We start from the raw sequence: 56,901 nt of genomic DNA, 5'->3' as shown, positions 1-56,901 counted from the left end.
GCGTGCTCCTGAATGTTCCGCGCCCTAGGGATGCGCCACGCAGATTCCGACTCGCCACGATCACCGACGACGGAAAGGTAGTGGCCGGCCCCGTTTTCACAATCCAGGAACGGCACGCGTATCCGGTCTTCATCTCCTCGGACCCGTTGCGACTGGCCACGAAGGAGGGACTTTATGCCGTACAAGGAGACCTGACCATCACGCCGGTTCGGCCGCTACCCCAGCCGGAACTGCGTTGTGGGCAGGTCGGCGACCGTCTGTGGCTGGTGGCAAACCCATCCGACGGAAAGGGCGGCGGGTGGCCGGTGGACGGACCGGATGATCCGTCGTCGCCTGACGACCGCCGCTGGCTGTTCGTCTTGCTCGACGGCGACACCCTTGACCCGGTGACTGTGCTGCCGCTCAGCACCGACGATCCCTACGGCGCGGCCCAAGACGACGGGACGCTGTGGATCGCCGGGAATGGGGCGTTGCGTGCAGCGCCTCGGGACGCCGTGTTCAACGTACTGGCTCGGGCCACGGGCGGTCTGCTCGGCCAGCCGTAACCTCCGCCGCGATGATTTCAGTCCACGACACTGAGAACGTCGCTTCGGTACCGGACGCAGAACAGATCGACCGAGCCTTCCGGCAAATCCCGCTAGACGCGACTAGGAACGCGCACCCCACGCAAGGAGTGCGACCTTCTGCTTGTCAGCCCGTCACACCGCTGAGAACAACTCACTCCGGAGGTCGGTACTTCGACATGTGTGAGGTGAATCTCATACTTGGCATCGTTCCCGAGCCAGTTGTGGCCTACTGCTCGGTAGGTGTGGGTTTGACAGCCAAGAAATAAATTGCCCGTAAGAGAAGAAGACAGGTTACGCTCTTGCCTTGATCACCGCTAAGGCTGGTCGATTTCATCGCTGAATGGAGCGTGCATGTCTCGAAAGTTATGGAAGAGCTCGCTGGCGGGTGTCGCGGCGGGTGCGATGGTGCTTGCCGGCGGACTCTGGGGGGCAGGAGCCGCGGCGGCAGAAGAAACCGGGTCAGCAGGAACCGGGTCAGCAGGAGCCGCGGCGACAGAGGATTCTGAGCATCCCTCCGCGAACACCGTCACGGCTGGCGACATCAAGATCACCAGGAACGTTGTGGGCACCGGGGAAATAAAGGCGGGGGAGGAGGTCACCTACCGAACTCAGATCAAGACGACGGGCGAGCCGGCCACCGTCCGGCAGATCACCGAGAAATTTCCCGAGGGCTTCCGTTACGTCGACGGCACCGCACGGGTGAGGTCGGCGCCCCTTGAAGGTGGCAGCCAGGAATGGGATGAAGATGTCATGCCGTTCACGGATGCCGACGCCAACGCCCTGGAACTGCCGAGTGACGGTTGGCCGCTCACGAGCAACGGTGAGGGCGTGACCTACGAGGCCACGTACCTGGTACCGGAGGACGCCTCCGCGGGGGACCTCTTCGAGAGCAAGGCCACCGTCGACCTCGACCTCGACGTGAGCGACGACGACAATCCGGAGTCGCAGGTAACCGTCTCAGATGTGTGGGTGGAGGTCGGTCGACGGAGTGCCGCTGAGGTGATGCAGTCCGGTTCGGCGACTCTCGGCCTGGACGGCGACACCGGATCGGTCATTCTCGACGATCCGGCTGACTTCGTCGGCGACGTCATCGTCAAGGTGATCGAGAGCCAGAGCTGATCCCGGGCAACGACCAAGGTTGACCGGCGCGGGCGCCTTCACACAGGATGTGTGAAGGCGCCCGCGCTTTGTATCGACCCGAGTGGGTTCGGGTGCGCCCCCCGGGTTCAGACCGTGATTTCTCGTCGGATCATCTTTCCGGTGGCGTTGCGAGGAAGCGGGTCGGTGGTGATCCGCCACCGCGATGGCACCTTGAAATAAGACAGACGCTCGGCGGCATGCTCGCGCAGTTCCGCTTCCGTGGTCGTAGCACCGGCTCGCAGCACCACCACTGCGGATACTTCCTGCCCCAGGTCCTCGTGTGGCGTCCCGATCACGGCACACTCGAGCACGCCGGGGTGCTCGTCGAGACATTGCTCCACCTCGGTGGGGTAGACGTTCTCACCGCCGCGCAGGATCAGATCCGACCTACGTCCGATCAGGCGCAGGCGACCGTTCTCGACGACGCCGTAGTCGCCGGTCCGCAACCACCGTCCGGGAGTGATCGCCGCGGCGGTCGCCGCATCATCTTCCCAATAGCCGAGCATCACGAACGGGCTACGCACGCAGACCTCGCCCTCGACGCCGTCCGGGAGCCACTCTCCGAACGGGTCTCGGATTTCCATGCTGGCGGTGATGATCGGCCGGCCCAGTGTGTCCGGGTCTTGCTCGAGTTCCGGAGCGGTCGCAACGGTGATCGCGGTGCAGCATTCGGTGAGTCCGTAGCTGTCCACAAGTGCGTTGCGGGCGAAGGGCGCCTTCACGCGTAGCCGTTCCTTGAATGCTGCGGACGACGGCGCGGATGCGAGCGAGAACGACGTGAGCGACGACAGGTCGTATTTGTCGAGGTTCGCGTGCTCGATGAGACGTGAGGCCATTGTGGGGACGGCACCCCAGTTGGTGACATGCTCCCGCTCGACGAGGCCGAGTACGGCGTCGACATCGAATCCGCCCTGGTGCATGACGACGGCGCCGCCGGTCGCCAATCGTGGAATCACCAGATTGTGCAGGCTCGCGATGTGGAAGAGCGGGGACGTCAAGAGGTAGCGCAGTGGACTCGGTGCCGCCGGGTCGACGGGTCGTCCGCTGAATTCGCCGGCTATTGCGTCGCCGAAACGGTGGTAGTCGACGACGGCCAGGATGTTTCGTTGCGAGTGCAGCGCGCCCTTGGGCCTGCCACTCGTGCCGCTCGTATAGAGGATCGCGGCGGGATCGTCCTCGTCGACCTCCGCGTGCGGGATCGAGGCCTCCGCGTACCGGGCGAAGATTTGGGGCAGGTCTGAATCCATCGTGAGGACCGGGATGTCGGTGCCGACGGCGGCGAGAGATTTGGCACCGTCTGCATCCGCGATCACCACCGTGGGGCGGCTGTGTCCCAACCCGTACTCGACCTCTCGCGGCACCCACCAGGCGTTCAATCCGACACTGATGGCGCCCAGTACTTGAGTGGCCCAGAATGTGATAACCCATTCGGGTGTGTTCGCGGCGAGAATCGCGACACGATCGCCCTTGCGGACTCCGTAGTCGTCGCGCAAGGCCGTGGCCAACGCGGCGACCGCGGCTGCATGTTCCGTGTAGGATAACCGGCGGTCCGTCGTCACGAGGTAGTCCTGCTCACCCCACTGGAGCGAAGCGGTGAGGAGTTCACCCACCGAACGTCCCCGGTTCTTCATTACCGGCATCCGGGCGCCGAGCACCGACTCCTCGACGATTTCGAACCGTCCGCCGGGTCCAGTGAGGCGGGACATCACGTGATTGAGGTATAGCTGTGGATCTGTGGGGACAGTCATTGGCCGACCTTTCGTCCTCGCGCACTAGGGCGCACTTGGGATCGATACACGATGGCACGCCGACGCGGGTTTTGGCGGCGAATTGCCACTCAGCGACACTGCCCCGATCCGGCTCCCGGTCGCCGAATACCACAGTCGTTCAGCCGGACCGCACCGGTGTGGCCTTCGGCGGTGACAGGGAGCGAGCTCGAGGCGGGGTGTCGCAAGCTCAGCCCTGGGGTGGCTTCACTGCGGGTGGGAAACCGACGAAAGTTGTCGGCGTTCCCTTTCACCCGAATCTCAGGAGATCAAATGATCCACATTCGTCGTACCCTCGTCGCAGTCGCGTTCGCCACCGTGCCGATCCTCGGTGTGCTCGGTGCAATGCCTGTCGCCAACGCGGTGCCCGTCGACCCGAACACCGGCCCAGGCAAGGGCTGTCCCATCGTGGAAGATGATGAGGACGGCACCACCACCGTTGTCGGGTACGCGAATCCTGGTGACCGCATCGGTGTCCTGGTCTGCGGCGAGGATGGTGAGTGGACCTTCGGCAGGACCGGTGGCGCGAACAACGGTCCTTCCAAGATCCAGAACCAGCAACAGCAACAGCAAAGGGCGACCCGCTAGGGGTTGGACGCAGACAGATACTGCCGCGTACCGATTAGACGTCATTGCGCCGCTGCGGCTGCCTGAGGAAGCCCTACTTTTCCGTCTGCGCAGCCGCCGCCCGTTCGTTGAGATCGTCGAGGCAGATCGGGTAGCGCGGCGGACGAGCGAGTATCACCTCTCGGCGCGTACCGAGTTCGCGATCGACGTGTAGGAGTTCGCCCGACCGCAACGGCGTCCAGCTGGGGTCCTCGTCCATCTGCTCACTTGCGACAACGACCGCCGGGTGCTCGGCGAGGTGTTCGGACCGCGTGCGAATCCTGCCTGCCTCGCTCGCGTGCTGAAGGTGACGGCCGCCGCTCGGACCGCCGGCGGGACGCTCGAGAACCAGTAGGTCGTGGGTGTCCGGGTAGCGCAGCGCCCACAGTTCGCCAGGGGTGGTCAGAAGGAAGTTGAGGGCGTAGATCGGAATGTTGTCGGCCAGCCATCGGACCGCCGTGGCGATACCTGCCGTCACATCGCCGCTGTTTCTGTCGATGTGCCGGGTAATGAGAGCGAAGATACGTTCGGAGTCGGTGTCGCCGTGGACGAGGCCGAGGTCGGACCCCAGTTCGGCCTCGAGTCGGGGTAGGTCTTCGACTACGCCGTTGTGGGCGAAGAGGCGACCGCGTTGAGCGAAGGGATGCGTGTTCTGCGGAAGAAGTTCACCTGTCGTAGCAAACCGGATGTGGGCGACGAACGTCGTCGAGTACCGGTGTTTCGCCTCCTCCGCAAACTGCTTGTCCCCATACGCGGCGAGCGGCTGCTTCTCCACCACTGGAGTTCCGTCCGCGGCGTACGTTCCGAGTCCCGTTCCGTCCGGTTCGCGCCGACTTTGCTGCACAAGGCTGTCCGGTGCGTCCAGTAGCCAGAAGGACGCACGGACGCGGTGCGGGGAGGCGGACAGCCCGAACAATCGGCACAAGGGGTTTCCCGTCAGTCGCCGGAACAGCGGTCGACCGGTTGGATCAGCGGTAGTCCGGGTTGGCGAAGTCGGGCTGGCAACCGGCATCCCATTCCGAACGCTGATTTCCGTAGGAGGGGAACCCGCCCACCTTCTTCAGCATCGCGGCGGTGTGCATCAGGTTGTAGGTCATGAACGCGGTGTTGCGATTGGTGAAGTCGTTCTCGGGGCCGCCGGATCCTTCGTCGAGATACGACGGTCCCGGTCCCGCTTCCCCGATCCACCCGGCATCCGCCTGCGGCGGGATCACGTATCCGAGATGTTGGAGACTGTAGAGAATGTTCATCGCGCAGTGCTTGACGCCGTCCTCGTTGCCGGTGATGAGGCACCCACCTGCTCGGCCGTAGTACGCGTACTGGCCCCGATCGTTGAGAAGTGACGAGCAGCCGTAGAGCCGTTCGATCACCAGTTTCGTGACGGAGGCGTTGTCGCCCAGCCAGATCGGTCCGGCCAGTACCAGGATGTCGGCGTCGAGTACGCGTCGATACAGTTGCGGCCATTCGTCACTCGACCATCCGTGCTCGGTCATGTCGGGGTAAACACCGGTCGCGATGTCGTGATCGACGGCCCGGATCTGATCGACGGCAACGCCTTCCTTCTCCATCAGGCCCGCGCTACGGTCGATCAGCCCCTGGGTGTTGCTCACCTCCGGAGAGCGTTTCAACGTGCAGTTGACGAACAGGGCACGCAGACCGCTGAAGCGGGGTGCGTCGTCTAGTGGAGATGAATCGGTCATCGGCTTCTCCCGGAAAGTGGGTGTGGAATCTGATGAGGTCCTTCAATTCCACGATATGCCGCGGCAACCCTTCATGGGAGAAAAGTTCTCCCAGTCAGGTGGGCAGGGACCATCGCGACTCGGACGAATCTGCTCGAGTGAGACTGGGGCGGATATTGCCTTCGTTGCACCTGATCGTGTGGAGCCGTACTCAGTCCAGTTGTCGATGTGACTGTGCACCAATTGCTTCGAGGATTCGGGAATCGAGTCTCGTGCCTTACTGGTTCCGTTCGGCTGTTCGGTAGCGCTGTGCATCGCGACAGGAAACACCTTCTTCGGAACAGCTTGCCATTGGAGAAATTGATTGAAAATTGACAGATTTCGTCGAATCTTGCCAAAGTTGTAACAAGTTCTCGATCGTGGTGGCAAAGTGTGAATCGTTTTGTTCAGCCAATACTCGACGTCTCCCTGTGAGTCGGGTCTAAGGAGTGCTATGTCCTTGCAGTACATGCGGCGTTGCGCCGTACCCATCTCATCCGTCGCAATGGCCGCGGGTCTGCTATTGATCGGCAGCCCCGCCCACGCGGCAACGACCACCACCCCATTCGCGAATGCCTGCCAGGCGAGCGCATTGTTTACAGTGCACAAGGTTGCGGATACTTCGATGAACGTCGACGCACCGGAGTCGGTGGTGGCGGGTGAGACGTTCACCTATCGCATGCAGCCGGGCGCCACATCCTTCCCGAACAGCGAATCAGGTGCGACCACCACCAACATCTCGCGGTTGAAGGTGGACTACGAGATCCCCGCCAACGCCACGTTCGTGAGCGCGTTGGTGGTGCCCGGGTCGGGTATCAACCTCGACGGTGTCGCACCGAGCGTGGTGCGCGTCGGCGAAGACGGGAGCCCCGACGCCGCGGGCGAGATCTTGCGCCTGTCGGGTGACAACGAGACCATCGCCAACAGCCCCTCCGCGAGCGCAATCAGCGAGGGCGGCATCCGTGCTCCCAAGCTGAAGAAGAACCTCGACGGCACCACGAATGGCGACGGCGACAGCTGGTATCAGCTTCCCGCCGTCGACGTCACTGTGACCGCGGACGCAGACGGCGTCATCACGCCGAAGGTCCGGACCTCGGGTAGTTCGGCGGACTACAACGCGGACGAGAATTACTACACCTTCCTGCCGAAGGCCTCGTTTTTCGGCGTACAGTGGGCGCCCTCCCGCTGCACACCCCGTGACGACCAGGATTCGCCGCTGAACGCCGGCGCCGGACCGCTCGCCACGATCAGCGTGGTAGGCGGCGCCGCAACACAGTGAGTATTTGACGCACTCTCTATAGCGCCCTGCCGTGACTGATCGTGGTTGCGGCAGGGCGCTGCGCTGTCTCAGGGCGGTATGAAGGTGGACACCGTGTTTCGTATGGGCCACCGTTTTGGAGCCAGGGCGATGTCTCACAGTCCGGTCGCCACGCAACGCTAGACCACGATCCGCTGGCGGACCTGGCTCCGTGCGTGATCAGGAGTGCCACTCTCCAACAACGGTGGAACCTGTGTCACTCAGTCGGAAGCCACGGCCTAGACGGCGAGTAGTGCAGCAAGTCGTCGGGCCGGAGTATCCCGATCGAGCGCGTTACGTGGGCACCCGTTGAGCTCGGCTGCGACCTGGTCGAGATGCCGACGGGAATGACCGAGTCGGTCTCCTTCGGGAAGTGTTGGCGTAGGGATCAATTCGTGTTCTCAATTGATTCCTACTGTGAGGGTCGGCAAGATGTCGTGGCAGAAGCAGACCGGGATCCCAGCGGCAAGGGCTACTCGTGGAGCCTGCGAAATTCCGGTCTTCCGGCGAGTCTGAGCGCGGCCCTTCGTCGCGTGGACGGACTGGCCGTTGGTGGGGTGCCGGTTCCAGGGGGGCTCTCGACTGATCGTCGACGGGCTGCGGTCGAGTAAGCAGGGCGCGTATTTCCTGGCGTCCGGTTGTTCCCGGTCTCCGCCGTCGCGAGCCTCGGCTTGTTCGCCGTACCCGGGGCGTGGGTGTATGCGGCGGTGGCGATGGCGGGTACCGGCCGCGCCGGCATGCAGATGCCGCCGATGTCGATGCCGCCGGACGTGATCAGTGACCATGAGAACGCCACCACCGGGTTCGTCTCCTCGACCGGCGGGGACACCGTCACTCAATCCGGCGGAGCGATCACCGGCATCGTGCCCGCTGTGCCGGCCGTGCCTCGTTCGGCCATCTCATCCGTGAAATAAATTGCGGTGGCAACCAGTTCGTCGAGAAAGAGGCACCGACAGGAATTCGCCCAATGCCGTTCCAAGCGCCTGCTTCGCGATAAGACTGAGGTCGATCAGGTCGTCCTGGCGGCCGCGCAAGCCTTCAGCACCTCGTAGACAGCCTGCGTGGCCACGGCACCCGGAACCGGTTTCCGGGTGCCGTGGCACACTCGATGAATCACCTTTTCGGAGCCCCGACGCCGGCAGTGGGTCGGCGAGAGCGGTGCCCGAGAGCGAAGAGACCGAGGAGAATTCAACGGTGACCGATACCGGCATTGCGGCAGCGGACGTGAGCCTGTCCGAGCTCTTGGAGGCACGAATCAGTTGCAGGGCTTTCCTGCCCACTCAGGTGCCGCGCGGGGTGATCGAGAGAATTCTGGAACTCGCGCAGCAGACGCCGTCGTGGTGTAACACCCAACCGTGGCAGGTCGCGATCACCGAGGGGGAGGGTACCGACCGGTTCCGTTCGGGCTTGTCCGAGTACGTGCTCGCAAACCCGCAGGAGCCCGATTTCGACTTCCCGCGTGACTACCGGGGCGAACACAGGCTGCGACGGCGTGAGTGCGCGATGCAGTTGTACTCCAGTGTGGGTATTGCGGCGGGTGACCGGGCCGCCTCGGCCGAGCAGACGATGAAGAACTTCACCCTTTTCGGCGCCCCGCACGTTGCGATCGTTACCACGCACGAATCGCTTGGCACGTATGGCGCCGTCGATTGCGGCCTGTACGTCGAGACCTTCCTCCTTGCCGCCCAAAGCCTCGGAGTCGCGACCATTCCCCAGGCGGCGCTGGCCGGCAGTTCACGCTTCATCCACGACTTCTTCTCGCTGGCGGAGGACCGCAGAGTCGTCTGTGCCATCTCCTTCGGCTACTCCGACGTCGAGAACCCGGTCAACGGATTCCGCACAACCAGGGAAGCCGTCGAGAACGTCGCGCAGTGGGTGTCCCGCTAACGTGCTCGACTCCGAAATGTTCGACCGCGATGGCATGTTCTCCCGACTGCGCCGCCACCCTGACATCGAGGCCCCCAACCTGATGGCCGTCGACGCCGCCGATCGGCTGATCCTCGACGAGTCGGCGGTGGCACTGTCGCAGGCGCGACCCGGGGCGGTCGCAGTGATCGGTGACCACTACGGCGCCCTCACCCTCGGCGCCGCGTCGATCCACGGTTCCACGGGTGTCCGCGTGCACCAAGATCCGCTGACCGGCGAATTGGCGCTGGCGAGCAACGCCGGCGCGGTCGGACTCGCCGACCGCTACCGGCCCTTGACGCTGGGCAAGGAGTTGCTGGCCGGGGCGACCGTGGTGCTGATGCGGTTGCCTCGAAGCCTGAGTGAGCTCACCGAGATCGCCGAGACGATCGCCCGCTACGCCGATCCGTCCGTGGTGGTTTACGCAGGCGGACGCGACAAGCACATCTCGCCCGCCATGAACGACGTGCTCGGGCATTCCTTCGCTGTGGTCCGGGCGACCCTCGGCAGGCAGAAGTCGCGGGTGCTGATCGCGAGTGGTCCCTCCGAAGTCGCGGCACCGATCTACCCGGTCACAGAGCACCTCGCGGAGATCGGGCTTGACATCGTTTCGCACGGTGCCGCGTTCGCCGGTTCGAAACTGGACATCGGAACCCGGTACCTCCTCGAATTCTTGCCGCGCGTGAACCCGCGGGCACGCACTGCCGTCGACCTCGGTTGCGGCACCGGCATCCTCGCGGTCGGTCTCGCTCGACTTCTACCAGGGGTCGCGGTGATCGCCACCGACCATTCGTCGGCGGCCGTGGCATCGGCGGCCGCGACTGCGCGCGCCAACGGGTTCGGCGACCGGGTGAGAGCCCTGCGTGACGACGCAATGTCCACACTCGAGACAGCCAGCCAAGACGTCATCCTGTGCAACCCGCCGTTCCATGTCGGTGCGGCCGTCCACACCGGAGTCGCGTCGAAGATGTTCGCCGAGTCCGGGCGAGTTCTCCGGCCCGGAGGCGAAATGTGGACGGTCTACAACTCGCATCTCGGGTACCGAGGTGCGTTGCGCCGACTCGTCGGGCCGACCGACGTCGTCGGCAGGATCCCCAAGTTCACCGTCACGAGGTCCGTGGTCTGACCGCAGAATCGAAAGCGGTGTCGTTTGGTGGGTGGCGCCCATACACAGGTAGAGTCCGATTTGTCTCACCCGCAGCGACGGTTGGGAACTCGCGGCGGGGTGCCGGACGTTAACACCTACGAGAGATCGGATCCACCCGGCGAGCCATGAGAAGGGATGTACACGGTGCGCACCACCAGTAACCCGGTATTCCGCAATCTGCCCAAGCAAGAGGGCAGCGGCGGATACGCCTCGTTCGGATCTGCGACGGCCGGTTCCGCGCAGGTCACACAGCAGTTCGGTCAGCCGCAATACGCGCAGGCCGAGCCTTATCGGACGGGTCCCGACTATCGGTCGATGACCATCGACGACGTCGTCACCAAGACGGGCGTCACGCTCGGCGTGCTCTCCGTGACGGCCATCATCTCCTACTTCCTGGTGAGCAACGACACGGATCTCGCCATGCCACTCGTGATCGGTGGCGGTCTGGTCGGTCTGGTACTGGTTCTCGTGGCGGTGTTCGGCCGCAAGATGGACAATCCGGCCATCGTCCTCGCCTACGCGGCCGCGGAAGGTCTGTTCCTCGGCGCACTGTCGTTCATGTTCACCAACATCGCATTCGGTGGCGTCGGCGGATCCGCGATGATAGCCCAGGCCGTGCTCGGGACGTTCGGTGTCTTCTTCGGAATGCTCGTTGTCTACAAGACGGGCGCCATCCGGGTCACACCCCGCCTGACGCGAATGGTCATCGGTGCGCTCATCGGTGTCGTTGTGCTCGCCCTCGGCAACCTGGTCGCCAGTTTCTTCACCGAGGGCGGCCTCGGCTTGCGCGACGGTGGGCCCCTTGCCATCATCTTCAGCCTCGTCGTCATCGGCGTCGCCGCGTTCAGTTTCCTGCTGGACTTCGACGCCGCAGACCAGTTGATCCGCGCTCAGGCGCCGGAAAAGGCAGCCTGGGGCGTGGCATTCGGTCTCACCATTACCCTGGTGTGGCTGTACATCGAGATCCTGCGTCTGCTGAGCTACTTCAACAGCGACTAGCGATGTCAACGAGACGGCCCCCGAGAGCATGCTCTCGGGGGCCGTCTCGTTGAGGGTCGAGCGGCGCCGTTCTAGCTCAGGCGCTCGAGGACCATCGCCATGCCCTGCCCGCCGCCGACACACATGGTCTCGACGCCGAACGTCTTGTCCTGCTCGCGCAGGTTGTTGAGCAGGGTGTTGGTAATGCGGGCACCGGTCATGCCGAACGGGTGTCCCAGGGCGATGGCGCCGCCCGAGATGTTCAGCTTCTCCTCCTCGATCTTCAGTGCTCGCGCGGAACCGAGAACCTGGACCGCGAATGCCTCGTTGATCTCGAACAGATCGATATCTGCGACGGTCTTGCCCGCGATGGCGAGAGCCTTCTTGACAGCCTCGATCGGCCCGAGACCCATGATCTCGGGCGAAAGGCCGGATACGCCGGTGGACACGATGCGGGCCAGGGGCGTGAGGCCGAGGGCCTTTGCCTTCGTGTCGGACATGATGACCAAGGCGGCGGCGCCGTCGTTCAGCGGGCAGGCGTTGCCCGCGGTGACGGTGCCGTCGGGCCGGAACACCGGCTTCAACTGGCTGACGGCCTCGTAGGTGGTGCCTGCGCGCGGGCCGTCGTCGGTGGAAACGACGGTGCCGTCGGGGAGGGTGATCGGCGTGATCTCGCGCTCGAAGAAGCCGTTCTTGATGGCTTCCTCCGTGCGGTTCTGGGAGCGGACCCCCCACCGGTCCTGATCCTCACGGGTGATTCCGGTGGCCGATGCGACGTTCTCGGCAGTCTGGCCCATGGCGATGTACACGTCGGGAAGCTGGCCGTCTTCGCGCGGATCGGTCCAGGCGACGCCGCCCTCGGCGAGTTTCGAGGTACGTGCCACCGAATCGGCGAAGAGGGGATTCTGCGTATTCGGCAGGCCGTCTGCATTGCCGGTGATGAAACTGGACACAGACTCGACGCCGCCCGAGATGAACACATCGCCCTCGCCGGCCTTGATCGCGTGCAGTGCCATGCGGGTGGTCTGGAGTGAGGAGGAACAGTAGCGGTTGACGGTGACGCCGGGCAGGAAGTCGTAGCCCAGTTGGACCGCGACGACGCGAGCGATGTTGAAGCCCGACTGCCCGGCGGGCTGGCCGCAGCCGAGGAGGAGGTCGTCGATCTCGGTCGGGTCCAGTTCGGGAACCTTCGCAAGGGCGGCGGCCACCATCTGCGTCGTCAGATCATCGGGGCGGATCGTTTTGAGTGACCCCTTCATGGCACGGCCGATCGGTGAACGTACTGCGGAGACGATTACTGCCTCGGGCATGGAAACTCCTTTGTCGTCTGGGGTCCTCGCTGTGTTCAGACCTCCAGTTCTCATGGCCTTCCCGACAACATACGTTGCCTCGTGACCTGAGCGACACCGCCGTCTCGTTTAACGACTGAGCCCACGCTGATCACCGTTGAAAACCGCGGAGCGACTACGTCATTCGTGGCGGCAGCTCACGAGGCTCCGTCAGCCTCCGACATCTCGTGCGGATAGGAACGAGGGTCTCCGTCCCCGATGCCCAGAGCGGTCGCAAGAACCGGCGCGATCTGGATCGCTGCCAGTTCGTACCCCGCCGCAGAGGGATGGAAGTGGTCGGAGGAGAACATCCGGTCAGGTGAGGCCCGGAACTCGGGTGCAAGAAGGTCGGCCAGCGCCACCGGATGCCCACCCGCCGCGCGGGTCGCTGCTGCCTGTGCCCGGGCCAGTCGCGACGCCCAGGTTCCCACGACGGTGCGCAGGGGTTGCGGAATCGCCGCGACCATACCGAGGTCGGGGCACGTCCCGACGACGACGACGCAGTTGTGCTTGCGCAGTCGCTCGACTGCCACACCGAGCCTGCGCGCCGACGCCCTGATCGAATTCTTGGACGTCACGTCGTTGGCGCCGACCAGGATCACCGCTGCATCCGGCGGTGGCCCGGCCACCAACATCGCGTCCACCTGCCCGCTCAGGCCACGGGACGTGGCTCCTCCGATGGCCTTGGTACTGAGACGGACTCGCTTCCGGGTCTCTTCGGCCAGCCGATGCGCGATCTGCACGCCGGGCACCTCCTCGGCCGACATGCAACCGACGCCCGCAGCCGAAGAGTCACCGAAGATCATCAGGTGAACGTCATATCGTGTGCTCCGCCGCCACCGCTCAGGAACGGTACTGCCCGGGGCGTAGACACCGTCGGCTTCCGGGGGCTTCGCAACGCTGCGTCCGATGACGTCTCTGGCCCTGGTGGCCTGCGACATCAGATAAGAGTGCGCCACCCACGTGAGCGTGCCTGCACTCAAACCTGCCACGACAGCCGTGGCTCCGGCCTGCACTCCGGTCTGCCAGGTGCTCCTCGGCACTGACCTCACCCCTCCGCTATGTTGCTCACCTCACCGGTTCCAGCGGACTATGTCCATACCAATCTAGTCGGATCGAAAGGCCCGTGCCGGATGTCTCTGAGCATCAGGTCATCGCGTCTGGGAACATGGAGCCATGCGCATCGCGGAACACGTCGTCGACCTGATCGGCAACACCCCCCTCGTCAAACTGACTTCCGTCACCGGGAAGAACTACGGGACCGTTGCAGCCAAGATCGAGTACCTCAATCCGGGCGGGAGCTCGAAGGACCGCATCGCGGTCAAGATGATCGACGCCGCCGAGGCATCAGGCGAGCTGAAGCCCGGCGGGACCATCGTCGAGCCCACGTCGGGCAACACCGGGATCGGGCTGGCACTCGTCGCGCAGAAGCGCGGACACAAGTGCGTGTTCGTCTGCCCCGACAAAGTCAGCGAAGACAAGCGGAACGTTCTCAAGGCCTACGGTGCCGAGGTCGTGGTGTGCCCCACCGCGGTAGCGCCCGGGCACCCTGACAGCTACTACAGCGTCTCGGACCGGCTCGCCCGTGAGCTACCGGGGGGCTGGAAGCCCAACCAGTACACCAACCCGGGCGGGCCGGAGAGTCACTACGAGACCACCGGACCTGAGATCTGGGCGGATACCGACGGCAAGATCACACACTTCGTCGCAGGTGTCGGCACCGGTGGCACGATCTCCGGCACCGGTCGCTACCTCAAAGAAGTGTCCGGCGGCAAGGTGAAGATCATCGGCGCGGACCCCGAGGGCTCCGTGTACTCCGGTGGCACTGGCCGCCCGTACCTGGTGGAAGGCGTCGGCGAGGATTTCTGGCCCACCGCCTACGATCCGTCCATCCCGGACGAAATCATCGCCGTGTCCGACGCCGACTCATTCGAGATGACCCGTCGCCTGGCCCGGGAGGAGGGCCTGCTGGTCGGTGGCTCGTGCGGCATGGCCGTTGTCGCTGCGCTCGAGGTCGCCGAGCGCGAGGGTCCCGACGCCCTCATCGTCGTCCTGCTGCCTGATGGTGGTCGCGGGTATCTCTCGAAGATTTTCAACGACCAGTGGATGGCGTCCTACGGATTCCTGCGCACGCCGCTCGACGGCACGCTTGACGAGCAGACCGTCGGCGACGTGCTGCGCGGCAAGTCCGGTGAGCTCCCGGACCTCGTGCACACCCACCCGTCCGAGACGCTCCGTGACGCGATCGAGATCCTCCGCGAGTACGGGGTGTCCCAGATGCCCGTCGTCGGCGCCGAGCCTCCCGTCATGGCCGGCGAGGTCGCGGGCAGTGTCACCGAGCGTGATCTGCTCAGCGCGGTATTCGAGGGGCGCGCGCAACTCGCCGATCCAGTGGAGAAGCACATGAGCAAGCCGTTTCCGCTCATCGGCTCGGGGGAGCCCGTTTCGGCAGCCACCAAGGCGCTCGGAGACACCGACGCCGTGATGGTCGTCGACGACGGCAAGCCCGTCGGCGTCATCACGCGTCACGACCTGCTCGGCTTCCTCAGCGCAGGTTCCTGAAACGCCGCGTCGGGGAGCGGATACCAGGAGGCCGCTCCCCGACGTGACGACCGATGCGGTGGCGCCGGCCGGAAACCAGAGCCGCGTTTCCCGGTGTTCACGCGGTGGTTCCGGTCGATACCCTGGCGATCGGTCAGGTGAGGGTACCGAGCAACGTCTGCCCGAGGTAGTGGCCCGGCGCGGTACCGGGTGGGATGGCGTAGACCGCGGACCCGATCGGAGTGGTCCACTGGTTGAGGGCATCGAACTCGGCGAGACGTTGTTGGACGGGCAGGAACTGGGTGTCGATGTCTCGTTGGTAGGAGGCGAATATCAGCCCCGAGTTCGACACGTGACCAGGTTCGGGTGGGTCGTCGTAGTTGTAGGCGCGGCGATGGAACCGTTCACCGTCGTGGGTGTGGTGGGCGCGGGCGATGTGCGACGACGGCGGGATCACCGGGATGCCATGCCGGTCGGTGGCTGCGAAGTCGGGCTCGTCGTGCTCGTCGGTGCCGGTCAGCGGCGCCCCGGTATCGAGGGTGCGGCCGACGGTTAATTCCCTTCCGGAGCGGTCGATTTCCTCCCAAGTGTCCAGTTCCATGCGGATCCGGCGCAGCACCAGGGAGGTGCCGCCGGCGAGCCACGGGTACTTGCTGCCGTCGTCCCACACGAGGCGGTCGAACTGGTCGGTGGCCGGGTTGGCGGTGCCGTCTACCTGTCCCATGAGGTTGCGCATCGTGGTGCCGTCCGGTCGGCTTCGGCGGGCATGCTGGAAACCCCGTTGGGACCAGCGCACCGTGACCAGGGATCGGACGTTCTTGATCAACACCCGGACCGCGTGCGCCACCGCGACGGGGTCGTCGGCGCAGACCTGAAGCAGCAGGTCGGTTTGTCTCCATGCGCTGTCGTCGAGACGATCGATGGAGAACACAGGCAGTGGCCGCAGCCACGAGGGCTGGCGGTCGACGGCATCGGCGGCGGCGAATACTCCGGGGCCGATGCCGACGGTCACGGTCAGCCGGGCAGGAGTGGCGGCGAGTTCGGGTTCGGTGTCCGCCAGCGCGGGCTCGCCGCGGGTCAGGCGAGCGGCGTCCTCGGTCCACACCTTCAGCAGTCCCGACACGGTGGCCCGGTCGGCGCCCTCCCCCAGATCCAGACCGACGAACCGGGCGTTCGCCTGTGGTGGGGTGGCGATCCCACCCTGGTGGGTGCCGTGGAACGGTTCGGCCATGTCGCCGTCAACAGGGGTGGCGGTGTGGTGTGCCCCCCATCCGAGCCCCGCGGTCCCGAGCCCCGCGGTCCCGAGCGCGGCGGTCCCGAGCCCCGCGGTCCCGAGCGCGGCGGCACCTGTGAGCAGGTGCCGCCGACTCAGCCCGCGGGCGGACGGGGTGGTCTGCTCAGGCACCGTGTCCGGGCATGGGAGCGGCGGCGGGGGCGGAGCCGTGGCCGCCGGTGGGGTCGTAGCTCTTCTGGTTGCCGGAGAAGTCCCGTACCTGTGCGTCGAAGCTCATGGTCGATCCGTCCTCGAATATGAGGGAGAGGGTGGTGGTCATGCCCGGAGCGAGTGGATCGGTCAGGTCGAGCAGCATCAGATGGTCTCCGCCCGGGACGAGGGTGTGGGTGCTGTTTGCCGGGACTGTCATACCGCCCTGCTTTTGCCGCATCACGGCGGTGCCGTCGGCGCGGGTGGTGACTTCATGCAGTTCCGCCCGGGCCGAGGCGGGACTGGACACGGCCACGATCCGCACGTCCCGGTCCCCGATGTTGGACAGTTGCGCGAACGCAGAGCTCATCCCGGATTCGGCGGCCTTGACCCACTGGTCCGATACGGTCACGGCATCGGAGTCGGTGCCGGTGAGTGGGCCATCAACGACCGCCGAGCATCCGGCCAGGAGCAGGCTGGTAACCGCGCCACCGGCGGCGAGGCGTCGAATGGTGAAAGAAGACATGTGTTTCTCCAAGATGTAGGGGTATGCGCGAGAGGCATGTGGGTTCGCCGCGTGCCCCGGCGACGCAATGATGTGCGCGGCGGTAGCGCCGGTGCAGCCCCGACCACGGTGTGTCCCGGCGGGCCATCCGGTGTGGATTGCGGCCAGAACGCGATCACGCCGCGGAACGAGGGGCGGTGTCGAGATTCGACTTACACGAATGCGGGTGGACCGCGGGTACCGGCGGCGGCGCCCACCAGCAGCCACAGCGACAGCTTCGCCCGGGAGACCGGGGTCGCGGACCAGGTGCCGGTATCGACCCGCAGCGGGGCGAGCACCGTAAGAATGATTCGGGTCAATGCCGCCAGAGCCCGTAGGCAGGCGCGTTCGGTGCCGCGTACCAAACCTGCGGAGATCGCGATCGCGGCCACGTGAGCAGTGATCATCGGGGACGACAGCCCCAGGCCGTGCGCATGGTCGCCGGCCAACCCGAGCGTGGCGTGTCCGATCAGCTGACCTGCGGTGAGCGCGGCGATGAGGAACGGCCAATCTCGGTCGCTCACCCGGATGGAGGCCACCGCCGCACCCACGGCGGCGCACGCGGCCAGCAGAAGCACCACTGCAGCCTCACCCGGGGGCATCCCGCCACCGGCGATGCCGTGCGCGGCGATACTGACTGCGCCGGAAAGTGAACCCACGGTGGCGCCGCGCACCCGCGCAAGCACCTCGACCCGTGAATTCACCCCGCGAGAGTACCGCTCCTCCCGCCAGGGCCTGCACCTCGCCACCTCCGCACGTCTGCGTGTCTCGAGTCCGGTAGTGGGGGTCGACCCACGGTCGCTCCTCTGGGGCTCACCGGAACGTCCAGGTCGCGATCGCCGACTATCTGGGCCACGGGTTCCCACTAGGGTGGTGGCCATGAGTGAGCAGCGGAGCAAAGCGGACAACATCAGCTGGCAGGGTTTCTCCACCAAAGCCGTGCACGCAGGATTCGACCCTGACCCGCAGACTGGTGCCGTCAACGTCCCGATCTACGCGAGTTCGACATTCGCCCAGGATGGCGTCGGCGGCATGCGGAACGGGTTCGAATATGCACGCACCGGCAACCCCACGCGGCGACCGCTCGAAGCGAACCTCGCTGCCCTCGAGTCGGGTGCGTACGGTCGCGCCTTCGGCTCGGGCATGGCTGCCACCGACTGCCTGCTGCGTGCCGTGCTCCGCCCCGGCGACCACCTCGTCATTCCGAACGATGCATATGGCGGAACGTTCCGGCTGATCGACAAGGTCTTCACGCAGTGGGGCATCGAGTACACACCGGCCGCAGTGTCCGACGTCGACGCCGTCCGCGCGGCCATCCGGCCCAACACCAAACTCGTGTGGGTCGAGACTCCCACAAACCCTCTACTCAACGTCGGCGATATCGAGGCGCTCGCCGAGGTGGCGCACGACGCGGACGCGAAAATCGTCGTCGACAACACGTTTGCCTCCCCCTACCTGCAGCAGCCGTTGCAGCTGGGTGCGGATGTGGCGCTGCATTCCACCACCAAGTACATCGGCGGACACTCCGATGTCGTCGGCGGCGCGCTCGTCACCGACGACGAAGAGTTGGACACAGCCTTCGCGTTCCTGCAGAACGGCGCGGGCGCCGTGCCCGGCCCGTTCGACGCGTTCCTCACTCTGCGCGGGATCAAGACCCTCGCGCTGCGAATGGAGCGGCACAGCGACAATGCGGAGAAGGTCGTCGAACTGCTCAGCGGGCACTCCGCGGTGTCCCAGGTGATCTACCCCGGACTTGAGTCGCACCCCGGTCACAAGGTGGCGGAGAAGCAGATGCGACGCTTCGGTGGCATGATCTCGGTCCGCCTTGCCGGCGGCAAGGCGGCCGCCCTCGAACTCTGCTCGCGCACCGAGATCTTCACGCTGGCCGAATCGCTCGGCGGCGTCGAGTCGCTGATCGAGCATCCCGGTGCCATGACGCACGCCTCGACCGCCGGTTCCCTGTTAGAGGTCCCGGACGATCTGGTGCGCTTGTCCGTCGGCATCGAGGATGCGGCCGATCTCGTCGGCGACATCGAGCAGGCTCTGAAGTAGGGCAGGCTCTGAAGTAGGGCAGGCTCTGAAGTAGGCAGGCTCTGAATAGGACTGGAGCGCCCTATGCTGGCCAGCGTGGAACTCGTTACGCTGGATCAGATCAGAGCGGCTCGCAAGCTGCTGGGCCCCGTCATCCGCCGTACGCCGGTGATCGCGTCTCGGGCGCTGTCGGAACGGTGCGGAAATGATGTGTTGCTGAAGTGTGAAAATCTTCAGCGCACAGGATCTTTCAAGCCACGTGGTGCATATAACCGGATAGCGAACCTGTCGATGGCCGAACGGGCAGGAGGGGTTGTCGCGGCAAGTGCGGGTAATCACGCCCAGGGTGTGGCGTGGGCGGCGACGGAGCTGGGCATTGCGTCCACCGTGTTCATGCCCGCCGGCGCACCGCTCCCCAAGCTCATCGCGACCAAGACGTATGGCGCGACGGTCCATCTCGCCGGGGACACCGTGGACGACGCGCTCGTTGCCGCGCGCGCGTTCGCGGAGGAAACGGGGGCCGTCCTGATCCACCCCTTCGACCACGCCGACATCGTCGCGGGCCAGGGCACTGTCGGGCTCGAGATCCTCGAGCAGGAATCCGACGTCGGTACCATCGTGGTCCCGACCGGTGGCGGCGGGCTGATCGCAGGTATTGCCGCAGCGGTGAAGGCCACCCGACCGGACGTCCGCATCGTCGGTGTCCAAGCCGAACAGGCCGCCGCCTGGCCGGGCTCGCTGGCGGAGGGCCGCCCGATTCCGTTGGAGACGATGTCGACCATGGCCGACGGTATCGCGGTGGGTAGGCCGGGCGACGTACCGTTTGCCCACGTAGAAACGCAGGTCGACGTGATCGTCACGGTGAGCGAGGACGCGCTGTCCCGGGCGTTGCTACTGTGCCTCGAGCGAGCGAAGCTCATCGTAGAACCGGCAGGTGCGGCTGCGGTGGCTGCGTTGATTAGTTGCTCGACAGAGGAACTCGGACTCACCGGCAAGGTGTGCGCAGTGCTCTCGGGCGGCAACATCGATCCTCTCCTGCTCACTCATGTGGTCAACCACGGTCTCAGGGCGGCGGGACGTTATCTCGGTGTGCACGTGACTATTCCGGACCGACCAGGCGGGCTGGTCGGACTAATCGGGGTCGTCAGTGGCAACGGCGCCAGCGTGGTGGATGTCGTCCACTCACGCACGGGTGGCACGCTCGCGCTCGACGAGGTGGAAGTGTTCCTGACCGTCGAGACCCGCGGTCCGGGACACAGGCAGGATCTGCTCGACGCCCTCGAATCCTCCGGATATTCGGTCCGGTTGCAGAAGTAGCGTGCGATCTGCTCCGTTCGCCGCCGCGCACTCAACTCGGCCACCCGCCGATGGTGATCACTCGAAGCTCTTGATCGACTAGTCTGGCGGGCAATTCGAGGTCGGTGAGCCAGCCGACGGCGCCCGCGCCCATCGCGATCGCGGCATTGCTGGACGCGCTCGCCAGGGGGCAGGACCGGGCCACCACGGACACTGTGCGCCACAGCGAGATCGAGTCCGGGTACAGCGGTTTGACGGTGCTGGCCGTGGCCACGGCGACCCCTGACGGGATCGACACCTGACAGGTGGGGTCGCCGGGCAGATCCTGCACCTGCACTTGCCAACCCCCTGGCGGTGCACTTCCGGCGGTGGCGATGTCTCCGCCGAGGGCCACCAGGACGCCGCACCCCAGCAGTTCGGCCGTCGCTGACGCACAGTGATCGGCAGAACTGGCCCGCGCCGTGGCCGTCAGATCGAGTTCCACTCCGGCCGGCAAGGTCACTTCGGTGTCGTCGACGGTGATCGACCGCCACGAGTGCGGATCTGGGGCCGACGAGGTGGGGTCGAGCGCGCCGTCCGTGGCTGTGGCCGCGGCTAGGGCGTCGGTGATGAACCGCGCGAACATCCGGGTGACCATGTTCCGGCCCTCACCGAGTGAGCGGATCTCGGCATCCGTTCGGTCCCGATTGACCGCCGCGTCGGCTGCGGCGAGGTAGCCGTGGATGAGGTTGGATGCCGAATCGAGCGAGTCCGGATCGGTGACGACGACACGGGCATGGACACCCCAGGTAGACCACTCGGTGGCGCTGCGTGCGCTGGTCATGTGGCACCTTCTTCGGTCCTTCGAGTTTTAGAACCCGCTGGATACCGCGTCCGGTGCGCCGGATCCTGTCGAGACAAGGGTCGCTGCCACTGTCGATTCAGCGACCTCGACGACGGTGGCCGCGATACCCGCACAGGCGACCAGTCCGGCGGCGGCCAATGCGCGGCGGACGGGAAGCAGGTGGGGCATGTGCGGTTCTTGGCTCATGCGTACCAGTTTCCCCGATCAACCTTAGAGCAGCCTGGGAGCAGCCTGGGAGGGTTGTCTCTGATCTCGGCCGTGGACCTCCGCCGAATTCTCGGCCGTGGATCTCCGCCGAATTCTCGGCCGTGGATCTCTACCGAGCAGTTCCGACAGAATCGCCTCGCACCACCTGTGCCCCGTCGTAACGTGAACTCACTCGGTCGGTGCACCGAGTAGGAGGAGTCACGTATGTCGGTTGATGCAGCGGCGATCATTGTGGCGATCGCCACCGCAGCGGGGGCTGTCGTTCAGGGAGCGGATTTGCCACAACTGGTGAAGGATCAATTATCCGAAGCAATTCAGGTGGTCGAGCAGGCGTCACCGGACATCCAGAACCAGGTGGACGACGCGCTGGCGACCCTCCCGGAACCGGCCCGACTGCAGGCCGAGCAGATTGTGTCCCAGGCATCCGACATCGTCAGGCAGGCCACCGACCCCTACATTCCGGCATCGCCTCCCGGCGAAACCGCGCCCCCGCATCCCCCGGTTCCGCCGCTCGCGCTGCCCGACACACCACTTGATCAGCCACCCGTTACGAGCGCGCCGGGCGCCGAGACCGTGATCGGCGGACTGGCCGTCCTGCCTGGCATCACGGGCATCGTCAGCGGGCTCGGAGCACTCATCCCGCCCGTCCCCGCAGGATTCCCCGGAGTCTCACTGGCACCGATCGGTGCCGTCGCCGTCTTCGCCCCATGGATTCGCAAGGCGGGGTCGCTGTGCGAGGGCATCACACCGCAGACACTGGCGGCCCTGTACTCGGTCGAGAACGGCTTCCAGTACGGCCCTACGTCTCCCGTCTCCCGGGCCGGTGCGCGCGGGCCCGGGCAGTTCATGCCCGATACCTGGGCCAATTACGGCAAGGACGCGGACGGTGACGGCAAGGTCGATATCAACGGCGTCGCCGACCCGATGATGGCGTCCGGTCGGATGCTGTGCGACCTTTTCGGACAGGTCGACGCCTGGAAGAAGGAAGGTGTGGTCAAGGGCGAGACTCTCGATCTCACGATCGCCGCCTACAAGGCCGGTGCAGGTGTGGTCCGCACGTCCGGCGGAATGCCCGCCGGGATGTTCGATGACGAGCACGAAACCGGGCCGTACATCGCGCGGATCCGTTCACTCGAGGACGCATTCGCGAGGATGCTGTCGCCGTTCTTCTACGGAGCAGCAGTCGGTGACACCAACCGTGTTGTCGAGGCGGCCATGCGATTCGTCGGACTCCCATACGTATGGGGCGGTGGCAACATCAACGGACCGTCCGGTGGAGGTTTCGACTGCTCGGGCCTGACGTCGTTCGCCGTCTATGCCGCAACCGGCGTCACACTCCCTCGCACGTCCGAAACGCAGTGGGGCATCGGAGTCGAGGTGCCGCTGTCCGAAGCCCGACCCGGAGACCTGCTCTTCGGTAACTGGCAGGCCGGTGGCCCGGGGCACGTAGCGATCTACGCCGACAACGGCCAGATGCTGCACGCGCCGACCACAGGCGACGTCGTGCGCATCAGTCGGGTGTACTCCGGCATGAAGGTTCGCAGAATCTTCTGAGAACGCGTGGTGGATCGACGGATAAAACTCCGGCCCGGGCAGAGTGCCCGGACCGGAGTTTTCGGCGGAAGGTGCGAGATCAGCTGTGGTACGGCTCCGCGCTGACGAGCGAAACCTTCATGCTGCTGCCGTTGGGCAGCGTGTACTCGCGGGTCTCGCCGACCTTCGCTTCGAGCAGTGCGCCACCCAAGGGGGAATTGGGGGAGTAGACCTCGAGTTTGCTGTCGCGAACACCCTCTTCCCGGGTGGCGATCAGGAACGTCTCGGTGTCCTTCTCGTCGCCGTCGTAGTAGACCTTCACCACGGAACCGGGAAGAGCGATACCGGACTGGGTGGGCGCCTCGCCGACCTTCGCGCTGTTCAGGAGTTCCTGAAGCTGGCGGATCCGCGCCTCCTGCTGGCCCTGATCTTCGCGCGCCGCGTGGTAGCCGCCGTTCTCCTTCAGGTCGCCTTCCTCGCGACGCTCGTTGATTTCGGCGGCGATGACGGGACGGTTCGCGATGAGCTGGTCGAGTTCGCGCTTGAGCCTGTCGTGTGATTCCTGGGTCAGCCAGGTCACCTGGGTCTCGGTCATCTCGATCACTCCCTCGTATATGGAGCCGCCGGGCTCCCTAGACAGATCACTGCAACGGCAGTGATCAACGGTTTGGCAGATCCCACGGTCGCGGCCGTGCGTGTATCGACCTTGCCGTCAAATGCAGCAATACACGGCTCCAAACCGGAACCGTGTACCAGGCAATTTTAGCACGATCAGGGAGAGAGATCCCCGAATAAGCCGAACGGTCGCGCGGAATGACTCCGGTGTCAGCTCCCGGTGAGGTAGGCGGGGACGTCCAGGCTGCAGCCGTAGATGTCGCCCATCGCGGGCGGTCGCGACGTGTAGATCGGTGCGGTGACCCTCACAGTCTTGTCCGCGCCGCCTGCGATGTACACCTCGCGGCGCCCTGTCTCGGAACCGTCCCGGGAACGGGAGCGGACGATGCACACCGCGTCACGGGACGGAAGGTCCCGAGTGACAGTGAAGGTGATGTCGAGACGCGAATCGTTTACCACATCGAAAGAGGTTGCTTGGCTGTCGATCTCGGAGGCACCGAATCGGTTGTACGCGACGACCGCCACGGTCACGCCGACGGCCGCAACCACTGCCGTGAGCACCCAGATCTGCCAGCGCTTCGGGCGTGCGGACTTCGTGGCCGCTCCGTAGCGTCCGGGGGGAAGCGTTCTCGTCATCGCTCAACTCTCTCAACCTTTGTACCGCTCCAGCTCCCTCTGTTTCCCGCACTGGAGCGGGGGCACGGCTGCAAGCGGAACTATTGGATGGAACTATAGAGGATGTGCGACGGTGCGATGTCAGTGATGACGGGCGACGAGAGCGCGCGACACGGACCAGCCGGCAACGGCTACTGGCGAAGCTGAGGTGAACGAATACGTGAGCGGATTCCGGCTCATGGCCGTCCATGCCCACCCCGACGACGAGTCGAGCAAGGGTGCCGCGACAACGGCGCGTTACGCCGCAGAGGGCAACGACGTGCGGGTCGTAACGTTGACCGGCGGTGAACGTGGCGACATCCTCAACCCCGCGATGGACGTCCCCGGGGTGCGTAGCCGCATCCACGAGGTGCGCATCGAGGAAATGGCGGAGGCGGCCCGCATACTCGGCGTCCAGCACCAGTGGCTGGGTTTCGTCGACTCCGGACTGCCGGAAGGTGATCCCAAGCCGCCGCTGCCTGAGGGGTGCTTCGCGCTCGTCCCGCTCGAAGTGTCGACCGAGGCATTGGTCCGGGCGATCCGCGAGTTCCGTCCACACGTGATGACCACGTACGACGAGAACGGCGGCTACCCCCACCCCGATCACATCCGCTGCCACGAGGTATCGATGGCCGCTTTCGAGGCGGCCGCCGACCCCGACCAGTTCCCCGATGCCGGCGAACCGTGGCAGGTGCTGAAGGTCTACTACTCGCACGGGTTCATCCGCAAGCGTCTCCTGCAATTCCAGGAGGAGTACGACCGTCGCGGTGAAGAGTTCCCGATGGCGGAATGGCTCAAGAAGTGGAAGACCGAGCAGGGTGACATGATGGCTCGGGTCACCACGCAGATCACGTGTGGCGATTACTTTCCGCAACGGGACGACGCCCTACGAGCGCACGCGACGCAGATCGATCCGAACGGCTCGTTCTTCGCGGTTCCACTCGACATTCAGCAGAAGATCTGGCCGACCGAGGAGTTCGAGCTCGTCAAGACACGGGTTACCACGTCCATCCCGGAGAGCGACCTGTTCGCGGGCATCCATAAGGACGGACCGAAATGAACTCCTTGACGGTGCTCTTCGTGACCGGAACCGCAGACCTGTTGGCGCAGACGCCCAGTACTCCGTCAGGCCCCGAGTACGGCAAGGCGTCACCGGTCGGTCTCGTGGTCATTCTCGCGCTGCTTGCGGGGGTGGTGCTGTTGGTGCGGTCGATGAACAAGAAGCTGAAGAAACTGCCCGAGACGTTCGAACCCGAGCATCCCGAACCCGATCAGAACGCCGACGAGGGCACCGATCGCGGCGCGATTCACGGTGGCGGCGCGAGCACGGCCGAGCCGACGGACCCCCCGCCGAACCGGAAGAAGTAGTCGGACAGGAGCTTGGACATGGATCCCCGTGCACGCAACACCCTCGGCGGGTCCACCAGTCCCTATCTGCGGCAGCACGCCGACAACCCCGTGCACTGGCAACAGTGGGGGCCCGAGGCGACCGAATGGGCGCGTGAGCGTGACGTTCCGATTCTGCTGTCGATCGGGTACTCGGCGTGTCACTGGTGCCACGTGATGGCGCACGAGTCCTTCGAGGACGATGCGGTCGCGGCGTTGATGAACGAGCACTTCGTGTGCGTCAAGGTCGATCGCGAGGAGCGTCCCGACCTCGACGCCGTGTACATGAACGCCACGTTGGCAATGACGGGACAGGGCGGCTGGCCGATGACGTGCTTCCTCACCCCCGACGGCGCACCGTTCTACTGCGGCACCTACTACCCGGCCGAACCGCGCGGGGGAATGCCGTCGTTCACCCAGTTGCTCGCGGCCATCGCCGATACGTGGCGGGACCGTCGCGGCGACGTCGACGATGCGGCGTCCTCGGTGGTCGCGGAGCTGCAACGTGGCGCCGGCGGAATCCCGGAGGGCGATGTCCGGGTGGACTCCGCACTGCTGGATGCGGCGATTGCGTCCGTGCTGCGCGACGAGGATTCCGATCGTGGCGGGTTCGGTACAGCCCCCAAGTTTCCGCCGTCCGCGTTGATGGAAGGGCTGCTGCGCAGCTACGAGCGGACCGGTAACGCGCCGATTCTCGGCGTCGTGGAGCGCACCGCTTCGTCGATGGCCCGCGGCGGCATCTACGACCAACTCGGCGGCGGGTTCGCCCGCTACTCGGTCGACGCCGAATGGGTTGTGCCGCACTTCGAGAAGATGCTCTACGACAACGCCCAACTGCTGCGTTTCTACGCGCACCTCGGCCGGCGTACGGGCTCGGACCTGGCCGTCCGCGTCGCGGAGGAGACCGTCGAGTTCCTGCTGCGCGACCTGCGCACCGCGAACGGGGCGTTCGCTTCGGCGCTCGACGCAGACACCGAAGGTGTCGAAGGGCTTACCTATGTATGGACCCCGGAGCAACTCGGCGCCGTCCTCGGATCCGAGGACGGCGCCTGGGCCTCGGAACTGCTCGCGGTCAATCCGGCGGGCACGTTCGAGGCGGGCACGTCGGTCCTGCAACTTCCGGTCGATCCGGACGACCGAGACCGCTGGAGCCGCGTGAGGCAGGAGCTGCTCACGCACCGCGCGACTCGGTCGCAGCCCGGGCGCGACGACAAGGTGGTCACCGCGTGGAACGGCCTCACGATCACGGCTCTGGCGGAGGCAGGGGTGGGACTAGGCAGGCCGGAGTGGGTGGAGGCCGCCGCCGAGTGCGCACGGGTGGTGCTGGACCTGCATGTCGTCGACGGGCGCCTGCGTAGGGCTTCTCTGGGATCGGTGGTCGGTGAGTCGGCGGGGGTGCTCGAGGACTACGCCTGCCTCGCTACCGGGCTCCTCGGGCTGTTCCAGGCGACAGGCGATACCGAGTGGTTGACGCGCGCGCAGGAGTTGCTGGACCGTGCCCTGATCCACTTTGCCGACGACGAGCGACCGGGCAGCTGGTATGACACGGCCGACGACGCCGAGGTGCTGGTGACCCGCCCCCGTGACCCGGTCGACGGGGCGACGCCGTCGGGGGCGTCATGCCTCGTCGAGGCACTGCTGACGGGGGCCGCGGTGGCGGATACAGGGGCGTCGGGCCGGTACGCCGCCGCCGCGGCGGCGTCACTCGGGCGGGTGGCGCTCCTGCTCCAGCGCGCACCGCGATCAGCCGGGCACTGGTTGGCCGTCGCGGAGGCGTCGGTGCGCGGACCGATCCAGGTGGCGGTGGCCACAGACGGCGATTCCGGCCTGCTCGACGAGGCGCGACGGCTCGCCCCGGGTGGTGCCGTGGTGGTTGGCGGCCCAACCGATTCCTCGCCTCTGCTCGCTGATCGGCCGCTGATCGGCGGGGTCTCGGCGGCATATGTGTGCCGGGGGTTCGTGTGCGACCGTCCGATCTCGACGATCGAGGACCTCGCCGACGCGCTCAGCCGGTAGCTCGGCCCTATCGGAAGACGACCAGCCAGACGGCGACGTAGTGGCAGAGGGCCGCGATAACCGTCGCAGCGTGGAAGAATTCGTGGTGGCCGAATGTGCGCGGCCAGGGATTGGGCCACTTGGTGGCGTAGAGGATCGCGCCGCCCGAGTACAGGATGCCGCCGATGAGGAGCAGCACCATCGGGAGGACGCCGACCTCGCGCGTCAGGTCAGGGGCCACCGGGACGATAGCCCAGCCGAGGAGTAGATACAGCGGAACCCCTACCCATCGCGGCGCCGTCGGCCACTGCATCTTCAGCGCGACCCCGGCCAGAGCACCCGCCCAGACGACGATCAGCAACGTCCGGCCCGTGCCCGATGGAAGCCCCAGCAACGCGAATGGGGTGTAACTCCCGGCGATGAACAGGAAGATCATCGAATGGTCCGCGCGTTTCATCCAGGTGCGGCGCGCGACGGTGCTCCAGTGGATGCGGTGGTAGGTGGCGCTGACCCCGAACACACCGCACACTGTCAGGCTGTAGACGGCGGTGGCGAGAGCCGCTTGGCTGGACACCTGGGTGCCGGAGAACGTGACGAGGACCAGTCCCGCTACGACGGAGACGCCGAACGCCCACAGGTGGATCCACCCCCGCAGTCGGGGTTTGACGGGCGGTTCGTCGAGGTCGAGCAAAGTCACTGAACACCTCTTCTCTCTCCGTGCGGCCCGAACCTACGCAGCCGTAGGTTCGCTTGTGGTGAAAGCGTACCCGCCGGTATCAGGAAGTCGCGGCCTGTGTGACGGCCGTCGCGGAGGACCGTCGGTTGCGGCGTAGTCTTTCGTTTCATGGTGATCTCCGGGTGAGTGCGCGAGGACTGCTGTACAGCATCTATGAGCGCCGGCTCTTGAAGCGACTCGACGGTCTGCAGCACCCTCGGCACGTGGCCGTGATGTGCGACGGCAATCGTCGGTGGGCTCGAGAGAACGGCTTCACGGATGTCAGCCACGGCCATCGAATGGGTGCCCTCAAGATCGCTGAGTTACTCGGTTGGTGTGACGCAGCGGGCATTGAACTGGCCACCATCTACCTGCTCTCCACCGAGAACCTGCGCCGCGCCCCAGACGAACTCGACACTTTGCTCGAGATCATCACTGACGTCGTCGAGGAGATCTCGGGCCCGGACAAGAACTGGAGCGTGCAGATCGTCGGCGCGCCCGACCTGCTCCCGGCTGAGCAATCGCGCCGGTTGCGTGACGCCGCCGAGCAGACCGAGGGCCGCACCGGCACCCATGTGAACGTCGCGATCGGGTACGGCGGGCGGCAGGAGATCGTCGATGCGGTGCAGTCGCTGTTGAGCGAGAAGTTGTCGGCCGGACTGTCGAGCGACGACCTCGTGAAGTCGATCACGGTCGAAAACATCGGCGGCCACCTCTACACCTCCGGGCAACCCGACCCCGACCTCGTCATCCGAACGTCGGGGGAACAGCGACTGTCGGGGTTCCTGCTGTGGCAGAGCGCCTACTCCGAGATCTGGTTCACGGAGGCGTACTGGCCCGAGTTTCGCCGCGTCGACTTCCTCCGCGCCCTGCGCGACTACGCCGCCCGGCACCGGAGGTTTGGCGTCTGACCGGAGCGGCCCGGTGTCACTCACGACCGCATGCCACACACGTACAGCGACCCTCGCCTACAGCTTGCGCAGGCGGAGTCGGTTGATCGAGTGATTGGCGTCCTTTCGCAGCACCAGCGTGGCTCGCGGACGCGTAGGCAGAATGTTCTCCACCAGATTCGGCCGGTTGATGCTGTGCCAGATCTCCTGCGCGGCAGCGGTGGCATCTCGATCGGATAGACCCGCGTAGTGGTGGAAGTGCGCGTCGGGGTCCGAGAACGACGTCCTGCGCAATGCGAGAAAGCGTCGGATGTACCAGGCCTCGATGTCCTCGATGCGGGCGTCGACGTAGATCGAGAAGTCGAACAGGTCCGACACCATCAGGCGTGGGCCGGTTTGCAGGACGTTCAGACCTTCGATGATGAGGATGTCTGGTTGCCGGATCAGGTGAGATTGGCCGGGGATGATGTCGTACGAGATGTGCGAATAGACGGGTGCTGCCACTTCCTCGGCTCCCGACTTCACCTCGGTGACGAACCGCAGTAGTTTGCGGCGGTCGTAACTCTCGGGAAAGCCCTTGCGGTGCATGATCCCGCGGCGATTGAGTTCCGCACTCGGGTGCAGGAAGCCGTCCGTGGTCACCAGGTCGACGCGCGGGTGATGCTCCCAGCGGGCGAGGAGAGCCTGAAGAACGCGAGCGGTGGTGGACTTTCCCACCGCGACGCTGCCGGCGACGCCGATCACGAACGGCACCTGCTGGTCGGGGTGCTTCTCACCGAGGAATGTCGCGGTTGCGGCGAAAAGTCGTTGTCGGGCGGCGACCTGCAGGTGGATGAGACGCGACAGCGGAAGGTAGACCTCCGCTACCTCCTCGAGGTCGATCTGCTCGCCGAGGCCGCGCAGTCCGTACAACTCCTCCTCGGTCAGGACGAGGGGCGTCGACTTGCGCAGCGTGCGCCACTGCTTCCGGTCGAATTCGACGTATGGACTGGGCTCGCTCGTCCGGGCCATCAGTTCCGCTCACACGCGAGTGCGCTGGGGAGTGAGCCGTTCATGCCCAGAATCCCTGCCGTCGTCGTTGCGCTGGCGAGTAGCGGTTGCATAGTCGGATTGTGCTTGGTCTCAGAGGTTGCGCTGTCGGCGGGTCGAGCGGACGCGTCTGGACTAAGGTCTGACGGCATGGAATCCGATTCGTTCGTCCGTGAATATTTGCTGCTCGGGCTGGGTTTCGACCGGCTGGAGGAAGGATTCGTCGACGCCTACACCGGCGATCCGGCGTTGCGCAGGAAGGTGGAGAACGCGCCACGGCCCGATCCGCGAGAACTCGCGCGTACGGCGTCGAGCCTGCGTGCCGAGTTGCCGTCGGCGGGCCTATCCGAGGAGAGGACCCGGTTCCTCGACGTCCACCTGCGCGCGCTCGAATACTCGGGCCGCAAGTTCGCGGGTGACGACGTCGGCTTCATCGACGAGGTCGAGGCGTACTTCGATGTCCGAATCGAGCGAGGCGACGAAGAGCAGTACCGGGAGGCACACCGGAAAATGGATGCCGTCCTTCCAGGCCCCGGGCCGCTGGCTGATCGCATCCAGGCGCACCGGGCGGCCGACCGGATCCCCGCAGACCGGTTGCGGGAGTGCGTCGATGCATTCTCGAGCGCCCTGCGCGATCTCGTACGAGATCGCTATACGTTGCCCGACTCGGAGGTCGTCGACTACGAGGTGGTGAGCGACAAGCCCTGGTCGGGTTTCAACTACTACCTCGGCGACTACCGCTCGAGGGTCGCGATCAACTCCGATCTCGAGCAGCACATGGCGAACTTGCCACGGCTGATCGCGCACGAGTCGTACCCCGGACACCATACCGAGCACTGCCGCAAGGAAGCGGGACTCGTCGGCGCGGGCCAGCTCGAGCAGACGTTGTTCGTCGTCAACACCCCGCAGTGCCTGATGGCCGAGGGGCTTGCCGACCTCGCGCTCGAATCGATTGTCGGGCGCGACTGGGGTTTGTGGGCGCAAGAGATCTACGCCGACCTGGGCCTGCGTTTCGACGGCGACCGGGCCCAGCGCCTCTCGGCGGCGTCGGGGAAGTTGCTCGGAGTCCGGCAGGACGCGGCGATGATGATGCACGACGAGGGCCGCAGCCACGATGACGTCGCCGCCTTCCTTCAGCGCTGGAGCCTGTCGACTCCGGACCGTGCCCGGCAGTCGCTGCGATTCCTGTCTTCTCCCCTGTGGCGGGCCTACACCAGCACGTATGTGGAGGGTTACCGACTCCTCGGCGGCTGGCTGGCCGAGGTGCCCGTCGGCGCGGAGCGGTCGGAGCGCTTCCGCCGTCTACTCGACGAACCACTCGTTCCCAGTGCCCTTCGCGTCGGCCAGTCGGCCCGCTCTGCGGGCGGTGGGGATGGACTCACCGGTTCTTCGTAGACTGTTGGGTATTCGTTTCCGCATCCAGCTTGGAGATTCCTCGATGACCGCTGTGCCCGGTACCGACGTCAATACGGCTCCTCTCGCCGAACTCGACCCCGAAGTCGCCGAGGCCATGGCGGGTGAGCTGGCCCGTCAGCGAGACACGCTCGAGATGATCGCGTCGGAGAACTTCGTTCCCCGCGCGGTTCTGCAGGCTCAGGGCAGCGTTCTCACCAACAAGTACGCCGAGGGATACCCCGGACGCCGCTACTACGGCGGTTGTGAGCACGTCGACGTCGTCGAGGACCTGGCCCGCAGCCGCGCGAAAGAACTGTTCGGCGCCGACTTCGCCAACGTCCAGCCGCATGCCGGCGCGCAGGCCAACGCCGCCGTCCTGATGGCACTGATGAATCCGGGTGAGAAGCTCCTCGGCCTCGACCTGGCGCACGGCGGTCACCTGACGCACGGCATGAAGCTCAACTTCTCGGGCAAGCTCTATGACGTCGAGTCGTACGGGGTCAGCAAGGAAGACAACCGCATAGACATGGACGAGGTCCGCAAGATCGCGGTCGCGTCGCAGCCGAAGGTGATCGTCGCGGGCTGGTCCGCGTACCCGCGCCACCAGGACTTCGCGGCGTTCCGTTCTATCGCCGACGAGGTCGGCGCGTACCTGTGGGTCGACATGGCGCACTTCGCGGGACTGGTGGCAGCTGGACTGCACCCCTCGCCCGTGCCCTACGCCGACGTCGTGTCGAGTACCGTGCACAAGACCCTGGGTGGGCCCCGCTCCGGTCTGATCCTGGCCAAGCAGGAATGGGCGAAGAAGCTGAACTCGGCGGTGTTCCCCGGGCAGCAGGGCGGGCCCCTGATGCACGCCATCGCAGCCAAGGCCGTCTCGTTCAAGATCGCCGGCACCCCCGAGTTCAAGGACCGTCAGCAGCGCACGCTGTCCGGTGCGAAGATCCTCGCCGAGCGCCTGACAGGTTCGGACGTCGTGGGCAAGGGCGTCAGCGTCCTCACCGGCGGCACCGACGTCCACCTCGTGCTCGTCGACCTGCGCAACTCGCAGCTCGACGGCCAGCAGGGTGAGGACCTTCTCCACGAACTCGGCATCACCGTCAACCGCAACGCGGTGCCGTTCGATCCGCGCCCGCCGATGGTCACCTCCGGCCTGCGGATCGGCACCGCCGCACTCGCATCGCGGGGTTTCGGCGACGAGCAGTTCACCGAGGTCGCCGACATCATCGGCACCGCGCTGGCCGGATCGCACGATGTCGAGGCACTCAAGGCCCGCGTCAGCAAGCTGGCCGCCGACTTCCCGCTGTACGAGGGTCTCGAGGACTGGCGCCTGATCTAGATGACCGCACCCGGGGCTCGCTCGAGCACCTGAAGGAACGCACTGCTGGTGCGGGAGTGCTGTTGCCGGTGGTGGTCATGTGCGGCCACCCCGGCAATGTGCGTGCGGGCGTAAACCAAGTAGCGTTCCGCGAGCGGCCGTGGGGGTCACGGTCACGGTCACGGCGAGGGGGGATTCATGGCGCTGCGCCTCGAACCTGGAGCGATCGAACAGTGTGTGCGCGTCTGCGATCAGATTCTCAAGTCGATCGATGACGCAATCAAGAAAGTCGGACGAACTTCACTATGTTGACGGGTTCGGTGATTTTCGGATCGGTGAGCAACTCGCCGACGGGTATAGACGCAAGGCCGTGACGGTATGAGCGGCTCAAGGAGTACGAAACGGTCATCCTGGCCATGAGGGAGGCCTTCGCGACAGGCGGCGAGTCGTTCGCCGACACCGACGGGCAGTTCGCCCGGGCGCTGAACACTCTGGATCCGGGGGTGGACCGGTGAACCTGCGCCGCACCTCCGTTGCCGCACTTCTGGCCAGCGCACACGATCCGACCAGAACACTGAGGAAGAGCGGTGCATCGGAATGGAGGAGACCGCAAGCATCATCGCTCGTTATCTACCTGAGGGGGCGTAGGCATGAGCAGACAATGAAGGTCTGCTCGATATTCTCGCTGCACCGCTGGGCGATGCTGGCGCCGGGGGAGACCAGCGCCGTGTTCGTGGATGAGTCCTGTTCTCGCCGCGAAGGAAGCGCAACCGGGCGGCCTGCGAACCACCCCGGCAACGTGCGTGCGGGCGCAAACCAAGTAGCATTCCGCGAGCGACCGTGGGGGTCACGGTCACGGTCACGGCGAGGGGGGATTGATGGTGCTGCGCCTCGAACCTGGAGCGATCGAACAGTGTGTGCGCGTCTGCGATCAGATGCTCGACTCGGTTGATGACGCGCTCAAGAAGTCCAACTTGTTGGAAAGAGTCGACGGTTTCGGCGATTTCCGGATCGGTGATCAACTCGCCGACGGGTACACCCGCAAGGCGTCAACGGTCGTCGAGCGACTCAAGGACTACCGAGCCGTCATCCTCGCTATGAGGGAGGCCTTCGTGGCTGGCGGCGAGTCCTTCGCGGACACCGACGGGCAGTTTGCCCAGGCGCTGGGAAGTCTCGACCAGGAGGTGGACCAGTAATGCTGCGCCGTGCATCCATCGCTGCGCTACTGGTCGCGTCGTCGATCCTCACTGCTTGTGGGTCTTCCGGCGATGCACCCGAGGCGGTGCCTGTCTCGGATACCACCTCGGCGACCCCGACCACTCGGGTGCCGCGCCAGGTGGACCAGTCGGATCGACCGCTGGTGGTGTTCGATCCGTGCCTCGATATCCCGGATGAGGCCCTGGTGGAGGCGGGCTACGACCCGCAGACCAAGGAGGAAGATGCTGTCGCCGCCGACTACCACACCTTCCTGATCTGCTCATTCGATACCCGGCAACGACAGTACGGGCTGAACGTACTCTCCTCGAACATCACCTTCGCCGAACAGCAGAAGAAGATCAGGGACTACTCCACGCCTATCGAGATCAATGGGCGCCGTGCCCTTCTCGAGGTAAGGAGGGCTGAGCTGGACACCTGTACGGTGAGCGTCGAGGCTAGCTACGGCATTCTGATCGTCTCCCGTGTCTTGTTCAGCACTCGATCCGACTACATACCGGCCTACGAGGACTGGTGCAACGGACTCGAAGAAACCGCCAGCATCATCGCTCGTTATCTACCTGTGGGGACTGAACATGAGTAGCAACGGTCTGTTCGATATTCTCGCGGCCCCGCTGGGTGGTACCGGCACCGTCGAGCGCAACCGCCTGGGCACCAGCATCGAGCAACTGAGCGAATACGTCGATCAGGAACGCGACGCCCCCTACGTCACCGACGCGGACTTGTTCGACGGGATGAGTCGCGAGGAGATGTTCGGCAAGGTCTCTGCCCTCGACGCCGGTGCGATTATGGACCTCGCTCGCCGATACCTCTCCGTGGCAAGCGCGTTCGATATCGGGTGGGGATTGATAGGTCTGAAGAACATCATCAGCTCGGAGTGGGAGGGTGACGCCGCCGACGCCGCGAACGCCGCGATCGAACGTTTGATGGGACCGGTCGGCGACACCAACGCGTCGCTCCAAACGATCGGTGTCAAGCTTCAGCAAGCAAGTAGTGCCGCGGGTGATGTCAAACCGCAGATACAAAGCCTCCTGTCCGACGCGCTTCAAATGCCACTGGTGTTGAGCGGCGCGAACGCAGTCGCAGTGAAGGCGGAGCAGGAAACCCGGCGGCGCGAGGCCGCCCAAATTCTCGAGCGGATCTACAAACCGACCTTCATCGAGACCGGAACCAACGTGCCCTCCATCGTGCCCCCGCCCATGATCGCTGGAGTCCAGGGGTATGAAAGCGGTGGCTGGACCGGCGCCGGTGGCTCCACCCCGGGCGGCGCCGGAAGTTCAGGGACAAACTCGGCAGACGGCGAAGCCCCCGGCGGCGAGTCGAACGCACTCGATGCGGACGGCGCCGCAAACACGCAGGCAGCAGCCGCGGAGGGCGCCGCACCCGCCGCACCCGCTGCACAGAGCGGCGCGACTTCACCCACGTCGACGTCCGCCGCGAACGCATACAGCCCGCAGAGCGGCGTCAACGGCACCGGCGGATCGAACGGCAGCACCGGCGGACTCGGCGGCTTTGGTGGTGGCACGAACCCGAGAGGAAACGACAGGGGGAACGAGAGCCAGAGCGGTGCTGTGGTTCCCGGTGCCATTCCGCCCGGTATGGCCGCCGGAGGTGCGGCGGGAGCCGCCGCCGGAACAGGCGCCGGAGCCGTAGCCGCCAAACCCAGCATGGCCCGTCCAGGCATGGGAATGGGCATGCCGGTGGGTGCAGCGGGCGCTGGGGCAGGCAAGAGCGAAGACGCAGAGCACAAGACGCCGAGCTACCTGATCAACATGGACAACGGCAACGAGTTGATCGGCGACCTCGACCCCGTCGCGCCGCCGGTCATCGGCGCATGAACTGGCAGCTGTCCTCCGCACAATTCATGCACTTGTGGGAGGCCACGGATCTCGACGTGATGCCGCACCCCTTCGAGCACCGTACCGACGTACGTCTCGAAAGCGAACTGCCCGCCGAGGGGCGCAAGCTCGAGCAGTGGCGCGCCGAGCAAGTCGACCCCCAGCTCCGAGAAGCGATTGCGGTCCTGCGCCACCCAGGCATATCCGCCAGCGTCTACGCCCCGGGCAAGACACCCTTACTGCGTCGCGGCGCCGTCCGCGGCCGCGTCACCGTAGTCGCCGATCAACTGCCCGCCGCAACCGGAACCGGCGACCTACGCGTGAGGGCGCGACTCGGATCACGCGCACCCGACATCCGGCAGTTCGTCCGAGATTTACTCTTCGATCTCCCCGAGGTTGTGGCGGGACGCACCGCCGCGATCGACGCGCACCCCGATGATCTACGCGCCCAGCCCGCGAGCACCAGCGTTCTGCACAGCGCCACCGTCTCGGGAGCCTCCCTGCTCAAACGGATCCTGGCTCGGCGGACATCCGCCGGGTACATCTGTCTGCACCGTCCGTGGGAGGGCGCTCACGATGCCGTCCTCAACTCCATGACCTGGTTCGACATCGCCGACGACGGACAGTATCTGTACTACACAGACCATCTCGTCCGGTTGCGTTCGGCCACCACCGAGGTCATTGCGAACCGCCTCGAGGAACGCATCCGGTCCGCACTCGTCGAAGGTGAGCCCAGCGTCCGCCGACCCGCACGCTGACCTCCCCGTCGGAGGCCCGCGCGGGCCACTCGAGGATTTCGATTTCGACAACTGCAGGACGTTGCCGGAGCACCTTGGTGTGCGTTCACCCGATGCCGTCAGTCCGTAACGCAATCTTCGCCGACACGCCCTTCACTCGCACCGCCGTCCGGTGTGATTGGCAGTACGGTCGGGGGTAACAGGCAGCGAGGAAGCTGCTTGTACGGGAGGTCCTGATCGTGGCTGAGAGACTCAGTGCGAAGGGGCCGGCGCCCGGCTCCTGTGTGGATTGACACACCAGGGACGGACCGGTCCAGCGAACCGAGTCTGCGTGGGTGCCACGCAGGCCTAGGAGCCTCACGTGACTGCTTCACGCTCCGTGCCAGCCCGAGGCGGGCATTCGTCCGCATCTTCCGAAAACCCATTGGAATCGGTAGTACGTGTATTCGTGTTGGACACATCGGTATTACTGTCGGACCCTTGGGCTGTCACCAGGTTCGCCGAGCATCGGGTGATCCTTCCCCTCGTCGTGATAAGCGAACTCGAGGGAAAGCGGCACCACCACGAGTTGGGATGGTTCGCAAGAGAAGCGCTGCGCATGCTCGACGACCTGCGTGTGGCGCACGGTCGACTCGACCTACCCGTGCCGATCGGCACGGAAGGCGGCACACTTCAGGTCGAGCTGAATCACACCGACCCATTAGTTCTTCCGGTCGGATTCCGCACGGACAGTAACGATTCCAGAATCCTGGCCTGTGCGCTGAATCTCGAGGCCGACGGCAATGACGTCGTTTTGGTGAGCAAGGACATCCCGCTGCGTGTCAAGGCCGGTGCGGTTGGCCTGCCCGCCGACGAGTACCACGCCCACGACGTCGTTGCATCCGGTTGGACGGGCATGACCGAATTGGAGGTGTCGTCGTCGTCGATCGACGACCTGTTCTCGGAAGGCTCCGCAGACTTGGAGGAGGCGCGAGAACTTCCATGCCATACGGGTATTCGACTTCTGGGAGGATCATCGAGCGCGCTGGGTAGGGTGAATGCCGACAAGCGGGTGCAGTTGGTGCGGGGTGAGCGTGAAGCATTCGGTCTGCATGGACGTTCGGCTGAGCAGCGTGTCGCCCTGGACATCCTTCTCGACGACAGTGTGGGCATCGTTTCTCTGGGCGGCAAGGCGGGTACGGGCAAATCGGCGCTGGCGTTGACCGCGGGCCTGGAGGCGGTCCTCGAGCGTCGCACTCAGCGGAAAGTCATCGTCTTCCGTCCCCTCTACGCTGTCGGTGGTCAGGAACTCGGCTACCTGCCGGGCAGCGAGAGCGAGAAGATGGGCCCGTGGGCCCAGGCGGTCTTCGACACTCTCGACGGACTTGCCAGTTCCGAAGTGATGGATGAGGTGATCAGCCGCGGAATGCTGGAAGTGTTGCCACTCACACACATTCGTGGACGGTCGCTCCACGATTCGTTTGTGATTGTAGACGAGGCGCAGTCGCTGGAACGAAACGTACTGCTCACGGTTTTGTCCAGGTTGGGAACCGGTTCCCGAGTGGTTCTCACGCACGACGTCGCTCAGCGCGACAACCTGCGGGTCGGGAGGCACGACGGCGTTGCAGCGGTAATCGAGAAACTCAAGGGGCATCCGCTGTTTGCGCACATCACCCTGCTACGTAGCGAGCGCTCACCAGTCGCCGCTCTGGTGACCGAGATGCTCGAGGAGTTCGGTCCGACGCCGTAGAGGACTGCTTCGCAGGGTAATCCGCGAATGTCGCATCGGTCTGCTCCCGCAGAACCGATGCGACATCGGTGGTCTTCTAAGTCTTGTAAGAGAGTTCTCTTTACAGCAAAACCTGTGGAGAATGCCGCCGCTTCGCGCCGACCGGCCACGAGGAGGAAGCGGCGGCGGCCGGCGGTCGATCGTGGGGGGCAACTGCTGGCCGCTCAGTGGCTCCGTGACCGTCGAACACCGGCCTGGGCACGTCCCCCTGTCGGTCAATCAGTGGGCGGCCGTCCTGGCCGGTGCCTCGTGTACTTCAACACCGGACGGATGGGCGCCACCAGCGCCCAGGTTCTCGACACCCAGCTGCAGCCCGTGCTCGAATTCGCGCCCGATCTCGTCCACATCACCTGCGGTGCAAACGATCTATGGGCACCGGAGGCCGACCTGCCGCAGCTGCAGCGCAACCTCGACGCTCTATTCTCCGCCGTGCACAGCACCGGAGCGCAGATCTCGGCGTTGGCACTGGCCGACGTCGAGCTCGACAAACGGATGCGGCTCATGCAGGAACGGATCCCGACGTTCAATGACATGGTGCGCGAGCTGGCGGCCCGCTACGACGCGGTTCTGGTCGACCTGTGGGAGCATCCGCTCCGGCTGCGCCCGGACCTGATGAGCGCCGACCGCATCCACTTCGCGATGAGCGGGCAGGCGGTCCTCGCGGCGGAGGTCGTCCGCGCGCTGCACGCCCGCGCGGCGCGACAGGCCCGCGTCTCGCCCGGCCCAGATCGCCGCCTTCGTCGATAAGGAGCCTGCGAATACGGGGGCCTCGAAGGTCGACGTCGTGGGCCATTCCCAGGGACACCGCAGGCGAACTATGTGGAGTTCTTCGACGGCGCGGACAAGGTGGCAAAGATTGTTTCGCTCGCCCCACCGTGGCACTTTCGCCACCTGAAACCCTTTCGGCACCTGAAACCCCGGTCGAGCGGTGCCCGGCCGGGCTGATGTCAGTTCATTCTGGGTATCGGGGCGTCACATGTTTGCGCACATGTCGCACATCTGACCGCTAGCCAACATCATCTGGCAGTCCCACCAAGCCTGAAGGTTCGCCATTGGATCCATTGTCGTCTCCTTGGGTTCGATGCTCGAAATTTGCGGGCTCTTATAGGCAATCTTGTACCCGCAGGGGAAGAGGGCGACGTTACTCGTTGAACCCGCGATCCGGTTGTCGAGTTGCAGCGGAGATTGACTGACACGCCACCGCACTTCGGCAGACTGTATTGAGTGTGTGATTTAGTAGGAGGTGGATTCACATGACGACCGCACACCCGCGCCCCGATCTCGCCGCATACAACGACGCCGCCCGCATGACGCAGCCGGAGCTGGTCACAGAGCTGCGCGCACTGCTCGGCGCCAAGCTCGTCGCGTACCTCGGCAAGGTGAAGGAAACCCGGGCCGTCCGGCAGTGGGCCGACGGCACCCGCACCATCAACAACGAGATCGACGTCGAACGACTCCGCATCGCCTACCGCGCTGCCCGGCTGATCGCCGAACGCGACACCCCTGCCGTGGCGCAGACGTGGTTCCAGGGGCTCAACCCGATCCTCGATGACCAGCCGCCGGCGCTGCTGCTCCGCGAAGGTGACCTCCCCGACGTCGGACCGAAGGTCCTCGCGGCTGCCCGCCAGTTCGCCGCGGTCGGATGAACGATCATCACAGTGTGCTGACCCCCACCCCTCGCGGACAGGTCTGCTGCGTCCAAGTCCAGGGGGCGCTCGCCTACCGAGTCGGATACCCACCCACCTCATGGGAGTGGACACCGTGGGAGTACGCCACCGACGGCCGCTTCAACGGCCGTCGGGACGACCCGGAAGGGGTTTGGCGGACCCTCTACCTCGGCGCAACCCGACTGGCCTGCTACCTCGAAGTCCTCGCCTACGCACGCAAGAGCGACGAGCTGAGCGCCGCCCTCGACGAAATCATCGAGAACGAGGAGGAGGAGGAGGAGTTCCCCACCATCGCGCCGGGCCGCGTCCCACGGTCGTGGATGACGCCCCGGGTCAACGGCAGCGGCACGATCAGTGGGTGGTTCGTGGCGCCGGGCGACATCGAGACGATGGCCACCCTGCGGAACTGCTTTCGTGCCGACGCCATCCGGCTCGGCCTCGCCGACCTCGACACCGCCGCGATCCGAGACGGCCGCCCCCGAGCCCTCACCCAGTCGATCTCCCGGTGGACCAACACCCTCACCGACCCCGCGGGAAACCCTGTGGCCGGGATTGCGTTCGACTCGCGGCACGGTGACGGCCTGGTGCTCTGGGCACTGTACGAACGCCCCGGTGACGGACCGATCAGCGGGAATGTGACACCACTGGACCACGGTCCCGTCGAGGCGGACGACCCCGACCTGATCGAAGCGATGCGACTGCACAACCTGGTATGGGAGGACAGCTGACCGAGCCCCCCAAGGGGCCGGCAGCGGCCGCGCGCCCTTACCTCCCCGCGGTGCGTAGCTCGATGGGCCCTGCCTCGAACTCGGTGAAACGTCGATCGCGGTGAGGACCGAATGATCATCGTTGGGGTCGCTTCCGGTGCATCACTTCGGGCTCAGTTGTGGCGTATCCCGCTTTGCGCCCGGAGACAGATCAACGACTCTGACGGGAGTAGTAAGTATGCGTATTTTGGTGATCGGCGGGACACTCTTCCTGGGCCGGCACGTCGTGACCGCGGCGGCCGCGGCGGGGCATAACGTCACATTGCTGCACCGGGGGAAGACAACGTGCCCGCTCCCAAACGGCGTCGAGGAGTTGCTCGGCGACCGCACTGTTGAAGTCGCCGCCACGCTCGGCGACCGTGAATGGGACTTCGTGATCGACACCAGCGGCCAGGACCCTGCAACGGTCGGCCTGAGCGTGGCGCACCTTGCGCAGCGGACGAGCCGATACCTCTTCGTCTCGACCGTCTCGGTCTACGCGGACGTCAGTCGGCCGGGTATTACCGAGGAAGACGGCCCGCTCAACCAGGTGCCTGCCGACGGTGGCCACACCCCAACGGCCGAACTCTACGGCGCACTCAACGCCGCTGCTGAGCGCGTTGTGCTCGAGACCTTCGGCGATCGTGGCATCGTCGTTCGCCCCGGACTGATCGTCGGCCGCTGGGACCCTACGGACCGCTTCGGTTACTGGGCGGAGCGAGTCCTCGAGGGCGGCGAGGTGTTAGCCCCCGGTACTCCAAAGCGGCCGGTTCAGCTCGTCGATGCCCGCGACCTCGCCGAGTGGTTCCTGCGGCTAGGCGAGGGGGGACCGGGAGGAACATTCCTCGCGGTCGGCCCGGCTGGCACGCTGACGATGAGCCAGCTTCTCGACGACATGGTCGCCGCTGCAGCGGCGTTTGATGCCCCCCCCAGCACGCTAACGTGGGTTGGCGGTGAGGCGCTCGAGCAGGCCGGCGTCAACCCGTGGATAGAGTTGCCATTGTGGCTGCCCGAGGGCGGCGAGACGGGCGGCTTCCTGCGGATGGACGGTCGCCGCGCGATCGCCGCCGGGCTGACGTTCCGCCCGTTAAGGGAGACCGCTACGGACGTGATTGGCTGGCTTCGCGAGGTACCTGAGGACCGCGAGCGTCGTGCGGGCCTAGCACGCGAGAGCGAACGCGCGCTGCTGACCAGCGCCGCCGCGGGGACCGTGACGCCGTGAGCACGACGACGCCGCCCGCTCTGCCAGCAGACGGGCCGGTCTCGACCTGGGTGCGCTTCCGCGCGCCGGTACCGGCGGTAGCCGATCAGAACAAGGTGGACTGGTTCGGACCGGGGTCTGTTTTTGCGCGGAGCAATGCTTCTTCGTTGTAGCCGTATTGGAGGGCGTCGCGGATGGCGAGGGACCGGTCGAGGCGTGTGCGCCCGGTTCCGTCGAGCAGGGTGTGGCCGGACAGTCGGCCGAGGGCGATCGCGAAGCGGACGTTCTCCGAGTAGGTGGACTGGACCAGATGTTGCGGGCCGACCCGCACGCACAGCGGTTCGTTGCATTTGTGTTCGCACACCACATGCTTGTCGAGTGGGCCGTGGACCAGTTCCACCGAGAACCGGTGGGCGAGGACGGTGCGTTGCCGGTTGCGGCGTTGGTAGTTGTAGGTCGGCAATGCGCAGCTAATCGAAACATGCAGTATTCCCTCGCCACCAGCTCTTACCAACGGGGTTGGTCGTTGCGCCAACCCAGTCCCGGAACCGTGCACGTTGCTTGCCGCAATGGTCTCGACCTACGACCCGTGTTCAAGGGCAGGTCCTTGCTCATGATGGTTGCGCGGGCAGCCGCTGCGGGGCGCGGCGATCTGTTCGGGAATCCTAGAGTGCGAGCCCACGATGCGTGTGGCGGGCGGCGGAGGTGTTTGTCTCGGATCAGTCGGAGAAGATTGACCAGCAGATGCTGTTGCGCCGGGCTTGGTCTTCGAGGACAAGCCTCCGGACCGGTTCAGGGAGCTTGTCGCGCTGCCATTCACGTTCGATCCGGCCTGCCCGGAAATTGTCGGGTTGTGCGCGTCGAGCTGCCTTGATCGCGTACGCCGCCGCGCCGAGATCGTGTTCGGCGACGTGTCCAACGCATGCCGCCTGCCCAGCCGCGTAGGCGGCGAACCGAGCCGGGCCGACGAGGGGCCTGGCGGCGCCCATCGCGTGTCCACCTGCTGCGCGTGCCTGCATCATCGGCATGTCACCGCGGGCCCACGCTCGGGCGGCCGCGACTGCCTCTCGGGGACGTGGATCGTCGGGCCGCTCGCGCTCGAAATGGCACAGAACGTGTTCGGCGCACTCTGCCGCCCACAACGCGAGCAACCGATGATCGGCGTCGGTCAGCGAGCCACCCCGACGGATGGTCACCATGCGGGGGTCTCGGACCTCGGGCAGGATCATCGCTGCTCCATCACCCGGTTATCGCGTGTGAGCGGGGTTGGCGCCTGGTCTCGCAGACGCGCGTCGAGTTCGTGCACGAGTTGGCTGACCCGGTTCGTGCCGCCACCGATCCGCGGGTAGCGGTGGAGGATGTCGATGAGCAGCGGGGACGCGAGGCTAGCGATGCGCTCGACCAGGTCGCCCCCGGGCTCTTCCTCGCTGGGGCATATCTCGAAGACGCGGATGGTGTGCGCGGATGCCCGCAGGATGTGGTTGACCTGGGCCGCGTCCGCCAGCGGATGCAGGTATGCCGACGCGGCGGCATCACCTGCGGCCATCGCGGCGTGGAATGGCACGGGCGACGCGGCTTCCTTTCCGGCACGGTGGGCGGCCGCTGCCGCCGCTCGCTGGGCACGGGATCGGCGGCAGCCGTTGACGAAAGCGGCGGCGGCCTCGAGCGCCCCACGCGGCCTGCTGTCGTGGGGGCGATGCGCTTCGAAGAGCGGGAGCACCTGCTCAGCCGAGGCCACGGCAAAGGCCGTCACCGCCCTGAGGTCATCCAAGGCCAAGGCGAAGTCTGGAGGGCGCGGTTCGCGACGTGTGGGGGGCTCCGGCTGGATGTTCACGCTCTGATCGTAACTTTGAACCCTCGGTTGATTGTTCAGCCGATTTGCTTGCTGATACCGAGAGAAAACCCTCAAAGGAGGATGGATGCGGCCGGTGGACCTCGCACGAGCAGTGGCTGTGTCTTCGGCTTTGTCCGGGTTGGCTACGGCGTACAGGGTTGCAAAACGATCTGGTGCAAGTGTTCAGGTATTTGCTCGCGCTGCCAACTACGCTCACGGGCTATCGCTACCGACGCGGTGTCGAGACTCGTCACAGCTGTGTTCGCCGCAGGCGCGGCCGCCTTTCTGACCGACGTCGTGGCGTAGTTGGCCGCGTGGGGCGCGTGGGTGTACACGTGTGCCGTGGCGGCGGCGTGACCTGCCGCCCGCGCCGCCGCCTTCGCGGCGTCATCTGGCGCGTCCCGGGCGGCCGCGTGCGAGGCGAACGCGGCTTTTCGAGCGCCGGTCATCTTTAGCTCCCCTCGCGCCCAGGCCCTTCCGGCCTCGATCGCCTCCCGCGGCCGAGCGTCGCCTGGTACTGCGCGCTCGAAGTTCTCGAGCACGCGCTCGGCGCACGCCGCGGCCCAGATCACGAGTGTCTGGTGTTCCTGTAAATCGAGTTCCATCCGCACTCCCTTCGTCGTCCTCAAGCGTGACATCACCGCTCCTACGGACTGAGCATTGAGCAGCAACACTGCCCGCGAGGACTTCGAACTCACCGGTCAGCGGTTCTATCTGCACCCGGAGATGTTCATCGTCACCGCCGCCTAATCCTGCGCTAGCACGTTGAGTTCGAGTCGACTGATGACTCATGGCACTGCGCACTGGTGGCTCCGATCTCCGAATCCCGAACGAAGTCTTCCTCGGACCCTCGTCGGACAGGGCGGCCAAAAATTCGCGGTCTTGGACGTTACCGCCGTACCAGAGCATATTGCAGGCATCGAGCATGACCGCGAAGTTCGTCTCGCCCCACACCTTCTTCGCCTGCGACGGCGACTGCAAGATGGTGAGCAGGACGATGCCGCGGCTACCGAAGTGGGAGTACCAGTCGGGAAGTTGCTGCAATTTGCAGATGTTCGCGGCCTCGTCGAGGATCATCACCGCCGGGACCGGCAGGCGCCCACTCGTCTGCTGCGCACCGTACTCGAGGGCGGCGTCTCCGATCGCGCCCCGACCAGTGCCGGCACCTGAGGGACAGTGACGCGATCATGATGAAACAACCCTTTACCCAACCTCAAAGTTGGGCAAGATGGTGCCATGGCCAACGTGGAGAAGAAGTCGCCGATCAGAACCCCAGAACTCGCAGGGCGCCGGACGGGTTCGCGGATAGGTCACAAAGCGCGGACAAGTCCCTTGATGATGCCCCACAGCACGTCACGGTTGCTGAAGTAGTCGCGCCAGACGGCGATCTTGCCGTCCTTCATCTCGAACGTGCCGCACACCCAGAATTCGGCTCGAACCCTCTTGTAGATCAGGACATCGGTGCGTTCGGTAAGTACGGCCTTTCCGTCGCCCGCGATGTGGTGCAGGCGCACGTCGAATCCGAAACCTGGTCGTGCCATGCCCTGCAGGATTCGCATGATCGGACCGATCCCGCGAATCTTGGGCAGGGACACGTTGTGCCACACGATGTCCCGGTCGAGGTACTGCTTCGCTGCTGCCGGGTCGCCGGCAACGAGCGCGGCGAGGAAGGCGCGCACCACCTCGACGTCCGCGGTGTCCGTCGTGGTGGTTTCAAGGGGCGATTTCGAGTTCGAGTTCGTCATGTTCTCCCTGCCTTGGTGATGGCTCAGCGAACGAAAGTTCCCTGGCCGTGCGTGTTGTAGTACTCCAATGTGACGCCGTCCCCCGCGAAGGCGGCTTTCGAGATCGTGCCGGGCGGAGCATTCTCGCCGCTCGGTGTGAACGTGAACGTATCACCGCTCCAATGCGTCAGCGGAAAAGTCTGACCGACGGGCCCGAGTTGGAGCGAGAGCGCGCCGTCGTTCGCGGTGACGACAGCGGGGCCCCAATAGTTATTGTCGTAGTCGCCAGTGTAAGTGGGAAGCGCCTGCGCGGGAGCGGGGTTGGTGGGCGCGTCCTTGCCGACGAGGCTGCCCTCTGGATCGAGCATCGGCGCGAAGGCCTGGGCATACAGCGCCCTCCAGTCTTCGCGGATCTCGCCGAACTGAACGAGGTCGGCGAACTCGGCAGTCAGGGTTTCCGGGATGCCGATGGGGGATCCGTTCGTCAGGGCGACGATGGCGACGTCGGCGGACGGTATCGCGACGAAGTTCGCTGCGGCGCCGAGATTGAACGCGCCCGAGTGGCTGAGGGACACGCGCCCGGCCGGGGTCGTCGACACGTTGAATCCGTATCCGTACAACCCTGGACGAGCGTCCGGAGAACCCGGTGGATTGGACACGATCTGAGGACTGACGGCGGGGAGCAGTGCGTCGTAGGCGACGATCTGCCTGCCGTCGAACGACCCGTCCAAAAGGAGCATTGTCAGCCACTTGCCCATGTCGTTGGCGGTCGAACTCACACCGCCGGCAGGGGACTGGGCATCGGGGTCGCGCACCGCGGCGACGTACCTGCCGTCGACCAGTTGGTATGCGGTGGCCCGGTCTCTGTGAACCTGGTAGTCGGCAAATCGTGAACTGGTGGAGGACATCCCCAGCGGCTGGTAGATCGCCTGCTCGGAGAGCGTGGCCCAGTCAGTCCCTGACGCAGCCGCGACGGCCTCGGCCGCCGCGGTGAGGCCGAAGTTGGTGTATGCATAGCTGATCCGGAACGGGTTCAGTGGTTCGAGGCGGAGCTTGTCGAGTACTTGTGCCCGGTTGTAGCCGAGGTCCTCGAGTTTGTCGCCGGCGTGGTCGGGCAGGCCCGACCGGTGTGAGTACAGATCACCTACCGTGACGTGTTCGGTGACCCACGGGTCGGCCAACGAGAAATCGGGCAGCGTGGAGGCGATCGGAGTGTCCCAGCCGATCATCCCGGCCCCGACCTGGCGTGCTATGACAGTGGAGCCGACCGGTTTCGACAACGACGCCAACTGGAATACCGTGTCGGCGTCCACCTTGTGGTCGGTGCCGGCTTCACGCACTCCGAAGCCCTTGGCGTAGAGGGTCTGTCCGCCGTGGACGACAGCCACCGCCATGCCCGGCACGCCGGAACTTTCCATCAACTCGTTCGCCAGTTCGTCGAGGCGCCCTACGGCGTCGTCGATCTGGTTGCGGGGGATGTCGACACCCGCGACGACGGCCGGGTTGGCCAGTACCGCAGACTCTGTGGGAGAGTTCGCGCCCGAGGTGCCCGGGGACGGCGCGTCGGAGGTCTGGGAGGTGCAGCCTGCGACGAGTGACCCGCCGAGCGCAAGCGCGAGCAGCATCGTCACGTTCCCATGTCTGCGCATCTGGCGATCCTCTGCTCGGGCCGGGCGACAGTCTTGATTGTCAGACTAACGATCGGAGGCCGATGACCAGGCTGTTTTCGTCACGATGACGGCGTGGTTCCGGTCGAGTTCATCGCTTGGCAACCTGCAGCCCGAATGGACGCTACGGTGTGCGGATGCCGATTGAGAAAAATGACTCGCAGTTGCTCAGTGAGCTTGTCCCGGTCGTGGAGGAGAATCTCACACGTCACATCGCCGAGGCTGACGGTTGGCAACCACATGACCTGGTTCCCTGGGATCAGGGCAAGAACTTTGCGTTCATGGGTGGAACTGATTGGTCGGCAGACCAGACGTCCCTCAGCGAGGTCGAGTCGCTCGCGCTGACGGTCGGAGTGCTCGTTGCGGACAATCTGCCCGCGTACCACCGGGAGATCGCCAAGCACCTTGCGCTGATGGGCCCGTGGTGGCGCTGGGTGGGACGCTGGACCGCCGAGGAGAACCGGCAATCCATCGTGCTCCGGAACTACCTGATGGTGACGCGCGCCGTCGATCCGGTCGCCCTCGAGCGTGCGCGGATGGACGAGATGGTGCGCGGTTACGCGATGGCGCCGATGCACCTGATCGAGATGCTCGTCAATTCCGCGCTCGAAGAGAAGGCCGCCGCGGTGCGACACCACAACACCGCAGCGCTCGGCGAGGACCCACTGGTGGCGATGATCGCAGAGCGATTGGCCGCAGACGATGATCTGCAGTCGCTCTTCTACCGCAACCTCGTGGAGGCGGCACTCGAGTTGGCGCCGGACCAGACGGTCCAGGCGGTCGCGTCACGGATCGCCGCCTTCGATGTGCCGAGCGTGGTGCTGCCCGGCGGAGGCAGCAGTACTGCGGTGCTGGCAGAAGCCGGTATCTACGATCTCGCTGAGCAGGGGGAGAAGGTATTCTCCCCGCTGCTGCGGTCTTGGAACATCGCCACCCGCACCGACCTCGGGCCGGAAGGCGACCAGGCCCGCGAGGAACTGTCCGCACTGCTGTAGCGGTCAGTCCTTCACCTTTGCCATAGCCAGCACGTCGAGACGCTTGTCGAGTTCCTCCTCGCTGAGCTTGTCGCCGATCAAGCCGCGGTCTACGACGGTCTCACGGATGGTCTTCTTCTCCCTCAACGCCTGTTTGGCAACGGCCGCGGCCTCCTCGTACCCGATCGCAGAGTTCAGTGGTGTCACGATCGACGGTGACGACTCGGCGAGAGTCAACAGGTGCTCGGTGTTTGCGACGAGTCCCTTGACGCACCTGTCGGCGAACAGCCGCGACACGTTCGCCAGCAGGGTGAACGACTCCAGCAGGTTCCGCGCCATCATCGGGATGTAGACGTTCAACTCGAATGCGCCCGCCGCGCCTCCCCAGGCGATGGCCGCGTCGTTGCCGACCACCTGGGCGGCCACCTGCGTGGTCGCTTCGGGGAGCACCGGATTGACCTTGCCAGGCATGATCGAGCTTCCCGGCTGCAGGTCGGGGAGTCGGATCTCGCCGAGTCCGGTGAGGGGTCCCGAGCCCATCCAGCGGATGTCGTTGGCGATCTTGGTGAGGGACACAGCGATCGTGCGCAGTGCCCCGGACGCCTCCACCAGGCCGTCCCGCGCCGCCTGCGCCTCGAAACCGTTCTTCGCCGGTGTGAGCGCGTCGATGCCTGTCGCCCTGACCAGTTCGGCCACCACCTTGGGGCCGAAGCCGTCCGGCGCGTTGAGGCCCGTTCCGACGGCGGTGCCGCCGATGGGCAGCTCGCCGAGGCGGGGGAGGCAGGCCACGACGCGCTCCATCCCCGCTTCCATCTGGCGGGCGTAGCCGCCGAACTCCTGGCCGAGTGTCACCGGGACGGCGTCCATGAGGTGAGTCCGGCCGGACTTCACGACGGTCTTCCACTCGGTGGACTTGTCGAGCAGGGCCAGTCGCAGATGGTCGAGGGCGGGAAGTAGATCCTTCACCGCGGCCTCGGTTGCTGCGACGTGCGTTGCGGTGGGGAAGGTGTCGTTGGACGACTGCGACATGTTGACGTCGTCGTTGGGATGCACGGCCACACCGGCCGCCGCGGCGATGGAGGCGATCACTTCGTTGGCATTCATGTTGGAACTGGTGCCCGAGCCGGTCTGGAACACGTCGATGGGGAACTGGTCGTCGTGCCTGCCCGCGGCGATCTCGCCGGCCGCCGCGATGATGGCATCGGCCTTTGTGGCGTCCAGGAGACCCAGATCCTTGTTGACCTGTGCACACGCCGCCTTCAACAGCCCCATCGCGCGAATCTGGGTGCGCTCCAGGCCTCGGCCGCTGATCGGGAAGTTTTCGACGGCGCGCTGGGTTTGCGCGCCCCACAGTGCATCCACGGGCACCCACACCTCGCCCATGGTGTCGTGCTCGATCCGGTACTGCTGCTCGCTACTCTCGGTCATCCGTCAAACATGCCACTATCGAGCGGATCGCGGGACGCTACCGCCCGCCTGTTCGATGGCGCTTGTGACCGAAAGGCGCACGGTGGGCAGAGCCGCCTAGAAGGTCGGCGGAACCGCGCCGTCCTCGCCGGTGAAGTCAACGGACGAGTACTCGCGCAACTTTTCGAGACGGTGGTAGGCATCGATCATGCGGACGGTGCCCGACTTGGACCGCATCACGATGGATTGGGTCGATGCGCCGCCGCCGTAGTAGCGGACACCACGGAGAAGGTCGCCGTCGGTGACTCCGGTGGCGCAGAAGAAGACGTTCTCGCCGGATACCAGATCCTCGGTGGTCAGCACGCGGTCGAGGTCGTGGCCGGCATCGATGGCTTTCTGCCGCTCGTCATCGTCGGTCGGTGCCAGCCGGCCTTGCAGCGCGCCGCCCATACAGCGCATTGCGGCGGCGGCGATAATCCCTTCGGGGGTGCCACCGGTGCCGAGCAGCATGTCGGTGCCCGACTCAGGGCGAGCCGCAGCGATCGCGCCGGCGACGTCGCCGTCGGAGATCAGCCGGATTCGGGCGCCAGTGTCCCGGACCTCCTGAATGAGTCGGGTATGCCGTGGACGGTCGAGGATGCACACCGTCACGTCGGAGGAGGATGCCTTGCGGACCTTCGCGACGCGCTTGATGTTCTCGGCGATCGGAGCTGTGATGTCGATTACATCGGCGGCGTCTGGACCGACGGCGATTTTCTCCATGTAGAACACCGCGGACGGGTCGAACATCGCGCCGCGCTCGGAGACCGCCAGCACGGCGATGGCGTTCGGCATGCCCTTGGACATCAGGGTGGTGCCATCGACGGGGTCGACCGCAACGTCGCAGGCCGGCCCGTCGCCGTTGCCGACCTCCTCGCCATTGAAGAGCATCGGGGCTTCGTCTTTCTCACCCTCGCCGATGACGACGACGCCGCGCATCGACACGGAGCTCACGAGCTGCCGCATGGCGTCGACGGCGGCACCGTCGCCCCCCTCCTTGTCGCCACGGCCGACCCAGCGCCCGGCGGCCATCGCACCAGCCTCGGTGACGCGCACCAATTCGAGGGCAAGATTTCGGTCCGGGGCCTCGCGGCGACTCGAAGTGGTGCTAGCCGTCATGGGCAGTGCCTCCTGGGGCAGTCACGGTCGACCCGGGTACGTCGACGCTGGGTCGGCGGCCTGGCGGCCACCGGGAATCGGGTGGGGTGTGCTTGCCCATCATCCCAGAAAGGCCTGATCACTGTCGCAGGAAGGTCCCCGGAACAAGTGTGACGTGCACTGCTCGGGTGCGATTGGCGGGACCGAGAATCGTTGTTCCCGGACCAACCCTGGATACTAGGCGTGTGGCATCTGATAAACCGCGCATCCTGCACAACAACCGCGACATGGTGTGGTCGCTCCTACCCCTTGTCCTGTTCTGCGTGCTGATCGCGGGTATCGCCAGCCAGTGCACGCTCAGCCCGGGCGGACCGACCAGCGGTCCGATCCCGAGTTTCGACGCCGATGCGGCACTCGAGTACGACGCCAAGGACCTCTCGTTCCCGGTGCGTCAGCCGGTGACTCCGGAGGGTTGGGCGCCCAACTCGGGAAGCCGGAGCATCGTCAGCGGCGACGACGGTGGAGACTCGACTACGGTCGGATTCATCACCTCGGCCGGCCGCTACATTCAGCTCACCCAGAGCGATGCGCTCGAGACCGTCCTGGTGCCGTTCGTGGCCGGTGACCCGCGCACTGCCACCGGAACCGAGGAAGTCGCAGGCCACAGCTGGATCGTTTACGGCGGTGAGGGTGTCGAGCCGATCTGGATCTCAGACTTCGGCGACGTCCGAATCTTGACCACCGGTAGCGCGTCACCCGAGGAGTTCGAGCAGTTGGCGACCTCAGTGGCGGACGCGCCGGTTCTCGCTCCCTGAGACCCGACGGCGTCAGCCCTCGTCTTCGTCGTGCGAGAGCGCTGTCTCGACGCGTGTGCGTGCCCCGGCGAGGTGTTCCTCACATCTCTTGGCGAGGGCTTCGCCCCGCTCCCACAGCGCGAGGGACGCGTCGAGGTCGAGGCCACCCTGTTCGAGCACCTTGACCACGTCTACGAGTTCATCGCGTGCCGCTTCATAGCCGAGTTCCGCGATGTCGGTGTCGTTTCCGGTGGACTCACTCATGTCTAACTGTCCTTTCCCATCACCGCGGCGCGGATTGCGCCGTCGGCGACTCGAACACGAATTTGGGTGCCTGGTGGGGCGTCGTCGACGGACCGCAACACCGCGGGATCGCCGTTCGCTACGATCCGCTGCACCACTGAGTAGCCGCGGGCCAGTGTCGCTGCCGGTCCGAGGGTTGTGAGCCGTGCGCGGAGGTGCTCGATCGTCGTGCTCTCCGCGGCGATCGCGCGGCTGATGTCGCGCCGTGCGGTCTCGCGCAGTCGTTCGATCTCGTCCGACCGCTGGTCGAGCGCTCGTATGGGATCGGCGAGCACCGGCCGACTGCGAAGCTGGGAGATCAGATGCGACTCACGCTGCACCCAGTTACGCAGAGCCGCCGCGCTCCGCACCCGTAGCTCACCGACCAGTGCCAGTTCGGCGACGGCGTCCGGCACGACGCATTTCGCGGCGTCCGTCGGCGTGGCGGCACGCAAGTCGGCTACGTGATCGCTCAGCGGGCTGTCCGGTTCATGTCCGATCGCGCTGACTACAGGTGTGGTGCAGGCGACGATGGCGCGGCACAGCGTCTCATCGGAGAACGGCAACAGATCCTCCACGCTGCCGCCGCCGCGGGCGAGGACGATCACGTCGACCTGTGGGTCCGCGTCGAGTTCCTTCAGCGCGTCGAGGATCTGCGGCACGGCGGTCGCACCCTGGACAGGGGTGTTGCGTACGTCGAACTTCACGGCAGGCCAGCGCCGCCGGGCCACGCTGAGGACATCGTGCTCGGCCGCGCTGGCGCGGCCCGTGATCAGCCCGATTGTGCCGGGCAGGAACGGCAGCGGACGCTTCAGCCGAGGGTCGAACAGGCCTTCGGCGGCCAGCAACGCGCGCAACCGTTCGATCCGGGCCAGGAGTTCACCGACCCCGATCGCGCGGATGTCCGTGACGCGCAGCGACACCGACCCACGACCGGTGTAGAACGACAGCTTGCCGAACATCACCACGCGGCTGCCCTCGGTGAGCGGAACCGGTGAGTTCTGCAGCAGCCGCGGGGAGCACGTCACCGAAAGAGACATGTCGACGGAGGGATCCCGCAGTACCAGAAACGCGGTCCGGGTTCCCGGACGGGCATTGATCTGGGTGATCTGGCCTTCGACCCAAATGCTTCCGAGTCGATCGATCCACTGTGCGACCTTGGCCGACACGGTGCGGACGGGCCACGGTTGCTCGGCGGTACTGGGTCCGGGACTGGCTGCGTGGGGCTGCGTGGAGGTCACTTGGCCTTGGCGGTGGTGATGCGGTTGGTCAGCATGGTCTGGAACGGCGCCCGCGCCAGGGTGGCGTTCTCGTAGTCCAGCAGTGACGTGAGGTCCTCGACGGAGAGGGTACGCAGACGGGCGCGTAACTGGGCGAGGGTCAGCGAACTGTAGTCGAGGAGAACGGCGATCTCCGGTTCGGGCACAGGGAGAGTAGTTGCGGTGGACTTCTTACCCGACTTGCCCGACGTCTTACCCGACTTGCCCGACGTCTTCGGTGCGGCACCATTGGTGGCGGGGGGAGCAGCCTTCGGGGTGGACATTTTCTCGGGCGTGCTCTCGTCCTGAGGGCTCAGCGAATACAGGGCGAATCGGCCAGGCCCGGCCGAGCGGTCGTCGGGCCCGTCGGCAACGGGGGGTTCCGGGTCGGTGTCCTCGTCGAAGACGGCCCACTCCGGCTGTTCATTGCCGTGGGTCCAGTTGATCAAGGCGAAGGCCTGGTCACCTTTGATGGCCAGGGCGGTAATCGACTGCTGGACCCGCATTGTGGTCTGCAACACCTGGCTTACCGCGGTCATGGGCAGGGTTGCGGCGGTGGTGGGCAGTCTTCTCGCCTCTTCGACGGCCGTCACGGCGATTCCGGCGGCGACACGCGCCACGAAAGGGGGACGAATCATTCCCACAGCCTGCCTCACGGCGGCACGATTTGGTAGCCGACGTGGCCAGAGTTTCGCCGAGGTCCTCGACGAGGGCATCAACCAAGTCGTCCCGATGGCACCCACGGTATACCGTCGGAGGCCTGCGACGGTGTCGCGTTCGGGGGTGCCCAGTAGGCTGAAGCCATGTCTGCGGCTGTTCCACTCGATGTCGGTATTTCACGTTCGGCAGGTTCGGGAGCATCGCGTGCCGATGGCGAGAAGCGTGTGCTGCTCGCCGAACCCCGCGGCTACTGTGCCGGGGTCGACCGCGCCGTCGAGACGGTGGAGAAGGCTCTGGAGAAGCACGGAGCGCCAATCTACGTGCGCAAAGAAATCGTGCACAACCGGCATGTCGTCGAGACACTCACCGATCAGGGTGTGGTCTTCGTCGACGAAACCGACGAGGTTCCCGAAGGCGCGCTGCTCGTGTTCTCCGCCCACGGAGTGTCGCCCGCCGTGCACGAGTCGGCCGCGGCGCGCAATCTCCGCACCATCGACGCCACGTGCCCGCTGGTCACCAAGGTTCACCAGGAAGCCAAGCGCTTCGCCCGCGACGACTACGACATTCTGCTCATCGGTCACGAAGGCCACGAAGAGGTAGAAGGCACCGCCGGCGAGGCTCCTGACCACGTCCAGCTGGTCGACGGCCCCGACTCGGTCGGTGCCATCACGGTCCGCGACGAAACGAAGGTCATCTGGTTGTCGCAGACCACGTTGAGCGTTGACGAGACGATGCAGACGGTCGCGCGGCTGCGTGAGCGTTTCCCGAATCTGCAGGATCCGCCGAGTGACGACATCTGCTACGCCACTCAGAACCGTCAGGTGGCGGTCAAGGCCATGGCACCCGAGTGCGACCTCGTGATCGTGGTCGGCTCCCGGAACTCCTCGAACTCCGTTCGCCTCGTCGAGGTCGCGCTGGGGGCCGGAGCGAAGGCGTCGTATCTGGTCGACTACGCACGCGAAATAGATCCTGCCTGGCTCGAAGGGGTCAAAACGGTCGGAATCACCTCGGGAGCCTCGGTCCCGGAGATCCTCGTGCGCGGCGTGGTCGACCTACTCGACGAGCACGGATTCCACAACGTGCAACCCGTCACCACGGCGAACGAGACTTTGGTCTTCGCCCTCCCTCGTGAGCTTCGTGCCGCACGGACCTGAGCTGCACGGACTTTGATCGGAGGGTTCGTCTCTCACCCACAGCGTTCTAGCGGGGTCGCTCCGTCCCGAACGGTGGCTCGTCGCTGCTGCGGTAGCGCACCCGCGGAATCGGGTGCGCGGGCACCTCGGGGTTGGCCCGTGGCCGCGGTGTCGCGCGTGGCTGGACCCGGTGGGGTGCCTGAGCGGGCCGGTCGACGATCGGCGGTGGCGGTGGCGCGGTGCGACCACCCGCATACGATGATCGTCGAGGTTGCGGCTGTCGCGGTGGTTGCGCCTGACGTGGTGGTTGAGGCTGTCGAGGCGGCTGCGGCTGCTGCCGAGGCTGCGCCTGAGGGGCGGCGTCCCGACGTGCGGACGAGCGAGGGCGCTGTTGCGCTGTGCCCGCTTCCCGGGCCCTGCGCGGTGGTGCTTGCCACGCTTCCTCGCTCGCGGCCCGCGGCCGGGTGGCTCGAGTCGGACGCTCACGCCTCCCGGACGCTGACGTGTGTGCGCGCCCGGCGCGGCGTTGCCTTAGCAGAACGAGGCGGATTCCACCGATCACGAGCGCGACAACGGTGGCGCCGAGCATCACCGGGAACCGGTTGACCAGTGGATATACAACGTTGATAGCCAGATCCTTCAGTGCAAGGCTGCTCTCATTTGCAATCAGGCTCTGACCGAGGGGTACCGCGACGAACATGATCAGGGGCGGCTGGACGATCGCAGTGAACACCGCCCGGTTACAGGCGGCGAGCGCGGCGAGAACGCAGCCGAGGAAATAGAATACGGAGAACGTCGCTGTGAGTTCGGTGCCACTAGCCGCATCGACAGCGAGTCCGGCAAAGGTGCCACCAATAGCCACGAGGATGACGCCCCACCAGGGGAGTCCCGGGATCGTAGGGACAATCGACCGCCTGTCGAGCGGCACCCCAGAGCGAGCACGTTGGGTTGCAGACACACTCTGACAGTAGCGGCAACTTGTTAAATGGCCTCGTTGGCGTGACCGTTGGAGGCCGAGAGATCCTCGAGATTTGTTCGTCGTGGCCACGAGTCCACGGCGTTGACCTCGGTGACATCGCCGTCGAAAATCTCGAGGTCGTGCAGCTTGCGGGCCGTTACTGTGACCCGAGTCTCCATCGACGCCACGGTGAGGTTGAACGAGTCGACGGCCTTGCCGAGTTGTAAGCCCAGTCGGTCGAGATGCGAACCGACGGTGCCCAATCTCGCATACAGCTCTCGGCCGAGCTGGTGGATCTTCGCGGCGTCCTGCGACAGCGCCTCCTGGCGCCAGGTGTGTGCGATGGTCCGCAGCAAGGCGATCAGGGTGGTCGGCGTGGCGAGGATCACGTTCCGCGCGAAGGCATACTCGAGCAGTCCCGAGTCGGTGGTCAGCGCCGCGTCCAGGAACGGGTCGCCTGGAACGAACAGGACCACGAACTCAGGCGTCGGGTCGAAGGACTCCCAGTACGCCTTGTCTGCCAACTGGTCGACATGGGTGCGCAGTTGCCGGGCATGCCGGGTGAGGTGCTGCGCCCGGGCGCTCGGATCTTCCGTTTGCGCTGCGTCGAGGAAAGCTGCGAATGGGACCTTCGCGTCAACCACGATCTGCCTCCCCCCAGCCAGGTACACGAGGAGGTCGGGACGGACGCCCTCCTTGCTGACCTGTGTGTCGAAGTCGCAGTGCCGGACCATCCCGGCCAATTCGACCACGCGCTCAAGTTGGATCTCGCCCCATCGGCCGCGGATCTGCGGCGCTCGCAGCGCGGTGACGAGTTGACTGGTCTGGGTGGACAGCGTCTGCGAGGCCCGGTGCATGCCCTCCACCTGCTCGGTGAGTCCGGCATAGGCGTGGACGCGGTTGCGTTCGACGTGATCGACCTGTTGAGCCAGCGCCCCGACCGCCTTGTGCAGGGGTTCGACGAGGCGGGAGATCTGATCGCCGATCGCGCCCGAGTGGCGCCGGGCGGAATCTTCGCTGACCGCGGTCAGCG

At 65.6% G+C, this 56,901-nt stretch carries 57 protein-coding genes and 1 pseudogene (2 of these 58 only partly in view); 30 read left to right on the top strand and 28 right to left on the bottom strand.

From position 1 onward, the window contains the following. Positions 1-545, top strand: the 3' portion of a protein-coding gene (locus RM2_RS07035) for a hypothetical protein (RefSeq protein WP_072688104.1). 139 nt of this gene lie to the left of the window's left edge; 545 of the gene's 684 nt are visible here — the last part of the coding sequence; its start codon lies beyond the left edge, outside the window; the stop codon is at positions 543-545. Positions 546-917: 372 nt separating this feature from the next. Continuing rightward, positions 918-1,685 carry a hypothetical protein gene (locus RM2_RS07030; protein WP_072688103.1) on the top strand — a complete coding sequence of 256 codons (768 nt, stop codon included), beginning with the start codon at positions 918-920 and terminating at the stop codon, positions 1,683-1,685. Positions 1,686-1,792: 107 nt separating this feature from the next. Here the strand turns inward: RM2_RS07030 and casG are convergent, their stop codons facing one another. After that, positions 1,793-3,454 (bottom strand): steroid-24-oyl-CoA synthetase, encoded by a 1,662-nt coding sequence (gene casG, locus RM2_RS07025; RefSeq protein WP_072688102.1) that lies wholly within the window; start codon positions 3,452-3,454, stop codon positions 1,793-1,795. 291 nt (positions 3,455-3,745) lie between these two features. Here casG and RM2_RS07020 point away from each other — a divergent pair, with 291 nt between their 5' ends. After that, complete coding sequence (locus tag RM2_RS07020; RefSeq protein WP_072688101.1) at positions 3,746-4,060, top strand: hypothetical protein; 315 nt, start codon at positions 3,746-3,748, stop codon at positions 4,058-4,060. Positions 4,061-4,133: 73 nt separating this feature from the next. Here RM2_RS07020 and RM2_RS07015 read toward each other — a convergent pair whose 3' ends face one another. After that, positions 4,134-5,003 (bottom strand): class II glutamine amidotransferase, encoded by an 870-nt coding sequence (locus RM2_RS07015; RefSeq protein WP_072688100.1) that lies wholly within the window; start codon positions 5,001-5,003, stop codon positions 4,134-4,136. A 43-nt stretch (positions 5,004-5,046) separates the two neighbouring features. After that, the gene (locus RM2_RS07010) at positions 5,047-5,778 is read right to left on the bottom strand and encodes a flavodoxin family protein (RefSeq protein ID WP_072688099.1); all 732 of its coding nucleotides are present in this window, start codon (positions 5,776-5,778) and stop codon (positions 5,047-5,049) included. A 472-nt stretch (positions 5,779-6,250) separates the two neighbouring features. Between RM2_RS07010 and RM2_RS07005 the strand changes: the two genes are divergently transcribed. From RM2_RS07005 to RM2_RS06985, 5 genes are all read left to right on the top strand, one after another. Beyond that, positions 6,251-7,075: a hypothetical protein gene (locus RM2_RS07005; protein ID WP_072688098.1), complete on the top strand. Its 825-nt coding sequence runs from the start codon at positions 6,251-6,253 to the stop codon at positions 7,073-7,075. A 656-nt stretch (positions 7,076-7,731) separates the two neighbouring features. Continuing rightward, on the top strand, positions 7,732-8,007 hold the full coding sequence (locus tag RM2_RS07000) for a hypothetical protein (protein ID WP_072688097.1): 276 nt from the start codon (positions 7,732-7,734) through the stop codon (positions 8,005-8,007). A gap of 280 nt (positions 8,008-8,287) precedes the next feature. Next, the gene (locus RM2_RS06995; RefSeq protein ID WP_072688161.1) at positions 8,288-8,980 is read left to right on the top strand and encodes a nitroreductase; all 693 of its coding nucleotides are present in this window, start codon (positions 8,288-8,290) and stop codon (positions 8,978-8,980) included. 1 nt (position 8,981) lies between these two features. Beyond that, positions 8,982-10,124, top strand: coding sequence for a class I SAM-dependent methyltransferase (locus RM2_RS06990; RefSeq protein WP_072688096.1), 1,143 nt, complete (start codon positions 8,982-8,984; stop codon positions 10,122-10,124). 165 nt (positions 10,125-10,289) lie between these two features. Further along, positions 10,290-11,144 (top strand): Bax inhibitor-1/YccA family protein, encoded by an 855-nt coding sequence (locus tag RM2_RS06985; protein ID WP_174553831.1) that lies wholly within the window; start codon positions 10,290-10,292, stop codon positions 11,142-11,144. A gap of 71 nt (positions 11,145-11,215) precedes the next feature. On the opposite strand, the gene RM2_RS06980 is transcribed toward RM2_RS06985, so the two are convergent. Continuing rightward, positions 11,216-12,433: an acetyl-CoA C-acetyltransferase gene (locus RM2_RS06980; RefSeq protein WP_072688094.1), complete on the bottom strand. Its 1,218-nt coding sequence runs from the start codon at positions 12,431-12,433 to the stop codon at positions 11,216-11,218. 176 nt (positions 12,434-12,609) lie between these two features. Then, entirely contained in the window at positions 12,610-13,494 is an 885-nt protein-coding gene (locus RM2_RS06975) for an SGNH/GDSL hydrolase family protein (protein ID WP_072688093.1), read from the bottom strand. 133 nt (positions 13,495-13,627) lie between these two features. Here RM2_RS06975 and RM2_RS06970 point away from each other — a divergent pair, with 133 nt between their 5' ends. Further along, positions 13,628-15,013: a cystathionine beta-synthase gene (locus RM2_RS06970; RefSeq protein ID WP_072688092.1), complete on the top strand. Its 1,386-nt coding sequence runs from the start codon at positions 13,628-13,630 to the stop codon at positions 15,011-15,013. 133 nt (positions 15,014-15,146) lie between these two features. Here RM2_RS06970 and RM2_RS06965 read toward each other — a convergent pair whose 3' ends face one another. The 3 genes from RM2_RS06965 to RM2_RS06955 form a co-directional block, all read right to left on the bottom strand. Continuing rightward, entirely contained in the window at positions 15,147-16,397 is a 1,251-nt protein-coding gene (locus tag RM2_RS06965; protein ID WP_084721663.1) for a Dyp-type peroxidase, read from the bottom strand. Further along, complete coding sequence (locus tag RM2_RS06960) at positions 16,390-16,941, bottom strand: copper chaperone PCu(A)C (protein WP_139277685.1); 552 nt, start codon at positions 16,939-16,941, stop codon at positions 16,390-16,392. The genes RM2_RS06965 and RM2_RS06960 overlap by 8 nt, the downstream gene beginning before the upstream one ends. 191 nt (positions 16,942-17,132) lie before the next feature. Further along, complete coding sequence (locus tag RM2_RS06955; protein WP_174553830.1) at positions 17,133-17,663, bottom strand: hypothetical protein; 531 nt, start codon at positions 17,661-17,663, stop codon at positions 17,133-17,135. Between the two features lie 175 nt (positions 17,664-17,838). On the opposite strand from RM2_RS06955, the gene RM2_RS06950 reads away from it, so the two are divergent. Further along, positions 17,839-19,011, top strand: coding sequence for a cystathionine gamma-synthase (locus tag RM2_RS06950; RefSeq protein ID WP_072688157.1), 1,173 nt, complete (start codon positions 17,839-17,841; stop codon positions 19,009-19,011). 63 nt (positions 19,012-19,074) lie between these two features. Continuing rightward, a complete protein-coding gene (ilvA, locus tag RM2_RS06945; RefSeq protein WP_072688091.1) occupies positions 19,075-20,307 on the top strand; it encodes a threonine ammonia-lyase in 1,233 nt (410 codons plus the stop codon). Positions 20,308-20,338: 31 nt separating this feature from the next. On the opposite strand, the gene RM2_RS06940 is transcribed toward ilvA, so the two are convergent. Beyond that, positions 20,339-21,109 (bottom strand): FAD:protein FMN transferase, encoded by a 771-nt coding sequence (locus RM2_RS06940; protein ID WP_072688090.1) that lies wholly within the window; start codon positions 21,107-21,109, stop codon positions 20,339-20,341. Between the two features lie 27 nt (positions 21,110-21,136). Beyond that, positions 21,137-21,316, bottom strand: coding sequence for a hypothetical protein (locus RM2_RS06935; RefSeq protein ID WP_072688089.1), 180 nt, complete (start codon positions 21,314-21,316; stop codon positions 21,137-21,139). A 225-nt stretch (positions 21,317-21,541) separates the two neighbouring features. On the opposite strand from RM2_RS06935, the gene RM2_RS06930 reads away from it, so the two are divergent. Continuing rightward, the gene (locus RM2_RS06930) at positions 21,542-22,891 is read left to right on the top strand and encodes a C40 family peptidase (protein ID WP_072688088.1); all 1,350 of its coding nucleotides are present in this window, start codon (positions 21,542-21,544) and stop codon (positions 22,889-22,891) included. 79 nt (positions 22,892-22,970) lie between these two features. Here the strand turns inward: RM2_RS06930 and greA are convergent, their stop codons facing one another. Both greA and RM2_RS06920 read right to left on the bottom strand, forming a co-directional pair. Then, positions 22,971-23,465, bottom strand: a complete 495-nt coding sequence (gene greA / locus RM2_RS06925) for a transcription elongation factor GreA (RefSeq protein WP_072688156.1) — start codon at positions 23,463-23,465, stop codon at positions 22,971-22,973. Between the two features lie 230 nt (positions 23,466-23,695). Further along, on the bottom strand, positions 23,696-24,121 hold the full coding sequence (locus tag RM2_RS06920) for a DUF4307 domain-containing protein (protein WP_072688087.1): 426 nt from the start codon (positions 24,119-24,121) through the stop codon (positions 23,696-23,698). 199 nt (positions 24,122-24,320) lie between these two features. Here RM2_RS06920 and mca point away from each other — a divergent pair, with 199 nt between their 5' ends. The 3 genes from mca to RM2_RS06905 are packed head-to-tail and all read left to right on the top strand — an operon-like array spanning position 24,321 to position 27,541. Further along, entirely contained in the window at positions 24,321-25,199 is an 879-nt protein-coding gene (gene mca, locus RM2_RS06915; protein ID WP_072688155.1) for a mycothiol conjugate amidase Mca, read from the top strand. Beyond that, entirely contained in the window at positions 25,196-25,507 is a 312-nt protein-coding gene (locus tag RM2_RS06910) for a hypothetical protein (RefSeq protein WP_072688086.1), read from the top strand. The genes mca and RM2_RS06910 overlap by 4 nt, the downstream gene beginning before the upstream one ends. A gap of 18 nt (positions 25,508-25,525) precedes the next feature. Next, entirely contained in the window at positions 25,526-27,541 is a 2,016-nt protein-coding gene (locus RM2_RS06905; protein WP_072688085.1) for a thioredoxin domain-containing protein, read from the top strand. A gap of 7 nt (positions 27,542-27,548) precedes the next feature. On the opposite strand, the gene trhA is transcribed toward RM2_RS06905, so the two are convergent. Next, positions 27,549-28,217 (bottom strand): PAQR family membrane homeostasis protein TrhA, encoded by a 669-nt coding sequence (trhA, locus tag RM2_RS06900; protein WP_072688084.1) that lies wholly within the window; start codon positions 28,215-28,217, stop codon positions 27,549-27,551. A gap of 161 nt (positions 28,218-28,378) precedes the next feature. On the opposite strand from trhA, the gene RM2_RS06895 reads away from it, so the two are divergent. After that, on the top strand, positions 28,379-29,146 hold the full coding sequence (locus RM2_RS06895; protein WP_072688154.1) for an isoprenyl transferase: 768 nt from the start codon (positions 28,379-28,381) through the stop codon (positions 29,144-29,146). 57 nt (positions 29,147-29,203) lie between these two features. Here RM2_RS06895 and coaA read toward each other — a convergent pair whose 3' ends face one another. Further along, positions 29,204-30,136 carry a type I pantothenate kinase gene (gene coaA, locus RM2_RS06890; protein ID WP_072688083.1) on the bottom strand — a complete coding sequence of 311 codons (933 nt, stop codon included), beginning with the start codon at positions 30,134-30,136 and terminating at the stop codon, positions 29,204-29,206. 168 nt (positions 30,137-30,304) lie between these two features. Here coaA and RM2_RS06885 point away from each other — a divergent pair, with 168 nt between their 5' ends. The 11 genes from RM2_RS06885 (at position 30,305) to RM2_RS06825 (ending at position 42,060) form a co-directional block, all read left to right on the top strand. After that, positions 30,305-31,549, top strand: a complete 1,245-nt coding sequence (locus RM2_RS06885; RefSeq protein ID WP_072688082.1) for a DUF885 domain-containing protein — start codon at positions 30,305-30,307, stop codon at positions 31,547-31,549. A 43-nt stretch (positions 31,550-31,592) separates the two neighbouring features. Further along, positions 31,593-32,888: a serine hydroxymethyltransferase gene (glyA, locus tag RM2_RS06880; RefSeq protein WP_072688081.1), complete on the top strand. Its 1,296-nt coding sequence runs from the start codon at positions 31,593-31,595 to the stop codon at positions 32,886-32,888. 857 nt (positions 32,889-33,745) lie between these two features. Beyond that, the gene (locus tag RM2_RS06870) at positions 33,746-34,063 is read left to right on the top strand and encodes a hypothetical protein (protein WP_072688080.1); all 318 of its coding nucleotides are present in this window, start codon (positions 33,746-33,748) and stop codon (positions 34,061-34,063) included. Continuing rightward, positions 34,063-34,665: a DUF3558 domain-containing protein gene (locus RM2_RS06865; RefSeq protein ID WP_084721662.1), complete on the top strand. Its 603-nt coding sequence runs from the start codon at positions 34,063-34,065 to the stop codon at positions 34,663-34,665. The genes RM2_RS06870 and RM2_RS06865 overlap by 1 nt, the downstream gene beginning before the upstream one ends. Beyond that, a complete protein-coding gene (locus RM2_RS06860) occupies positions 34,658-35,920 on the top strand; it encodes a hypothetical protein (RefSeq protein ID WP_072688079.1) in 1,263 nt (420 codons plus the stop codon). Before RM2_RS06865 ends, RM2_RS06860 begins: the two co-directional genes overlap by 8 nt. Beyond that, positions 35,917-36,678, top strand: a complete 762-nt coding sequence (locus RM2_RS06855; protein WP_072688078.1) for a hypothetical protein — start codon at positions 35,917-35,919, stop codon at positions 36,676-36,678. Before RM2_RS06860 ends, RM2_RS06855 begins: the two co-directional genes overlap by 4 nt. A gap of 340 nt (positions 36,679-37,018) precedes the next feature. Continuing rightward, positions 37,019-38,386, top strand: coding sequence for an RNA 5'-3' helicase PhoH2 (phoH2, locus tag RM2_RS06850; RefSeq protein WP_373863298.1), 1,368 nt, complete (start codon positions 37,019-37,021; stop codon positions 38,384-38,386). A 288-nt stretch (positions 38,387-38,674) separates the two neighbouring features. After that, positions 38,675-39,172 (top strand): SGNH/GDSL hydrolase family protein, encoded by a 498-nt coding sequence (locus tag RM2_RS06845; RefSeq protein WP_245813754.1) that lies wholly within the window; start codon positions 38,675-38,677, stop codon positions 39,170-39,172. A gap of 506 nt (positions 39,173-39,678) precedes the next feature. Continuing rightward, entirely contained in the window at positions 39,679-40,071 is a 393-nt protein-coding gene (locus RM2_RS06835) for a hypothetical protein (protein WP_072688075.1), read from the top strand. Positions 40,072-40,085: 14 nt separating this feature from the next. Further along, complete coding sequence (locus RM2_RS06830; RefSeq protein ID WP_245813753.1) at positions 40,086-40,820, top strand: RES domain-containing protein; 735 nt, start codon at positions 40,086-40,088, stop codon at positions 40,818-40,820. A 217-nt stretch (positions 40,821-41,037) separates the two neighbouring features. After that, entirely contained in the window at positions 41,038-42,060 is a 1,023-nt protein-coding gene (locus tag RM2_RS06825) for an NAD-dependent epimerase/dehydratase family protein (RefSeq protein ID WP_072688073.1), read from the top strand. An 85-nt stretch (positions 42,061-42,145) separates the two neighbouring features. Here RM2_RS06825 and RM2_RS06820 read toward each other — a convergent pair whose 3' ends face one another. The 7 genes and pseudogenes from RM2_RS06820 to RM2_RS06790 all read right to left on the bottom strand — a co-directional run bounded on the left by RM2_RS06820 (position 42,146) and on the right by RM2_RS06790 (position 47,246). Continuing rightward, a complete protein-coding gene (locus RM2_RS06820; RefSeq protein ID WP_245813751.1) occupies positions 42,146-42,502 on the bottom strand; it encodes an HNH endonuclease in 357 nt (118 codons plus the stop codon). A gap of 256 nt (positions 42,503-42,758) precedes the next feature. Next, a complete protein-coding gene (locus RM2_RS06815) occupies positions 42,759-43,268 on the bottom strand; it encodes a putative immunity protein (protein WP_072688071.1) in 510 nt (169 codons plus the stop codon). After that, positions 43,265-43,873, bottom strand: a complete 609-nt coding sequence (locus RM2_RS06810) for a putative immunity protein (RefSeq protein ID WP_245813749.1) — start codon at positions 43,871-43,873, stop codon at positions 43,265-43,267. The genes RM2_RS06815 and RM2_RS06810 overlap by 4 nt, the downstream gene beginning before the upstream one ends. Positions 43,874-44,016: 143 nt before the next feature. After that, positions 44,017-44,511 (bottom strand): putative immunity protein, encoded by a 495-nt coding sequence (locus RM2_RS06805; protein WP_245813747.1) that lies wholly within the window; start codon positions 44,509-44,511, stop codon positions 44,017-44,019. Between the two features lie 271 nt (positions 44,512-44,782). Beyond that, positions 44,783-44,950, bottom strand: a pseudogene (locus tag RM2_RS25745) (TraM recognition domain-containing protein); the annotation flags it as partial. A 233-nt stretch (positions 44,951-45,183) separates the two neighbouring features. Further along, positions 45,184-45,618, bottom strand: a complete 435-nt coding sequence (locus tag RM2_RS06795; RefSeq protein ID WP_072688069.1) for a limonene-1,2-epoxide hydrolase family protein — start codon at positions 45,616-45,618, stop codon at positions 45,184-45,186. A gap of 23 nt (positions 45,619-45,641) precedes the next feature. Then, the gene (locus RM2_RS06790; protein ID WP_072688068.1) at positions 45,642-47,246 is read right to left on the bottom strand and encodes a serine hydrolase; all 1,605 of its coding nucleotides are present in this window, start codon (positions 47,244-47,246) and stop codon (positions 45,642-45,644) included. Positions 47,247-47,401: 155 nt separating this feature from the next. Here RM2_RS06790 and RM2_RS06785 point away from each other — a divergent pair, with 155 nt between their 5' ends. Then, positions 47,402-48,259, top strand: coding sequence for an acyl-ACP desaturase (locus RM2_RS06785; protein ID WP_072688067.1), 858 nt, complete (start codon positions 47,402-47,404; stop codon positions 48,257-48,259). A gap of 3 nt (positions 48,260-48,262) precedes the next feature. On the opposite strand, the gene RM2_RS06780 is transcribed toward RM2_RS06785, so the two are convergent. Beyond that, a complete protein-coding gene (locus tag RM2_RS06780) occupies positions 48,263-49,666 on the bottom strand; it encodes a class II fumarate hydratase (protein WP_072688066.1) in 1,404 nt (467 codons plus the stop codon). A gap of 96 nt (positions 49,667-49,762) precedes the next feature. Continuing rightward, positions 49,763-50,803: a class II fructose-bisphosphatase gene (glpX, locus tag RM2_RS06775; protein ID WP_072688065.1), complete on the bottom strand. Its 1,041-nt coding sequence runs from the start codon at positions 50,801-50,803 to the stop codon at positions 49,763-49,765. Positions 50,804-51,027: 224 nt separating this feature from the next. Between glpX and RM2_RS06770 the strand changes: the two genes are divergently transcribed. Next, complete coding sequence (locus tag RM2_RS06770) at positions 51,028-51,597, top strand: DUF4245 domain-containing protein (RefSeq protein ID WP_072688064.1); 570 nt, start codon at positions 51,028-51,030, stop codon at positions 51,595-51,597. Between the two features lie 12 nt (positions 51,598-51,609). Here RM2_RS06770 and RM2_RS06765 read toward each other — a convergent pair whose 3' ends face one another. From RM2_RS06765 to RM2_RS06755, 3 genes are read right to left on the bottom strand one after another with little or no spacing between them, the layout of a single operon-like run. Further along, a complete protein-coding gene (locus tag RM2_RS06765; protein WP_072688063.1) occupies positions 51,610-51,840 on the bottom strand; it encodes an exodeoxyribonuclease VII small subunit in 231 nt (76 codons plus the stop codon). A gap of 2 nt (positions 51,841-51,842) precedes the next feature. Next, positions 51,843-53,099, bottom strand: a complete 1,257-nt coding sequence (gene xseA / locus RM2_RS06760) for an exodeoxyribonuclease VII large subunit (protein ID WP_072688062.1) — start codon at positions 53,097-53,099, stop codon at positions 51,843-51,845. Continuing rightward, positions 53,096-53,755 (bottom strand): lipid droplet-associated protein, encoded by a 660-nt coding sequence (locus tag RM2_RS06755; RefSeq protein WP_072688061.1) that lies wholly within the window; start codon positions 53,753-53,755, stop codon positions 53,096-53,098. The genes xseA and RM2_RS06755 overlap by 4 nt, the downstream gene beginning before the upstream one ends. A 165-nt stretch (positions 53,756-53,920) precedes the next feature. Here RM2_RS06755 and RM2_RS06750 point away from each other — a divergent pair, with 165 nt between their 5' ends. Beyond that, on the top strand, positions 53,921-54,931 hold the full coding sequence (locus tag RM2_RS06750) for a 4-hydroxy-3-methylbut-2-enyl diphosphate reductase (protein ID WP_072688060.1): 1,011 nt from the start codon (positions 53,921-53,923) through the stop codon (positions 54,929-54,931). Positions 54,932-54,977: 46 nt separating this feature from the next. Here RM2_RS06750 and RM2_RS06745 read toward each other — a convergent pair whose 3' ends face one another. Both RM2_RS06745 and RM2_RS06740 read right to left on the bottom strand, forming a co-directional pair. Then, complete coding sequence (locus tag RM2_RS06745; RefSeq protein ID WP_072688059.1) at positions 54,978-55,868, bottom strand: DUF6542 domain-containing protein; 891 nt, start codon at positions 55,866-55,868, stop codon at positions 54,978-54,980. Between the two features lie 23 nt (positions 55,869-55,891). Then, a protein-coding gene (locus tag RM2_RS06740; RefSeq protein ID WP_072688058.1) for a DNA recombination protein RmuC crosses the window boundary here: on the bottom strand, positions 55,892-56,901 show its 3' portion. Its footprint extends 154 nt past the window's final position; only the last 1,010 of its 1,164 coding nucleotides appear in the window; the start codon falls outside the window, past its right edge — the gene reads right to left on this strand; its stop codon occupies positions 55,892-55,894.

The sequence above is a fragment of the Rhodococcus marinonascens NBRC 14363 genome (assembly GCF_001894885.1).
GTDB lineage: Bacteria > Actinomycetota > Actinomycetes > Mycobacteriales > Mycobacteriaceae > Rhodococcus_F > Rhodococcus_F marinonascens.
Note: the sequence above shows the minus strand (reverse complement) of the source record. Positions and strands in the feature narration are given on the sequence as shown.

Coding starts and splice junctions, on each gene's coding strand:
- RM2_RS07030 (WP_072688103.1), top strand. CDS start 918: ATGTCTCGAAAGTTATGGAAGAGCTCGCTGGCGGGTGTCGCGGCGGGT.
- casG (WP_072688102.1), bottom strand. CDS start 3,454: ATGACTGTCCCCACAGATCCACAGCTATACCTCAATCACGTGATGTCC.
- RM2_RS07020 (WP_072688101.1), top strand. CDS start 3,746: ATGATCCACATTCGTCGTACCCTCGTCGCAGTCGCGTTCGCCACCGTG.
- RM2_RS07010 (WP_072688099.1), bottom strand. CDS start 5,778: ATGACCGATTCATCTCCACTAGACGACGCACCCCGCTTCAGCGGTCTG.
- RM2_RS07005 (WP_072688098.1), top strand. CDS start 6,251: ATGTCCTTGCAGTACATGCGGCGTTGCGCCGTACCCATCTCATCCGTC.
- RM2_RS06980 (WP_072688094.1), bottom strand. CDS start 12,433: ATGCCCGAGGCAGTAATCGTCTCCGCAGTACGTTCACCGATCGGCCGT.
- RM2_RS06970 (WP_072688092.1), top strand. CDS start 13,628: ATGCGCATCGCGGAACACGTCGTCGACCTGATCGGCAACACCCCCCTC.
- RM2_RS06960 (WP_139277685.1), bottom strand. CDS start 16,941: ATGTCTTCTTTCACCATTCGACGCCTCGCCGCCGGTGGCGCGGTTACC.
- RM2_RS06950 (WP_072688157.1), top strand. CDS start 17,839: ATGAGTGAGCAGCGGAGCAAAGCGGACAACATCAGCTGGCAGGGTTTC.
- ilvA (WP_072688091.1), top strand. CDS start 19,075: ATGCTGGCCAGCGTGGAACTCGTTACGCTGGATCAGATCAGAGCGGCT.
- RM2_RS06940 (WP_072688090.1), bottom strand. CDS start 21,109: ATGACCAGCGCACGCAGCGCCACCGAGTGGTCTACCTGGGGTGTCCAT.
- RM2_RS06935 (WP_072688089.1), bottom strand. CDS start 21,316: ATGAGCCAAGAACCGCACATGCCCCACCTGCTTCCCGTCCGCCGCGCA.
- RM2_RS06930 (WP_072688088.1), top strand. CDS start 21,542: ATGTCGGTTGATGCAGCGGCGATCATTGTGGCGATCGCCACCGCAGCG.
- greA (WP_072688156.1), bottom strand. CDS start 23,465: ATGACCGAGACCCAGGTGACCTGGCTGACCCAGGAATCACACGACAGG.
- RM2_RS06920 (WP_072688087.1), bottom strand. CDS start 24,121: ATGACGAGAACGCTTCCCCCCGGACGCTACGGAGCGGCCACGAAGTCC.
- RM2_RS06910 (WP_072688086.1), top strand. CDS start 25,196: ATGAACTCCTTGACGGTGCTCTTCGTGACCGGAACCGCAGACCTGTTG.
- RM2_RS06905 (WP_072688085.1), top strand. CDS start 25,526: ATGGATCCCCGTGCACGCAACACCCTCGGCGGGTCCACCAGTCCCTAT.
- coaA (WP_072688083.1), bottom strand. CDS start 30,136: ATGGCCCGGACGAGCGAGCCCAGTCCATACGTCGAATTCGACCGGAAG.
- RM2_RS06885 (WP_072688082.1), top strand. CDS start 30,305: ATGGAATCCGATTCGTTCGTCCGTGAATATTTGCTGCTCGGGCTGGGT.
- glyA (WP_072688081.1), top strand. CDS start 31,593: ATGACCGCTGTGCCCGGTACCGACGTCAATACGGCTCCTCTCGCCGAA.
- RM2_RS06870 (WP_072688080.1), top strand. CDS start 33,746: ATGGTGCTGCGCCTCGAACCTGGAGCGATCGAACAGTGTGTGCGCGTC.
- RM2_RS06865 (WP_084721662.1), top strand. CDS start 34,063: ATGCTGCGCCGTGCATCCATCGCTGCGCTACTGGTCGCGTCGTCGATC.
- RM2_RS06860 (WP_072688079.1), top strand. CDS start 34,658: ATGAGTAGCAACGGTCTGTTCGATATTCTCGCGGCCCCGCTGGGTGGT.
- RM2_RS06855 (WP_072688078.1), top strand. CDS start 35,917: ATGAACTGGCAGCTGTCCTCCGCACAATTCATGCACTTGTGGGAGGCC.
- RM2_RS06835 (WP_072688075.1), top strand. CDS start 39,679: ATGACGACCGCACACCCGCGCCCCGATCTCGCCGCATACAACGACGCC.
- RM2_RS06825 (WP_072688073.1), top strand. CDS start 41,038: ATGCGTATTTTGGTGATCGGCGGGACACTCTTCCTGGGCCGGCACGTC.
- RM2_RS06815 (WP_072688071.1), bottom strand. CDS start 43,268: ATGATCCTGCCCGAGGTCCGAGACCCCCGCATGGTGACCATCCGTCGG.
- RM2_RS06805 (WP_245813747.1), bottom strand. CDS start 44,511: ATGTCACGCTTGAGGACGACGAAGGGAGTGCGGATGGAACTCGATTTA.
- RM2_RS06795 (WP_072688069.1), bottom strand. CDS start 45,618: ATGACGAACTCGAACTCGAAATCGCCCCTTGAAACCACCACGACGGAC.
- RM2_RS06790 (WP_072688068.1), bottom strand. CDS start 47,246: ATGCGCAGACATGGGAACGTGACGATGCTGCTCGCGCTTGCGCTCGGC.
- RM2_RS06785 (WP_072688067.1), top strand. CDS start 47,402: ATGCCGATTGAGAAAAATGACTCGCAGTTGCTCAGTGAGCTTGTCCCG.
- RM2_RS06780 (WP_072688066.1), bottom strand. CDS start 49,666: ATGACCGAGAGTAGCGAGCAGCAGTACCGGATCGAGCACGACACCATG.
- glpX (WP_072688065.1), bottom strand. CDS start 50,803: ATGACGGCTAGCACCACTTCGAGTCGCCGCGAGGCCCCGGACCGAAAT.
- RM2_RS06765 (WP_072688063.1), bottom strand. CDS start 51,840: ATGAGTGAGTCCACCGGAAACGACACCGACATCGCGGAACTCGGCTAT.
- RM2_RS06755 (WP_072688061.1), bottom strand. CDS start 53,755: ATGATTCGTCCCCCTTTCGTGGCGCGTGTCGCCGCCGGAATCGCCGTG.
- RM2_RS06750 (WP_072688060.1), top strand. CDS start 53,921: ATGTCTGCGGCTGTTCCACTCGATGTCGGTATTTCACGTTCGGCAGGT.